Genomic DNA, 57,671 nt, shown 5'->3' with positions numbered 1-57,671 from the left:
AAGTATTGGACTTTCAAGCCCGAGTTTGGGTTGTGAACGTCTATAGCGGTGAGCATAAAGGCGAGTCTTATGTCGTTAATGAAGATGCTTTCTCTGTACCTCTTCAGTGGATGAAGAAGAAAGGCTACCAAGAGCCAATGTTGAATAAAGTCGAAGCAATGAAGCGCTCACAAGTCTTAGAGTTCGACTTGGGACTTGTGAAACATCGCTTGATGCGCGTGAAATAAGCACAAAAAAGCGCCACTCAAGATGAGTGGCGCAAGCACTTTTACCTTAAAAATAATGCTACGGCGCAGCGTCGATCTCAACTGGAAGATAATGTTTCGGCTCCAGTTTCAACCACTCAGGCAGCACAGTACCAATCGAAATCGAAGACCATGTCCCCGACAGAACGCCAATAAACATGGCGGTTGAGAAACCAGCCAAAGGCGCTCCTCCCATAATCCATAATGCACCAACAGTGATCAATGTCGTACCAGATGTCACCATAGTGCGTGAAAACGTCGCGATAACAGCTTGGTCATTGATGTCTTCTGTTTTCCAACTCTGTTTCGCAATCAACAGCTCACGGATTCGGTCTGCAATGATGATCGAGTCATTCAATGAGTAACCTAAAATCGCCAGCACAGCAGCAAAAACAGTTAAGTTGAACTCCATTTGAGTAATTGCAAAGAAACCAAGCACTAAGATCACATCATGGGCCAAAGCAAACAGTGAACCACTGGCCAAACGCCACTCAAAACGGAAACACAAGTAACCGAGAATACTCAACACACAAATCAACAATGCTAAGCCACCTTGTTCAAACAAGTCTTGGCCAACTTGAGCGCCAACTATACTGTTGCTGACAACATCAACTTGGTGAGAGATTGGCTTCAACACCTCTTCTACACTTGGCAACGTTTGTCCATCTTCCGGCGCAGAGTAACGAATCACCCAACGGCCATCTTCACCAGAGCGTGTCACTGACGCAGATTCACCAAGCTTTGGTTGCAGAACGTCAAGCAGATCATGGTTAGTTAGCTGCTTATCTACCTTTACTTCTGTCACCATACCACCAGTGAAGTCCAAACCTAGGTTCAACCCTTTAAAGCCTAGAGCGACGATCGCGATCACCGTTAAAATGATGGAAACTAGCGTAGTAAAGTAGCGAATTTTACGAATATTTTGTTTTAGCATTTCGACCATGATTAAACCCTCACATCACGACGGGCATCGCGGCCCCAAATTAAATTGATCATTGCTCGAGAGGCAAATACGCCTGTAAACATACTGGTTAACAAACCTAATCCGAGTGTTAAGGCAAAGCCTTGGATTGGGCCATTACCGATGGCGTACAAAATCACGGCGGTGATCATGGTAGTAATGTTGGCATCAAGGATGGTCGAGAATGCGCTGTCAAAGCCAAGATCAATCGCTTGAGCGAAGCTGCGACCTTCACGCATTTTGTCCTTAATACGTTCAAAGATAATAACGTTGGTGTCTACTGCCATACCGACGGTTAACACTAAACCGGCAATACCCGGAAGCGTTAGAACCGCTCCTGGTAACAAGGCGATTAAGCCAAGCAAACAAAGCATGTTGGCACAAAGCGCCACGTTTGCTACCCAACCTAAGCGGCGGTACCAAAGTGCCATAAAGGTCAGTGTTAGTCCCATACCTAAAGCCAGTGCTGCAAAACCGTTTTCAATGTTTTCTGCCCCCAGAGAAGCACCGATTGTTCGCTCTTCCACAATAGTAACCGGCGCAGTTAGTGAACCCGCACGAAGTAATAGCGCTAACTGCTGTGCATCGTCCATGCTACCTGCCCCAGTAATACGGAACTGGCTACCAAGTTGAGATTGAATAGTTGCGACGCTGATAACGCGCTCACTACGCTCAGTTACACCGCGATCGTTTGTTTTGTACTCTCGGTAAACGGTCGCCATTGGCTTGCCGATGTGAGTTGCTGAGAAGTCACTCATTTTCTTACCACCAGCGTGGTCAAGAGAAATATTTACCTCTGACATGCCCATTTTGTCGACACCAGCACGAGCGTTCACGATGTGCTTGCCCGTTAGAACTGGTCGTTTTGCCAAAATCACAGTACGACCGTCATTATCTTGAAGAACAAGATCTTGGCTGCTGTGTGCTTGGCTCGCATCTTTCACTTCATAAAACGCCAAGCTTGCTGTTGCACCAATAACGTTTTTCGCTTGAGCAGGATCTTGTACACCAGGGAGCTCAATTCGAATGCTCTCTTTACCTTGGCGTTGCACTAGTGCTTCTGTGATACCAAGTTCTTCAATACGACCACGCATGATCTTCAGGTTTTGTTGAAGAGTCGACGATTGAAATTCTTGGATATTTTGTTCACTTGGTTCAAGCACAAAGCCACGAGATGAACTTTTTGAAATCCAGCCCGGGTAGTTTTGACGCAAGAACTTGTTCACTTCCGACAATGCTTGCTCGCTGTCACTGTTTACCGTAATTCGGTTGCCGCTTTCTGCTCGAACTTGCACACCACGAACACGTTGATCACGTAGGTTCGCTTTGATTTCATCAATCAATGCATCACGTTGTTCTTCAAACGCTTTATTCACATCAACATTCAACAAGAACTGAACGCCACCACGAAGGTCAAGACCGAGCTTAATTGGGCTAAAGCCCATCTCATTCAACCATTCTGGCGCAACCGATACGTATGAGAAAGTGATGCTGTCGTCTTTATTTAGCTCTTTGTTTAACAACACACGAGCTTTACTTTGCGCATCTTCACCATCGAATACAATGGTTGTTTTGCCGTCTTTTTCGATGATTTTGTCGGCTGAAATATGGTTGGTTTTTAGCAGTTGATTCAGATGAACAACCGACATTTCACTGTTGTTTTGCTCCGAAAACGTCAACTGGATAGAAGGCTGTTCGCCAAACCAAGTTGGTATAGCACTTAGGGTTAAAATAATGACCGTCGTGATTAATACTACATATTTCCAAGCTGAGTAGTGATTCATCAGCTTTCTGTTCTTTTGCTGCTTTGGTGTTTTTTTCATGTAAACATCATCCCTTCACGATGAAGTGAAGCTTTTAATAACAAGGCTTAACACACGACAGATGCTCCCAGAATAAATTCAGGGTATGAAATGCTCAGAACGCTCACGTCCTGTCGAATACAATCGTCGTGTTAAGAGTGCACAATGGTGCAAATAAATGGTGTTTAGGCAGAAAACTGACTATTGAGTGCGACGTACATGGCATTGGTCTCTTTCCAACCAGAAATGCGATGATCGCTTGTGAAATGATAAAATGTGGACTGGTTGTGACGCCAGTTAATGTCCATCAAGCTGTATGCGTAACCCGCATCAGCGTAAAACGGAGTAGTGAGATCGCCGACAAAATCTACGTGCTCGTCATCAAGCCCTTCCCGTAAGTAAGACGTCCAGCGCTGAGAGTTAAACAAAGCAACGGAATCGAGACTTGCATGGCCTTCAGATACTGGAGATTGAGAGCTTTCTTCTGAGACTTCAGAAAAATCGACGGAAGAGTTTGGCGATACACTTGCGGCTACAAAAGGTTGTAGCTTAGAAAAGTGCGGTACGTGAGCCTTGTGGTCGATTTGCGCAGCAGATACATGCACTGGTAGCAATACCATTGCAAATAGCAGCAAAATCAACTTTCTAAGGTAAATCCAAGACATAGGAACTCACTAAAAACACAAAGAGCCAAGTTAGGTCACTTGACTCGTTGATAGTATTCCTATTGATTATGGTTCACAACTAAAAAGTTATAAATCTCTGATTTCAGGTTTGCATCGTTATTGCATTTATCAAAACGTCTTTAGAGAACTAGTGTAATTGGTCGTGAGTTATCGATAAAAAATATCGCCCTTATCAACATCTAAGTAGATCTTGTTCTCTTGCTCCAAACCGCCACAATAGATGAAGTAAACGTTGCGCTTTTTGAACGTCACAGAACGAACCCAGCCTCCGAGCTCCTCAAAATCACTCGGATCACAGGTTTCATCGTCTAACAATTGCTGTGTTTTCTTACGGAAAATATCCAAGTGAACTTTTAAATCATCCGACTTCTGTAGGTATTCATCCAATATCTCTAAGCGCTCTTGCTCTTTAATAACTGGCTCTGCATCCGATAACCCTTCAGCATTCAACCATTCGGCTTTTTCTTCTCCACCCTCTTCATAGACAAGATAGCCGGAGATTCGGTACCACCCATCTACTTTTTCTAACACCGATACTTTTTCTCCCTTATAGAGCGTATCGACAACTAAAGCATTAGGGTTAGGCTTGTTGTAAACATTGACACGACGCTCAATAACGTAGTACTCGGTAACTTCCGGGGGAACGGCTTCTAAATCCAGAATCGGTTTAGATGTTTCTTTTTGCAGTGACGATTGCTCGACTTGTGTAGCCTTTGGTGCTTCAGGTTCATCTTTCTGCATAAAGAAGAAATAGTATCCAGCCCCCGCTCCGCCGAGCAACAGCATGACAATCAATGCGACGAGAATTTTCTTCATGCCCTTTTCCTTTTCATTCTTTATTCTTATCCCACCAGCAGCACGCATGTCGTAGAAATTTGGGTATATACTCAAAAGAGCAGGTCAACTAACGCGAGCAATAATGATCAACAGACTCAATTGGATACTACTATTTCTTCTGTTCCCGATAACGGGGCACGCCAATATTCAATGTAACCCATCGTCGTGGAATGACAATCTTACCCAATTCAATCGTTTAGAGTCCAATTACAATCAGCATGTTGAGGTATTCAATACACTTTTGACCGAACATAAACAGCGTCAGTTATTGTCCGAAACCTTTTCACTGCATGAGCTCGTGCTACTTTGGCGTGCCAAGTCGAACCAAAATGTGTTCAAAGCGCAATTAAAAGCATCGATTCAATACAAAGAAGAGCTCACAACTAAAGCGAATCAGCTGCTTAAATTGAGCACACAATCCCAATGGTCAGCAAATGGGTGGGAGATACTGGCCCAGAAGTGCCGCGAGTCAAACAAAACAGCCAATCAAATAACTGCGGAATGGTATAACACCAACGCTTTGGAACTTGCTGAAGATTACAAGCGCCTCTCTTCACAATATCAAACTCTGTCACAAGTCTATGATAAAGAAGCCCGAGCGCTTCAATACGCTCAAGATGTTTCGAAGTAAAAACAGAGCCAGTTTTGAATAGACGATGTTGGTTTTTCACTCCAATATTGGACGTTATTCGTACTTTTTATCTTTCCTTAGTCGTGAATGATATCAAATGTAAATAATGGGATTGTTCCCTTTGACAAACTTGACTAAACCATGACCAAGACAGTCAATTTATAGAGACATACGTCACATTAATGCTTTACTTATGGACATTTTTTGGTTAGTTTAGCCATTAATAAAATTTAATAAAAAGTCACATTTGGCTGGAGATGATGCTACAAACATGGTTATCAATCGATTAAGTAACAGGGAATGTCCTAATGCTACCAAAGCCAAGTTTTTGTCAGTAGTTAGGCACGTAAAAGAGTTCGGTTCAATCAGTGATTTGGATCTGTGTAAAATCTTCGGAGAAACAATATGGAGTGATGGGAGGGAATACCATTCAGCCGCGTTCTCATTCAAGGTTGATAGATACACAGGTAACTGTGAAATCTCACAATACAAAAACCAATAAGGCTTAAGAATTTATAAAGCGGAGTCAGGAAACGGACCCCGCTTTTTTGATCATGGCAATCGTAAAGTCGTGCTCGGAGTATCCCTCAATCAATCGTGTATTCGGACACAGCAACCGACAATAGCGAAAGACACCTTCTTTATTGTGCGACGCTAACATTTTCATGCTGGGTAGTTTTGATTCATCCAACAAGTTAAACACACAACCTTTCTCTGTCGCTCGGTACATTTTATCAATCATTTCAATGGTATGATTTGGGTTGGTGGATTGATAGTTCAATGATCCGGAAGCAAAAACAAAGTCGCAACGAGGCAATACCAACGTTGAAAAGTCGCCACATATAAACTTACTTTGCGTACGAAAATCTCGTTTTCTGGCTTCAGAGATAAATTGTTTTTGCTGATCAATGCCAATATAGCTTTGAGGATGCAACCCCGTAAGTTCGATAAACGCTAACAAGTCTCCGTAGCCGCACCCAATATCTAAAATACTTGAACCGTCTAACGTTAACCCTCGGCACAACGCCTCAAAACGGCTGTTCTGACTATACTTATCTGCCCATCCCAAAGTTCGGGCTCTGTCTTTACCAAACTGTCTATATCGCTTTCGATGATAGTGGGCAATCTTAAGTCTATCGAAAAATTTCATCTTTCTTATGCATAAATCGGCAAACTGCCATTTCCTTTCACTTGTCTAATCGCCAGGTGGGTATGAATATCTTTCACATTTTCTAATCGCTGTAACTTTCTAGTAAATGTTTCATAACCAGCGAGATCTTTACTGACCACCTCTAACAGGTAATCATAGGCCCCTGATACGACATGGCATGAGATCACTTCATCCATCTCAACAACGGCATGTTCAAACTCATCAATCGAAGAAGCTTGGTGGTTATTTAAACTCACTTCAACAAATACAGTCATTGCGATGCCTACAGTGTCTCTGGACACAATAGCTCGATAACCACTTATTACACCTTCCTGCTCCAAACGCTTAATGCGTCTTGCACAAGGTGATGCCGATAGCCCTACTTGATCAGCAAGTTCTGCCGTTGTCAGAGTGGCATCCTTCTGCATTAGGTTGATAAGTTGCCTGTCAATTTTATCCATTTATTCTTCCGTGCCTTTAATCACCAACAATTAACACTTATACGCAATTTATCACCAACATCAAGCCTAATCACGTCAAACTTTGCCTCCCTTTGGCAAGAGTTTTATTCAACAATTAACACATCATTTACAAATGGACATGTCGATAATGATCTTGGGATACGCAGCTATATTAACGACCTTACTGCTTTGGTCTGGTTTCTTTATTTCTTTAAAAGGGGGCGCAATTTCTGCCTTGCAGCCAGCCGATATCGCGTTAGTTCGCTTTCTCATCCCAAGTATAATTTTATTACCATTTGTGATTAAGCATAAACAGTCGCTACGCGTAGTGCCTAAACGCTACCTGGTTGGTGTTGTGGTTGGAAGCGGCCTTCCCTATCTTCTGGTCGTCGGAACGGCTATGCATTTCGCTCCCGTGGCGCACGGCAGTGCATTAGTACCTGGCACTTTGCCATTGTTTGTTTCTGCTATCGCGGTACTTTGTTATCAACAGTCGCTGAGTGCTCACCGCTTAATCGGGCTTTCTACGGTGCTGTTAGGGATTTTCGTATTCCTTCTTTCTAATAGCGGCGCAGAGTACAACTGGTCTCAATTACAAGGGCATATCCTGTTTCTAACTGGCAGCATCATGTGGGCTGCTTTCACCATCAGCGCTCGTGTCGCCAATCTTAATGCACACGTCTGTGCAGGATTCGTTGCAATCGCGTCTTTGGCTCTGCTCATCATCGCTGTTGGTTTCGGGTGGGTAGACAGTTATTTGGTGGTAACACCGTTCAGCCAGTGGCCATGGGAGGAGTTATTTGGCCACGCGATGCTACAAGGTGTTGGCGCAGGTTTAATCGCTTCTTTCACTTTCATTTATGCAATTAGGATCATCGGTGCCGAAGCCAGCGCTGCTTTTGGTTCATTAACTCCAGTCGTCGCGACACTTCTTGCCGTTCCAATTTTTGGTGAACAACCAGATTCTCTCACTTGGTTAGCGCTGATGTTGGTCACATGCGGCAGTATTGTGGCAAGCCAAATCTTTATGAAAGATGGAATGAACCAAACTTATCGCCCACCACTTCACAGATAGCGATGATTTTACAAAAACTTATGCCTTACTATCTTGAATAACAAAATGGCGTTTTGATAGCCTCAGCTTAACTAAAAAATTAAAACGCCAATGTGATGCCAGCCACTCATACTAAAGATGAACTGCATAGGTTTCTCAAACCGGGAATGAAGCTTTCTACTAATTTCGAATTTGGGCCTAAGGATCAATATACGTATTCCACCACCTATCTGGGGATGAAAGAAAATGCTTATTTGATTCTTGATATACCAATGCGTTTGCTTGAAGAGCAAGTGATGAGAAAACTCCCCAACGCCGATGTCATCGTGCGTGGTGTATCAGATACGGAGTTAGGCCATGTCATTGCGTTTAAGTCCAGCGTGCTGACGACGACCGTTCGACCATCCCCCCTTTTGTTTATCCGCATTCCAGGAACATTTGCAACCAAACCAGTTCGGGAACATGAGCGTTACAAGTTGCAAATGGACTGTAACGTTATTCATGCAGGGAATGTCTACGACGGTAGCCTTATCGATTTCTCTCTAGCAGGTGTTGGTATATCAACCTTGATTGAGCCCGAATTCAACGTGGGTGAGAGTGTTACCATCGAATGCCCGTTAAGCCACTATATCGGAGAAGAAAATCGATGTGTCATTGCCAACATTAAGAAATTGGTGAAGGGATGGGTAGTTGGAATTAAGTTTGCCAGTCCCATTGAGATGACTCACGAACTAAAAACAGAGTTACTGGAGCAATCCTTTCTAACCAGTAACGTCTGAACTTACTGCTCGCTAAAGCGCGTCGCCTCAAAGCTGTTGAGTATTCTGTGAACCGTATAGGTCACAAGCAGCGTCGCAACAATAGCAAACAAAATACTGCTCACGCGATACAGCGCACTGAACATTAAGTCACCATCCGGAGTAAGATATTGGCCGAACAAAATGCCTAATGTGGTTAAACCGCCAAATCCGGCTCCCGAACCGCTAGACTCTTTCACGTGCATATAACTGAACATCATAGCCCCAATCCAAAGCAATGGGACGATAAACAATAAGGTATCCGACCAATCGTATAATACAAGTTGTCCGACAATACCAAAGGTCACCCCCATCAAGGTCCCCATTGCTCTTTTTCGCGCATACCCTAAAGCACCGTTCCAATGCATAGGAAACAATAAAAGTAAGGTTGTCGCCTGAGCAGACATAGAGTCACTGAGGTCAAATAGCTGGAATACAAGGAAAGACATTGTAGCGATACTCGCCCCCATAAGGGCTTCATGACGCATGCGATGACTCTGTTTAGGCTGCGACGGTTTCGCTGGTGGCTGACGAGGTTCCGCATCGGGAATCAAAAATGTCACCACATAAGCAACGATCACTGAAATAACATTCGCTTGCAGATTGCTAAAGATTAGGTCATTTAAGTCAGTGGTTGGATAACTCGTAAAGTGCAGCATGATGCTTAAGCTCAGTACGCTGTTCGCTCCAAATAAGAATAAGCTCCCTTTTGACATACAGGCGAATTTATACAGGAACAACCCGAATGCAATGATTGTCATCATGCCTGGGTGCCCACCAAATAACCCACCAAGCACACCAACTTCTAATCCACACACAACCGCTGAAAAAATCAGTTGTCGTGCGGCATGTAGACTCATGACTGGCACCATTCCAAGTAACAGCATCGGGGTTACAGTAAAGAATACGCCATAGTTCCAACCAAATACTTTACATAAAGTGAAACCAATGGTCGCACCAGTTGCAATGCGCAAACACTGACGGAAGTCGTTTTCCGACATGGGGTGGTCCCATAACTTCATATCGCCTCCTCGTTAATAAATATAATGAAGAAGACTCAAGAATTGGATCTGGCACCTCGCTAACCAACCAGATAATGAGTTTTCTGGCAACAACTGCACGGTTGCTCGTGCCCCTGCTGGAAATGCGCGCTGCTGAGGTTCATCGATAGCTAAATGTAAACGTAAGCGCTGCGCGTCTCTCACCCAACGGTTTGAGTCAGTTGGTGTTGCTAAGCGACCGTCCGCATCGAATTGACCCGAGCTGACCCCGGCATCCACACTCGTAATACGAGCTTCAAATACATCACCAGGTAAGCTATCAAAAGCCACTAACGCACGGCTGTTCTGATTAAAGTGTCGTAAACTCTTTTCACGAAAGTCGGCAATGATATCCACGTCATCGGAGACTAAAGCGACAAGAGGTGTACCAGCTGCCGCATAGGCCCCCGTCTCCAGCTGCAAGTTAGCGACAACGCCATCATGTTCCGCCGAGACTTGAGTGTAAGACAGATTAAGTTCCGCTTGTTTTAGCTGGTTTTGCGCCACGCGGATATTCACATTCGTTGCGCCTAAATCACCGCGGTTTACTTCCAACTCTTTTAAACGAGCACGTGCGGCCAGTAAGTTCGCTTTAGCTGCCGTTGCACTGCTCTGTGCGTCATCGCGCTGCTGTTGCGAAGTACCATTACGGTGAAACAGGGTATTAAGACGTTTTGCTTCGCGAACTTTTTGTTCCGCCACGATTTTACTCGCTTCAACGTCTGCTTTTGCCGCAGCAATAGAAGCATCAAGTTGTTCGTTGTTTTGAATCACACGCTCAAGGTTAAGTTGAGCCTTTTCTACGGCAAGCTGATAAGGCTGGGGATCAATCTGAAATAGTAGATCGCCTTGGCTTATTTCTTGGTTGTTGGCAACATAAAGATGTGTAATCTGCCCACTCACACGGGGGGCCACTTTAGTTACCACACGCGTTGCCATTGCCTGAGGCGTCAACGGCATGGCGAGATCTGCAACTAGAAAATAGGCAAAGACAAGGACAAACGCGACGCAAGAATATTTGATCCAACGTGCGAATTTTTGATCTGGAGTCATAGGCGTTTACTTCTCTTTTAATTCGGTTTTCTGACTTATTCGCTAAGTGAATCAAGCGCATTGTGAGCAATCTGATCAAGAATCAATGAAAGCTGCTGAAGTTCCTGGTCGTTGATGTCCGTTAGGAGCTTGCTTCGAACTTGAAGAATTCGAGCCTCCATTTGCTTTAGTAGGGTTTTCCCCTCTTCTGTGAGGCTAACAATACGTGCTCGCTTATCGTGTTCACAGCAATAGCGAACGATCAGAGATTGCTCTTCTAATAATTTTAATGTTCGCATCAACGACGCTAACTCGATCTCAAGCGCTTCAGCCAAATGCTTCTGACTGATGTTGTCACCCATTCGATAAAGCTTCCATAACGCAGTCCAACGCGGATACGTTAGGTTTAAAGGCTCTAACTCGCGATCTGCAACCATTTTCCACAAACGAGCAACACGAGATAATTTTTCAGCCAGAGAAAGGTCTCGCAAACTGTTGATGTCTTGAATCATAAGATCTACTCAATTACTTAGCGTGCTAAGCAATATAAAATAGTTAGCACGCTAAGTAAATATCTTTTTGTGATTGAAATCACATTGGGTGTGTCAGTGAAGGGGCAGAAATCTAAGTAACACAACACTATGTTTGAATTTGAAATGCAGCGATGTACACAACAAACGTCGAGACCAATAAAGTCTGATTTGTATAAGAGTAAAAGGGTCAGATACAAAAAAGCACAACCCACAGTCATGGTGTTGTGCTTTTCAGATAATGAATAATTGGGTTATCTCGTAGTGAGCCAATTATTCATGTTCGCTCGACTAAGAACCGCTGCTTAAAATCCACAAATGCTTCATGGAGCGCATTTTCTTTAATCGGCTTGAGAAGCACGTAATTCGCACCCGATTCCATAAAGGCGTCACTGGTTTCTTTCGCGGTGTCAGCAGTACACGCATAAATTGGCGTGCCTAGTTTTAGCTTTTGTCGGATCTCTTTGGTCGTTTCAATTCCACCAAGATGCGGAAGTTGGTTGTCCATCAGTATCAAATCGTAAGTATGATCTTTTAAGAATTCCATTGCTTCTAACCCATCTTTCGCCCAATCAACCTGCATTTTGTACTTGTTACAAAACGCTTTTAGAATGAATGCGTTAGTATGGTTATCCTCTACCAACAACACTTTGAGACTCTCTGCAAATAGTTCACCAGGCTTAACACGCAAACTCGAATCAAGAGGGGTGAGTACTCGCTCACGATCTTTCACTGGCATTGTAATGACAAAAGTCGTTCCTAAGCCTTTCTGACTGCGGACTTGAACATCACCTTCCAGCATGTCGACAAGGCTCTTCACAATGGTCAGCCCTAAGCCACTGCCGCCGTATTCTCGAGTCGTTGTTGCTTCTTCTTGAACAAAAGGTTCGAACATTTGGTCGAGTTTGTCAGACTCGATGCCGATACCTGTATCCGTAATTTCCACGACCAGCACGCTATTGTCAGCACCATAGAACTGCTCCAGTTCCGCATGCAAGCGCACGCTACCCGAGGGCGTAAACTTCACAGAATTACTGACTAGGTTGAATAAAATTTGGTTCAGACGAACTTGGTCAGTAAAGATTTCAACATTGGGATCTATTTTGTTTTCAATGACAAGGTTGACACCTTTACTTTCACAAATAGGACGATAAATGTTTTCTAACGTTCGAAGTGTATCAGTGAAAGAAAACGGGTGCTTTTGGATATTAAACTTACCCTGCTCAATCTTCGAAAAGTCCAAAATATCATTCAAAACAGCAAGTAAGTGCTCACCACTATGCCGAAGTACGTCAATTTGGTTATTCTGCTCTTCTGTTTCCACAGAGTCTTTTAGCAATTGAGCAACCCCTAAAATTCCATTGATTGGCGTTCGGATCTCATGGCTCATTTTAGCCAGAAAGTCGGCACGGGCTTGAGCAGATTTTTCCGCTTCTTTGCGCGCCAAGTTACTCTGTTTTTCCGCCTCAATAAGTGTGGTTATATCCTGACCTTGAACAATAATACCGCTAATATCTCCATCAACTCGAATCGGCGATAAGTTCCAGCGATATACTTTGTCTCCAATTGGCACATTAACGCCTGTCAACGTAGCTCCCTGAGCCGCCATGCGAAGGTGTGGCATCAACTTTTCTTTGAAACCTTTGAACACTGGGTGCATGGTTTCAACATCGTTTTCCATGACTAACTCTTTGCGTGCTGCCGGATTGATTTGGACAAGTACACCCGATTCAGACCACACCATAATAGGTGATAACGCAAAGTTAAACAGGTCGCGGAAAGAGCGCTTTTGTGCTTCAAGCTCTTCAAAAGTGTTTTCTAGTGTCGAACCAATATGATCGAATTCCTCAATATCTGACCCCTCAAAACGCTCAAATCCTTTTTCTTCACGAGCCGAGCGGGTATATGCCATCAGGGATCCTAACTCTTCAACTACTCGATTCTCGATCCATTCTTTAGTCATCAGCGCAATCATGACCATACCGATAACTGAGGCTAGCATTGCTAGCAGGTGTTGGATTTGCAATGTCACCACGCTCTGATTGTCTTGCACAGTAAGCAAGCACAAGTCAGTCTCGGCGGCATTTACCTCAATAGGGGTTTTGATGATCAATAATTGGTCAAGCTTGTGCTGGGACTCTCGTCGTTTGAGTACGTCAAATATTTGATAAGCCTCATCTCCTACTAATGAGCTTGCCAATGGTGTGTTGTTAGCGACCAACACAACATTGTCGACGTTGCCTTCATTTTTTAACCTTTCCATCAACCCAAAGTTATTATCTAAAACAACAACATTGTAAGAGTACCCCATCACTTCACCGGTTTTAGGTTGTAAAACGGGTACGCGACGAAGTAACAGATGGCGAGTTCCCATCGGGGTCTGTGAGGGTAGATAATACCAGTTGTTGCTAAAGGTCACCTGACTGGCAAGTCGGCTAAGTATCAGATTGTTGATGCCATAGAAATGCGCGTTGCCATCGTCCCAAATAATACCTTGATGATCGGTTAGGAAACGAAACTCTGGTGTATGGGAAGGATCACTCTGGTCAATACTCATGAAAAAGTAATTGAGTGCCTCTTCATCACGTTCTGTATAAAAATCCAATACAACATCACTTTTCGAATTGCTGTTGTGATGAATCTGAATCGCTGCAAAATGGCTATCAAAAATGTTCAGGATCAGGGCAGAGGTCTGCTGCTTGGTTCGGTCGACTTCCTGCCAAATAATCTGCTTCGAGAAGTAATAACTCTGAACAAAGATGCCTAGAATGATCGGAGCAAGTACGAGAATAATTATTTTGGTAATAAGCGTCGACAGTGAGCGACGCTTTCTTGTTTTTGATGTAGTTGTCATCAATTATCTGAGTATCTAAATGCACGTTTTCTTAATGCTTCAATTCTTTCTGGAGAGTCCGATTTGGTAACGACTTCAAAATCACCAGAGTAAACGGTGGGAACTGGCTTTCCTTCTAAATCCCACTTAATGGCCTCAGCCATTGCAATACCTGTATCATCGTTCATACGCATAACGGTAACGTCTAACTCCCCTTTAGAAAGCGCCTCTAACTCTGCTGAACCGCCGCCCCAACCATTGATCATGACATCATCACGACCTAACTCTTTAAGAGCGTCAACAGCACCTAATGCTACATCGGTAGAACACGCGTAAATGAAGTCAACGTCCGGATACTTCTCCAAACTGGCTTTTGCAGCTTCATACCCAGATTGCTTTGTTGCTTTGGTGTAGTAAGCAGATTGTAGTTCAAATTGATTATCGCGGTTCACTTGGTTGATAAAAGTGTTGCCTCTGATGTCACTAATGTAGCCCTCTGAGAAGTAGAGAACACTATAGTGGCTATGTTTAGGGAAACGCTTGCCAAACTCAACGGCCAATTCACGACTTCCTTCTGCGTGGTCGAAACCAACATAAAGAAACGGCTGATGATGTTCCCAATCCCTAACAGGTGTGGTGATATTTTGTAAAATTAACTTGGTTTTCTTTGAATCTAAGACATGCTCAACAAACTTACGATGTCTTGTGGTATCTAGAGTAAAGATCAAGTAATCGGAGTTGCTTTTCAGCGCCTCCATTAAAGACAAACTTTGCTGCTTTATATCTGCATTAGGACGAGTAAACACTTGATTTAGTTGATAGTCGATATCAAGCTTATCTAGGCGTTTTTCAAACGCATCGATGTTTCGAATCCAATAATCAGAGATCTGCTGCCCTGGATAAACAACAGAAATTTTCAGTGGACGCTTTTTGTCTTTTGCTACGGGTACAGGGGTTTCTCTTACCACTTCAGCCAACGCACTAGTTAACTGCTTCTGTTGTGGAAACTGGTCTAAAAACTCTTGATATGCCCAATACCCATTAAGAACTTGGGTGGCCTGCACATTCGGCGCAAAAGCGGCCATTGAAATCAGGGAGAATACTAACGCTTTTTTCATCTACTGCTCTTTTAGCTTTTTTATGAGCCTAATTCAGCTCTATTCATTACCTAGCCGAGTCATCCTATACTCTTGTAATCTACCTTCCTCTTAGTGCCTGTTTCAATAGTAAATTGGTTCTTGGTCTGAGTGGATGCAAATAAAGTACATTGAGTCGCTTCCTTTGTCTCGATAACGTAGAGACATTTCGCGCTTTTCATATTCAGGACCTTTAAACAGAACACCAGCCCATTATGCGTCAGTTTATTCCTACATGGTACTCCAAAAACAAAAAGAAACCGCCAATGTGACATAGGCGGTTTCCGTGTATCTTTGCGTAGCAAGGGCTTATCAGAGTGCCACTATCTCTAACATCATTTGTTGATGTTCGTCGACGACAATATTTGCTTTTGACATAACGAGCAGCTCTTTTTTCGCTTTAGTTAGTTGCTTAATATAGTACTCTGCTCGCATGGCAAGCGTCTTTGAGTCAAAATCCGATGACCATTCCAATACCAAAGGGCCTTTTCCCTTCAAAGCTTTCGCTCCTTTTCCGGTTTGGTGCTGATTGAATCTTCGTTCAACATCATTGGTAACACCACAATACAACGCGTTGCGGTTATTTCGTATCAGGTAGACACTCCAACGCTGCGTTGTATTTTCCATCATGAAAGCAGTGACTCAACCTTAGCTTTTAATTCATCCAGCTCTTCTTTCAGCTGAGCGACTTCGAGCTCTAGCTGACTTACTCGATCGGAGCTCGAGCTTGCAGCAGACACAGGCGCTGCAAGTTCGGACGCATCAACATCACCACAGAACAAATGCATATAACGCGACTCCCGCTTACCAGCCTCACGTGGTAATTTGACCACTAATGGTCCTTTCTCTTCACTTGCTAAATGCTCAAGGACCGTTTCCACTTCTTTTACATCATGAAATGTCGCGAGACGATTAGTACGAGTACGAATTTCCCCAGGTGTTTGAGCACCGCGCAAAAGCATACAGCATACAATGCCCTTCTCCTGCTCTGTCAGCTTTAAATCACCAAATTCCGTATTACAGAAACGGTGTTGATACTTGCTGACGCGGCTGTTGAACGCACTTTCGTCACTGACGAGCCTGCGCTCAATAAGAGCATCAACGGCATCGAGAACGTCTGACTCAGAGAGTGACATCACGGGATCACGGTTGCTTTTTTGATTACACGCGTTGGTTAATGCGTTTAGGCTGAGGGGGTAAAGATCTGGGGTAGTGACTTCTTTTTCGATCAAGCAACCAATAACTCGTGCTTCAATTGCCGTTAGCTCAACTTTCATAATGCATTTCCTTATTATTTTTGCATTTGACTTTGTACCTAAATCGCTTCGAAATCATACGCCATAAATTCACACAGCAGTGCAAGAAGCGTTAGCGGTTCAGGTGTTGGTGTCAGGCTAAAGCATAGCGTAAGACCTGACACCCCTTACGAATAGGGTCAGGTATCAATGCTCCGAGAGAATCGGCACTCTCGTCAAATTGCCATCTTGGTCGACCATCATTATTTTTGAACGATTAAGCTCAACTTCGATGATTTCGAGTTGCTCGCGAGCGTTAATATACGCCGTTTTTAACTTTTCAGCCACAGAGCGAGTGACTTGCTCATTATCTTGACTATTTACTTGCTCCGCAGTGTTACCAGAGTCCATATCAAGTTCATCATTTTGCATTCAATGGTGTTGATAATATAGTGAAGGCCACGTTATGACAATGAATCGATGGATTCTACGATGTTGGCCAAAACTCGAAGAAAGCAGCACGATTATATGGACACAGTGCAATTGGTTGAGAAATGTTCAACTCTGCATTGCTATTGATCTAAAGACTGTTATGCCACTGGATGTTGTGCTTTAATCGAGGAAGATATTCATAAAATTAGGAAAGAGAACTATGAGTAGCGTATTTGAAATCGTTAACCAAGCTCGTCGTAAAAACAAACTAAAACGTGAGCTTCTTGATAACGAAAAGAAAGTTCGTGATAACCGTAAACGTGTTGATCTTCTAGAAAACCTTCTAGACTACATCAAACCAGAAATGACTCACGATGAAATCGTCGCAATCATCAAAAATATGAAAGCAGACTATGAAGATCGTGTTGATGACCACATCATTAAAAGCGCTGAGATCTCTAAAGCACGTCGTGACATCAGCCGTCGCATTCGTGAGCTGACTGAAGAAGACAAGCAAACTAGCGGCAAAAAATAAACGCGTAAGCTAGATTTTCGAACCCCGAGCAAGAATATCTTCCTCGGGGTTTATTTTTGTCTCTAAACTAACCGCCGTGTACAATCAATCTAACTCTTATTCCTAACGCATTCAGCTTTCTATGTCTTCAACTACGACAAGTACACAACCAACGCTTGCAAAACAATTATTTACGATGACCTGGCCAATGCTTTTTGGCGTTCTGTCTTTAATGAGCTTTCAGCTTGTGGATAGCGCGTTTATCGGTCAGCTCGGCGTTTTACCGTTAGCCGCTCAAGGTTTCACTCTGCCTTTGCAAATGGTCATTATCGGCATTCAAGTCGGTCTAGGGATCGCAACGACAGCGGTCATTTCTAAAGCTCTTGGGGCGAATGAAAGTCGGTATGCCAAACAACTTGGCGGATTGGTATTGATGATCGGCTCAATTGGTGTCGCTATTTTTGGCGGGCTAATTTGGCTTTTGCGCTACCCCATTTTAGCTCTATTAAGCGCTCCAGAATCTGTTATGCCGATAATCGACAGTTACTGGCCTTGGTGGTTATTAAGCTCATGGACTGGTGCGGTTTTGTATTTTTATTACAGTATCTGCCGAGCTAATGGCAATACAATGTTACCTGGCACAATGATGATGATAACCAGCGGCGTGAACCTTGTACTCGATCCGCTATTTATTTTCACGTTTGACTTGGGTATTAACGGAGCGGCAATAGCAACCATCGTCGCTTTTGGGTTTGGTATTTTAGTCGTCGCTCCTCGCGTGAAAAAGAATCACTGGGCAACAACACAATGGCAAGATCTTAACGTAGCCAAAAGTGTTGCATCTATCGGTAACATTATGGGCCCTGCGATGATTAGCCAACTGCTGCCACCGTTGTCTTCCATGCTAGCAACAAAATTATTGGCAAGCTTTGGAACCGCAGCAGTCGCCGCTTGGGCGCTTGGTTCACGCTATGAGTTCTTTGCTATCGTTTCGGTCTTGGCGCTGACAATGTCTATGCCTCCAATGGTTGGACGCTTACTTGGAGCAAAGAACTATGAAGATATCCAAAGGCTCGTCAGTATTGCCGTAAAATTCATTCTAGGTTTCCAACTTTTGATTGCTGCCATTACATTTGCCGTCGCAAACCCACTCGCATTATTGATGACAAGTGATGTGCAAGTGGAGCAAGTCTTGGAAATGCATTTACTGATAGTGCCGATCAGTTTGGGTTCATTAGGGGTTTGTATGCTAATGGTTTCTCTTTGTAATGCATTAGGCAAATCTTACACCGCGCTCACTATTTCAGCGCTGCGCTTGTTTGTCTTTTTCCTACCGTGCTTGTGGGTTGGCGCTCAAATGGATGGAATCCGAGGTTTACTCTTAGGCGCTTGTATCGGCAACCTGTTAGCTGGTGTTTCCGCATACCTAACCTATCGCCAAACCATACGCAAACTCGCAGGCGCTCAAGCCAACGCGTAACGATGAATAATCAGAACTAAGCCCCTGAAATGGGGCTTAATCGTTTTGACACCTTGTCTAAGTTGAAATGTTAGCTAGGCGAGTTTTAATTCACTAAAGAGCTCAAACAACTGGTTCGATTTATACGGCTTAGGTAAATAAGCATCCATGCCTGCCGCAAAACAGTTGTGGATGTCTTCTTCCAAAACACTCGCAGTGAGTGCGATAATCATCGTTTTTTCACGTCCTGCTTTCTTTTCCCAACGACGAATTTCTTTCGTCGCGGTCAGTCCATCCATCACGGGCATCATGCAGTCCATTAAAATTGCATCGAATTCTTCTCCCTTTGTGATGGCTTCTAACGCTTCTTGACCGTTGCTTGTTATCAAATAGTCATAACCTGCTTTATCCAGAAAGAAACTCGCTATTTTCTGGTTCATCAAGTTATCCTCCGCAATTAAGATCCTCCGATGAGAGCGCGACGCTCGATATTCAGAGCTGACAACATTATTGGTGACATTGTCACTTGATATAGTCTTTTCAACCTTAGCTAAATCATCAATGACATGCTTAAATCGATTGCCAAGGAAAGGTAATGTGAGTACGGCATGTACTTTTTCTGCATTTTCGTAGGGAGTGGATAAATGATGCTGGCAAATAATCACACGACGAAGATCGTAATTAAATGATAGATTATCCAAGATTTCATCGGTATTAGCGTCGTTACTGTGGCACAGAAATATGACATCAAAGTCATCATTTATCGCTTGCACTTCATTCACATTATTAACACCAAAGAGATTGATTTTCGCTAAGCGACACTCTTTTAATACTTGGTCGGCGTAGTCGTAATTTGAGCAGATCAAAAGCCCTTTATTAATCACCTCAGAACGCCAGCCAAACACCGGAATTGCTTCAACCTCAATCGAGAATTCAAAGCATGTGCCCACTCCTTTTGTAGATGTTGCTACGAGCTTGCCCCCCATCATCGACACAAGCTGACAACAAATTGCCAAACCCAACCCTGTACCGCCAAATTGCCTCGACACTCCTTCATCTTCCTGAGTAAAGGGTTCAAAAATCGTGGTTAACTTATCTTGATCAATGCCTATTCCGGTATCTTCTACTTTAAACGTCAGCACTCCACGTTCTTTCTCAAGTAACTCCTCATAACTAACATCAACGCATACATGCCCACTTTCGGTAAACTTAACCGCATTCGATACCAGATTCGTAACTACCTGTTTGACACGATGATCATCGACCATCACGCGAATGGGGATATTTTCAGCTAAATTAATACCTAACTTTAGCTGTTTAGATGTTGCTTTGGATTGGAATAAAATCATCGACTGATACACGACTTCTCGGATATCCGCTTCTACTAGTGACAGCTCCAATCGTCCAGACTCGATTTTAGAGAGATCCAATATATCGTTAAGTAAAGTAAGCAGCGTTTGAGATGAGGAGTCAATGTCATCAACAACTTCTTGTTGATGCGAAGACAACTCACTTTGAGAGAGTATTTCTGTCATGCCCATGATCCCGTTAAGGGGCGTGCGGATTTCATGTGACATGTTGGCAAGAAACACAGATTTTGCACGATTAGCCGATACTGCTGACTCTTTTGCATGCAGTATTTCTTCAGTTTGTCTGTGCATTTCTTCAACCACTCGATTCACTTGCTGAGCAAAAATGGTCAGTTCATCACTTCCATCAACTTTGACTTTTGTTTGCTTCTCTTCGGAGTTGATCAACGCGTTTAAAGTATGAATGATCGCATCGAGTTTGCTGTTAACGCGGAACCAAGTACTAAATCCGAGCCAACAAAGCAGGATAACCACTAAGGCAACGCCAAAACTGATCATCGCTATATTGGCCTTTTGTTCATGAACCTGCGTGAGAAGCGACTGCTCAGTTTGTTTGGTGAACCCATCGATGAGCACTTGTAAGCGCTGCACACGAAAATCGAGTTCTTTTAAATACGCGGCGTAGTCACTTTGTGACATGTCTCCTGACATTAATTGTCCGCGAGACGCCAAGTTTCTCTGATATCTCGGCGAAGTAAACAAGCCAAGCAATTTATCCACTTGCTCGTATGACCCACCTAAGTTTAAAAACGCATCCAAATTTTGCTGCTGTCGGTCAATCGCCTGATAAAACATACTTTGACTTAGCCGACTCTTAGGGTCTTGGACTAAACGGTTCGTCAGCCAAGCTTCTTTCTGTGTCCAAAAAGAGAGCTGAGCAAGGTAGGCAATAAAATTTTGCATGCGAATGCCATCGTCACTGCCATACCATTGATGATTTTGCAACAAAGAGCGCGACATATTTTGGAGCTGTTGAAATGCCCAATCACCCAGGTCGTCCATCTCACTCAATCTACCTGACAATACCCCCAGCATGGCTTCTTTCAGTTCATCAGCATACTCAGCAGTATTAGGGTTACTCACAAACTTTTGATGCAAAGAAGAAATAACTTCACCTTGTTCTTCAATATTAATGGCTGCAGAGACTTGAAGATCAGGCTGTCGGCGTACTTTCTCTATGGAGTAAATAAAGTGGGAGGCCTTGGATATCAATTGGAAACCTTGAATATTGCTAACCGTTTGATTGAGACGGCTCACGCGCAACGCATTATCAGAAAACTGCTGAACTGCAAATACCACGATTACCACAGCGGGTAATAGTGCGAGGAGTGCTAAGCGTGTTTTTATTGATAATCTCAACATCCATCAGCCTAATGGTTGATTTCATCCGTTTATTTAATATTAGACTAGTTTCCCGCATTGAAAGGCATATACGACATTGTTACTTTCAAACAACATTCACCTACCTAGACTATGGTTATTGTGAGTGTTTTATCATCGGCTAATGAAGTGGCAATTGTGATTCAAGTCATATTTTTTGATCTTAAAGTTGGATGCAAACAATAAAGTTTCACTCACAACTAAGAGTCGCCTCACTTTTCAGGAAATCATCTATTGTATGTTTACCTATTGAGTTGCCTTATCGAGGAAAATCACACAAAAATGCAAAATATCCATTTTTGTCAACAAAACTAATTTGAAAGCAAACGTTATCATCGCAAAAAAAGTAAGTTACTTTCTAAATGTCAATACGTGAAAACCACTGCTTTAGTCACATTAATCCACCACTAACGTCCCCTTAAGTAGTGTTTTACACTGGATTTAATTTTCCTAGCAGAATAAGGACTCCGACCTTAGAATCCGCACACATAACTATTACAACCCGATTACATAACCCACCACACTCTTGCACGCTGCCGAAGAGGCAACAACAGAGAGTATGGTTAGCCCCCAAAACGTGAAAGGTCTAATACAACAATGAGTCCAGAGAAATATCTCCAAGACTGGCAAACTAGCCAAACGATTGCTGAATCTATTTCCCCTCTAATTGGTAAGCTATATCGTCAAAAAGGAATCGAAGTGGTTCTGTTTGGTAAAACGCTTATTAATGCTACTACTATAGACATTCTCAAAACTCATCGCGTTGCAAGACGTTATACCGGTAACCCACTTTCGCTTGAGCACACGATGCCTATTATTCAAGCGCTTTGTGAAATGAGCATTTCTTCATGCCGTGTCGATGTCGGCCAATTGGCAACTATGTACTGGAATGAACATGACGATACAAGCTCTCTAAACGATTTCCTTATCACTGCACTTGATGGCGCTCGCGACGCAGATTCTTCACTGAAAGCGCGTGATGTGGTTCTTTACGGGTTCGGTCGCATTGGTCGACTACTTACTCGCCTTCTCATTGAGAAAAGTGGTCCAGGTTACCCACTAAGACTACGTGCGATTGTGGTTCGTGGCGGTAAAAAAGGCGATTTGGAGAAGCGTGCTAGCCTGCTGCGTCGTGACTCAGTTCACGGCCAGTTCAACGGTAGTATTGTTATCGATGAAGAGCGTAAAGCACTGATCGTTAACGGCAACTACATCCAAATTATCTACGCAAATAACCCAAGCGAAGTAGACTATTCAGCTTTCGGTATCAATAACGCGCTAGTTGTTGATAACACAGGTGTTTGGCGTGATTCTGAAGGCCTGAGCCAACACTTAGCGTGTCAAGGCGCAGAGAAAGTACTGCTAACAGCACCAGGTAAAGGTGACATCAAAAACGTTGTATTCGGTGTAAATGAGTCGGTAATTAAAGAAGATGACACCATCATCTCTGCGGCAAGCTGTACAACAAATGCAATCACGCCAGTCCTTAAGGCTCTGAACGATAAATATGGTGTTCTTTCTGGCCATATTGAAACCGTGCACTCATACACAAACGACCAAAATTTGATCGACAACTTCCACTCTGGTGACCGTCGCGGACGTAGTGCTTCACTAAACATGGTTCTGACTTCAACAGGTGCGGCAAAAGCAGTTGCTAAAGCATTGCCAGAGCTTGCAGGCAAGCTAACAGGCAACGCGATTCGCGTACCGACACCAAACGTTTCTATGGCAGTCGCTAATCTAAACTTAGGTGAAGACGTAGACCGTGATTCACTGAACGATTACTTGCGTGAAATGGCGTTGAACTCTGAGCTTTCGGCACAGATTGACTACACCGATTCAACAGAAATTGTATCAACTGACTTAGTTGGCTCTCGCCATGCAGGCGTCGTAGATGGTCAAGCGACTATCGCACAAGACAAGCGTTGTGTACTTTACATCTGGTACGACAACGAATTCGGTTACAGCTGCCAAGTTGTGCACTGTATGGAACAAATGATGGGTGTTCGTTACCAAACATTCCCTCGATAGGTGAACTTTGCTCCACAACGTTAACCACATAGCGTAGCGGACAATATCTCATATTTGTTCTAAATAATAAGCGCCATGCGCATTACTAATATTTTTCCCCGTTTATACGCCTGATCACCCTCAGGCGTTTTTTCGTTTCATTCATTTGACACTCTCCGGACAAAGTGAACGTCAGCATTCATGTTTTGTTCATGTTCACAGCATTAATCTGAGCACATAAATTACAGAGAGGTCATGATTATGAATCGGATTATTGTAACTGCACTAGCACTGATTACCGGCTTTTTTACGTTAGTATTTAGCTTGATCATTGCGATTCCGTTGACCATCGCAGCATTAATTACCGGCAAGCGTATTGAAAATCGCGTCAAGAAAATGCAGAGAGAAATGCACGAAGAATATGAATTTAATACAGGTAAAGCAGATGCGATTGAAGGTGAATTTGAAGAGGTTCGCCGGTAAGTAAATAAGATTTAGATGAGTTTCTCTCCCCCGACCGCTCCTGAGAAACTTCTTGCTTTAACCCTGTCCTTAAAATGGCAGGGTGCTTTTTTGAAAAGCAGCCACACGGGCTGCTTTTAGTATTTCTGTCTTGCGAGCTTGTCTATACCGTTACGACCACTCTAAGAGCCAGCAGCATGAGTACTACCCCTGACAAACGATCAATCAACACTGCCTTAGAGCGAATTCTGTCAACGACTTTAGAGCTCGATAGCACTAGGGTAATAAAGGTGTACCAAAGCCCATCCACAACAAACGGCGTGGCAACAATGATCATCTGATTACTCAAATCATTACCGAGCGCGACAAACTGACTGAATAATGCGATAAAAAACAAAGCAATTTTGGGACTTAAAATCGAGATAAAAAAGCCTTCTCGCGCAGACTGGATTACCGTTGTTTCCTCACCTGACTCCAACTTCGCAGCCACACCACCTTTTGAACGCAAAGCATTAAACCCTAAATACGCAAGATATGCCGCACCCACAAGGCTAATCGTCTTGAACAGCATCGGGCTTTGCTGCAAAACAACAGCGAGCCCAATCAAAGTAATAAACGCATATATACCAATGCCAAACGCATGAGCCCAAGCCGTAGCTAATCCATGGATACGTCCACCAGCCAACGAGTGCTTAGCGACAATAGCTAAGCTGGGACCTGGTGACATAGCCCCTAATAAACACACGGTAAAAAGTGATAACCAAACTGTTAGTGTCATAAGAATCTCCCCTCTTTGAAGCTCACTCTATCAACGGAAGAGGTATAATTAGAAATCAAAGTTATTCATACTAATCATGACTTAAAGTCATAGCTAAACGGTGTACGTATTAGCGAATGGAATATTCAGAGATTTGCATTACTGAGCGAATCTCTTCTCGCACCCATTTATGCGCAGGATCCGTGTCGTATTTGGGGTGCCACATTAACCAATATTGATGAATAGGTGTTTCGAGTGGTAATGCTTTATGGGTTAAGTCCCAATGCTTAGCGAGGTTAACGGCAATATGTTCAGGAGCCACCATCAGGTGCTCACTTGCAACTAAGCGATTGATCGCAGCAGAGAAGAATGGAACCTTAAAGGTAACGTGGCGGGTGTGCCCTAGCTCTTTCAATGCTAAATCAGTGTAGGAATCTTTGTCTCCGCCGCCAGTCACTTTGATGTGTGAATATGAAATCAAGTCTTCAATACTGATCTGGTCCTGCTTTGCTAACGGATGAGAAGATTTCATCAAACAAACTGATGAATCCTCACCAATTTTAACGCTCGACACACTCTGTGGTTTTTCTGGATACATAGAAGACGCGATATGGATGCCCGTCTCATGAAGTTTATCAAGAAAGTTGGGTTGCCACAGTCGGTACGCCATATCTAACTGTGGCGCTTGTTCACCCAAGTGAGAGGCAATATCGGGCAATACGTATTGCGCCACGTAGTCACTAGAAGCAATAACAAGCTCACCTTGCCACTGCCGCGGCTCAAAAGGTTGGTCATCGAGTAAATGGTCAAACTCAGCCAGTAATGCATCAAGCTTTGATTTTAACGCTATTGCTCGTGGCGTTGGTATCAGTTGATTACCTTGACGAATAAGCAGTGGGTCACCACACAGATCGCGCAATTGTGCAAGCTGTCGACTGACGGCAGACTGCGTAATGTGCAAACGGTCTGCGGTCCGGCTGACATGACACTCCTCTAAAAGTACATGCAAGGATCTAAGTAGATTCAAATTAATGTTGTTTAACATATTCGCTCAGAAGGGTTTTCAACATGGCATCCATTCATGGTCACTTCACAAACAGGTTCCCAGTCGTGTTAAAGAATTCAGCTAAGACGGTATGAGTCATCAGGTTTCGAAGCTCTGGATATCGTTGAATTTGATCTCTGATTTCGTTCAAGCGAGCCATCGTAGGCACTTCGACAAAAACCATCATGTCCGTCTCACCGCTGATCGCATGACACCATTTTACGCCATCAATTTTGTATAACTCGTCCGCGTATGATTCGCAATAATACGTAGAGGTTGATTTATCGAACTTTAAGGCAAAATAGGCGCAAATCGAATCCCCACCCGAAGGTGCAATTTCAGCGTGATACCCTAGAATCACTTTGTCATGCTCTAGCTTACGAATACGGGCCGTTACCGCAGAACGAGAAAGGTTTACTTTATCCGCAATTTCAGTCACCGACAGCCGAGCGTTGTGCCTGAGCAGATCCACAATCTTATGATCAAACTTGTCCATACCGTTACCAAGCTTTCCTTATTTTTCTCATTCTATACCGATTCTAACTGCATAAGAAACCAACATTTTGTTGGAATTATTTAAAACAACCGTCATATTGACGGTTTAGTAAATCATTTTGTTATTAACATTTTGGATATGCTATTTGGCGGGCATGAGATGAGTGCTGTTATCCATTTCAACAGAAAATAGATAACACATTGAAATCAAATTCCCAACTTAAGTGCTCAGCACATAAATAGCATCGCTTAAACACATAAAACGAAATAACCAGAAGCCACAAGCTTTTTCGTAATAAGCCTCATAACATTGGATGAATCAATTCGCATGGAAGAGCTCAAAAAAGACATTTCACTCACATCAGGTATCGCACAGTTATCCACCACATTAATGGGAACTGGGCTGTTTATGATCCCGGCTATCGCAGCAGGTATAGCTGGCCATTTTTCACTATGGGCTTGGATTTTATTGTTCATCGCGATTTGTCCTATTGCGCTGACTTTTGCTCAACTGGGTAAACGATACCCCAACGCGGGCGGAACAGCCTTTTTTGTACGCAAAGCCTTTAACGCCAAACTGGAAAGTAGTGTCGCTTGGCTATTTGTTAGTGTCATTCCGGTAGGGGTTCCGGCCGCGATTGCACTCGCCGCAGGCTTCCTACAACAAATATTGCCAGAGCCTATTAGCAACAATCTGTTTGCACAAATTCTGACGGTAGTACTACTTGTGTTCGTCAACTTGATGGGCACAAAATCATCAGGTCATTTACAAACTCTTATTGCTTTGAGTGTCTTCGCACTTGTTGGCGCATTTTTATGGAAAGGCGACGTTAACAGCGCCGATCTTGTGATGCCCGCCATCACACAAGAGTCAATTTGGCCTATTACCGCAGCGTTAGGCGTGATGTTCTGGTGTTTTGTTGGCATAGAGGCTTTTGCCCATATGGGGGAAGAGTTCAAAAACCCTCAAAGAGATTTCCCTATTGCCATTGTGGTCGGTTGTTTTGTAGCAGGGGCTACCTATTGGGCATGCTCTGTCGTTATTTTAAAATTTGGCGCGTATGGTAACGCTCAATTTGATAACGCATCCATCCCCTGGCTTAGTGCCCAACTACTAGGCGATGGAGCCAAATGGATAATCAGCTTGATAGGTTTCTCCGCTTGTTTCGCGAGCGTTAACTTATACACACAGAGCCTAGCGCGAATGGTCTGGGCTCAAGCTCGTGAACATCGTCCTTCTAGTCCACTAGCCAAGATTTCACGTCGCGGTGTCCCTTTCTCAGCCACCATATTAGTTGGCGGCATATTATTGATATCTTGTGTGATAGGAACCCTATCACAGCTCGATCTGGAGTTTTTCCTAAAACTCGCAAACAGTGTATTCGTTCTGGTTTACATGTTGGCGATGTTAGCCGCTTTTAAATTGCTTCGAGGATTTGGTAAAACACTTGCGGGACTGTCCCTACTGCTTTGTACCGGTGTTTTTATATGTTTAGGCTGGTCAATGTTTTATGCACTTGGCATTTTTACTCTACTTTTACTGCCTTGGAAACAGTGGCGACATAAGCGACAAACACGTGTAGCTGAATAGTCATCGCTTCCCATTTCGAAATATGTGAGCTAAACGTTGGATACCAGCGTCTATGTTCTCTAACGCGATATTGCCGTAACCAAGCACGGCACCATGCCAGTGACGTGCTTGAAAATCTGGGTGTTCATAATAGCTCAAAGGTCGCAAGATGATCCCTTCATGCTCTGCCAGTTTTGTAAAACGCTGCTCATCCATACCGTCTTGCCATTTCAACGTAATATGAAGCCCCGCCGCTTGGCTAACGACGCAAACACGGTCGCCAAAATACTGTTGAATGGATAAATGCATCTGTTCATGCTTAGTTTTGTATAGTCGACGCATTTTTCGAATATGACGTAATAACCCACCTTCAGTAATAAAATCTGCCAATGCTTCTTGTGTATGCGTCGGCGAATCACCACTTAACGCATCCTTAACCACTAAGCATTGCTCTACTAAACGTTCAGGAACTACAAGGTAGCCAAGCCGCAATCCGTTAAACATCACTTTACTGAAGGAACCCACATACAACACACGATCATCTCGACCCATTTGAGCTGCTAGCCCCTGTAAGCTGGTATAGGGACGATGAGCAAACTGAAATTCGCTGTCATAATCATCCTCGATGATCCAACTTGATTGTTCGACCGCCCAGTTGATGATCTTTCCTCTTTGCTCGGTATTGAGTGTGGTACCCATCGGATATTGATTACTTGGTGTAATATACAGCGCATCGGCATCGCTTGAGGTCACCGCTTCCACATCAAAACCTAATTTCTCTGTTACGAACAAAGGCTCAAATTGATAGTTTTGGAACTGAATCAACTTCCGCATTTGCGCGTAACCTGGTTGCTCCATCAGAACCTTATCACCTTGTTTGAGCACTACCATCGTCGCAATCGACAACGCTTGCTGCGCCCCAGAGGTAATAATAATGCGCTCTGGAGAACAATTCACTGAACGGCTTGATGCGAGGTAGTCAGCTAAAGCACAGCGCAATGCCCAACTACCCTGAATATCTTGATTCCCCAACAAGCAAGTACGAGACATATGGCGAGTGAGTAACTTTTGCCATTGCGCCATCGGAAATGCGTCCAAATCCGGCACACCCGGTGCAAATGCGCGGTTGATATCAAAGTGAGCTTTCGGTGATGAGTCTCTCTGAACTGAACTAGGTTCAGGCAAGTACTGCTCTGGCAGTTCTACGGCAACATAAAAGCCAGAACCTTTTTGGCTGTTCAAGTACCCTTCCGCCACTAACTGTTCGTAGGCAGAAATCACGGTATTCCTACTTAGATTAAGCTCTTGTGAAAGCTTCCGCGTAGAAGGCAGCTTCCCATTCTTCACCCACAGTCCTTGAACAATTTTCTTGCGAATAGCCAAAAACAACGCTTGCTGACGCGTTCCTTCACTGTCTTTTAAATGCAGGTCACCGATATCAATCAAAGACAAACTGGATCCATCCATTAGTTAAAACTGGCTCTCTTTAAGCTACCAGTTAAACGCTACATTGCAATCAAAGAATGAGGATCAATCGCTCGTAATCGTGAGCAAACAAGGAGAGAAAATGCTATCCAACACCAATAGAACGGAAATTAAGAAAGGCGCACATAAAGCCGTCTCTGATGTTAGCAAACTGCACGCCATCATAGATGACAGCCTAATCGCTCATATTGCGATAACCAACGAGTCAGGCCCTGTGGTCATCCCTATGCTGGCATGGCGTGTCGATGATTACGTGTATATCCATGGTGCCAACAACAGTCGACTGTTACGCTCACTCAAACAAGGAGTGCAAACGTGCTTAACCTTTACTTTGTTTGATGGTTGGGTATTGGCTCGAAGTGCGTTTCACCACAGTGCGCATTATCGCAGTGCTGTGGTCTTTGGCCAGTTTGAGGTGGTGGAAGATAACCAAGAGAAAGACAGGTTGCTGAATCACTTTATTGAACAGATCGCTCCGGGGAGAACAGAACAAGTCCGTTTGAGTAATGAAAAAGAACTCAAAGCCACCATGCTGCTGCGTATTCCACTCACAGAAGCATCGGTGAAAATCAGCAATTTTGGCGTCAACGACGATGCGGAAGACATGGACATCCCTGTTTGGGCAGGTGTCCTACCCTACCAAACCGTCGTAGGTCCGCTGCAAGCTTGTGACGATTTGTATGAAGGTATCGCAGAGCCAGACTACCGCAGTGCCTACTCTAACCGTTGGCAGGAATAAGCACCGTAAAACGTGCGCCGCCTAAGTAACTCTCGCCGACAGAAAGCTCCCACCCCAGTTGCCGCGCTGCACTGGTAGCGATGGCAAGCCCTAAACCAAAGCCTTTCATGTCGGCGTTGCGGCTTTTGTCTAAGCGCGAAAATGGCATAAATACTTCTTCTCGCATCGCCTCAGGGATGCCCGGACCATCGTCCTCAATATCGATGCTCCAGCAATCCGCTACCGTTCGAATCGTCACCTCAACGCAGGACTCACCATAACGCTTGGCGTTTTGCAGTAAATTATCGAGGACAAGGTTACCCAAAGTAGGCTGAAAGTGAATCAATTGGTTCGCGAGTTTATTTTCTGCTCTCAACATGGCGGACTCTAAGCCTAGGTAATTCATGCGGCTTTTACACCAAAGTGGCAGTTCCATGGTTTCAACAGAATCGATCCATGAGTGGTTTTTCACACTCAAGCGAGACAGCATGACGATGTCGGATGTTAAATCCGTCACGACATCAACGTATCGTTCAATATCGTCATGTAACTCTGCCTGCATTTCACCACTCGTGCGTCGAGCTAAATCCGTCGCTAGCTGAATACGACTCAGCGGAGTGCGCACTTCATGAGGAATAGCTTGAGTAAAGATGTGTGTTTGGCGCACTCGTCTCTCAATCTCTTCAGACATGCAGTTGAAGCCTTGGGCGAGCTCTTTCACGGGTTGCGAAAATTGCTTTAGATCGACTCGCGTATTCAACTCACCAGAACCAAATTGTTGTTGCGCAGCCGTTAGTTGCCGAATTTGGCGGTCAAGACGTCGTACAGGTATGTAAACCATAATGCCTAAACTGCATACAACAACCAAAAGTAGAGTAAGTATAAATACAATCTCAGAATCTTCATTCCAATCAACGTGTGGGCTAAAGAAATCCGTTTTTTCTTTGAAAACTAAACTCTTCGAAGTGTTAGGCAAAGGGAATACCGCAGCATAGGTACTGCCATCAATAAGATAAACAGGTATCCCTTGCATACGGTACAGCAGATTACAATCTCGACAAGGCGGTGATCCGTCCCAGTTTTCAACCAATGTTAAATCAAAGATAAAGAAATCTTGCTTGCCGTTTTCGGTTAACTTCTTGTAGAGAGAATCCGGAGTGCCTCGTTGCTCAATGTATTGATCGACAAAATAAGCACCGTCACTCAAAAAAACACCGACTTCTGTTTTGCGCATGTACTCTTCCCCCATAAAGAGAAACAAAGCAACAGTCAGCGCAAGGCCAGTTACTAACCCCACATATAGACGAGTAAACAGGGAAAACATGCGTCATTTACCTGTCAGCATGTAGCCGTGGTGACGTATGGTTTTAATGGTAGCCGTATGGATATGAGCCTTAGAGAATTTCTTCCTTAGTGAGGATATACGCATATCAATCGAACGATCAGTAATACAGTATTCAATGCCTCGGGCAAGACGGCAACATGATTCACGAGATACTGGCTTATCGACATTCAGCATCAGGAGCTCTAAAATTTCAAACTCAGAACTCGTTAAACCAATATCTTTTTGCAAATAAAATGCTTGGGAGCGACGAAGACAAAGACTAATGCCATATCGGCTCAGCTTTTCTTCTTCAACGATATCAACTTGACGACAATAGCGACGCAACGCTGCTTCAATACGGGCGAGAAGGATATTGCCTTTTATCGGTTTGGTAAGGTAATCATCAGCACCAAACTTAAATAAGCTCACCTCGCTCATTTCATCATCGGTCGCAGTCAAAACAATGATAATACCATGATAAAACTTACGCGCCTCTTGACATATTTCTGCGCCATTTTTTCCTGGTAACATCAAATCTAACAGCACTAGGTCCGGCTTGAGCCCCTTAATCGTTTCTAATGCATTTTGACCGTTATCGATGACAGTTACCGTATATCCTTCAGCTTCGAGGTACATTTTGGTTAATCGAGCAATCTCTGAGTCGTCTTCTACCAGTAAGATTGTATTACCCACCATGAATCATTTACTCCACCAATATGATGGAGGGAGTATATCGCTCGTCCTATACTGCGCAACCTACTTAAATGATAATTTTAATAAAACGCAGGCTTACATACGCTTACAAACCATACATATACGATAATCCTAATCATTCTATACCCCTAAAGCCATGCAATAACCTGAGGTTTTATTCATTATCAGAATATAGCTTCACATAGAAAATAAAATTCGGAATAAAAATCCACTATATTTTCAAATGTATCGAATAATAGGTCTTACCAAAAAACAATACCAACATATATGACTTAGTTTGCTTATATAGACAGGACTTTATGTTGCTTCTAAGTTTCTTGCTCTAATAAAGTCTACGAGTAACATGAAATGAGATATTCCAAATTAACACCTTTAGCCATATTTTGCGCGATAAGTCTAACTGCTTGTGGCGGCAGTGAATCTAATTCGAAACCATCGACAACGACACCTCCAACACCACCAGTGCCAACATTGAGCACTGTCACAATCCCAACTGTCGTTTCTACAGAGTTTCCGGCCAAGTTAAAAGTGGCTGCTGATGCGGGCTTCACCCACTATGTGAAAATCTCCCTTTCCGAAGCAAACAACAACGATACATTTCACATTGTGGCCGTTGATGACGGTGCGAATAATGAAAAAATCTTTCGTGCAGCCAAAATCATCCAACACCTTCTAACAAACCAACCAGACTCTAAGTACGGTGCTGACAAGTCTCTTATCGCTAAGACATTAGCCGAGCGTGATGCCACATTAATGCTGACCGAAAACGACGAACAGAATGATGAGATGTTAACCAAAATCTTTATCAACGAACTGATTCGCCAAGACAAATTGAACGATGCAGTTACAAACTCGGGCTTAGCACACTCTTTTGATACGAGTTCTCTAGAAAAGTTTGTTGTAAGCATGATCGTACTTAACGAAGATGATATGGATACACTTGTCACATCTATCGCGTCAACATTAGTAACTAGTGAAGAAACACCAAACTGGCTAAGGAATAGCCAATCTTTAATGTATCGAGAACTGACAGTTGAAGGCGATTGCCATTACATGAGTAATTTTGCCGATTACTGCGCCAATCTTGGTAAAAAAGCCGAACGAGACGCCGCTTTTGAAGAAATTTTACACTTGGTCCAAGCGCAAGGTATTGCACCTAACACGGCGACTGCGGCACTGCAAAATGACATTCAAGCTCATGCGTTAAGCATCTATAACGATATTCAATCGGGCAAACCGACGGTGTGGCGCCCTACTCAGTATGACTGGGACGATTGGAAATCGGACGACTTCGATCCTGAAAGTGTGAAACAAACGGGCCCTTCATATTCTCACGAATATTTTGCTGCCGCTTTTGAAGCGTACATGGGCGTAGCAAAAGCAAACGGACATGGTTTAGATGGCTACCAAGCGTTAACGCGTGAAGAAATGCAAACCCAAGATCCACAAGCCGTTGATTGGATCAGTGGCTTATTCCACGGATACTTGCAATATACCGCGAATATCGACTCTGCGGGCGTCAAGCTCTACACCGAAAAGACAAATCCAGGCACAGTACCTACCTTCCGTATGGCTCCCAACAAAGACGGTTTGATAGAAGCGTACACCTACAAATCTCAGTGGCTAACAAAAGTGAAGATCATTGGCGACGACGCGATGAATGTGATCGGTAATGATCAAAACAATACTTTTGAAGGCAACAGCAAAGACAACAGCATTTATGGTGAAGGCGGTATCAACACCTATATCGTGCCACACAAACTGGCGGAATGTACTGTTATCAAAGCAAAGAGTGTTTCTGTTGAGTGCCCAAATACAGGCACTGACGAGTTGTACGACATTCAGAACATCCAATTCACCGACCAAACCCTAGATGTAACCAAGCTATAAACAATGAAAAACATGAAGAAACTTATTCTATTCGCTCCCTTGCTCCTTGTTGGTTGTGGTGGCCTAGCCGTCATGGATCGTACTGATGCCGTAAAAGCACAACCAGAAATGCTGATCAAAACCGACGGTGATTTTTGGGGATTCGGTGCAGATGGCCATTTTGATTTTGCTGGTAAGTACAAAGGCAAGTATTCACGCAGTGCTTCTAACTCAAGTTGGTTTAACCGTATCTCTTTCAAAGAAGGTTCAATGGGCGCAGAAGTGACTCGTATCGACAGCGGGGAAACTTGGCTTTTGAACTGCACCGGAGGCGGTATGTCGGTTAACTACATGGGCGTCGATTTTGGTGGGAATGATCCTTACACCTGTGACATTACTCAAGATGGTAAAAAAGTCGGTGAGTTTGCGATGGAGCCAAAATCGGCTCTCATCGACATCAGCTTTGAGAAAAAAGAGACAGGCATAGTGCGTATTGGTAGCACCCACTTTAATGTAGAAACTGTACATACTAGTCCTGACGCCATGATGGCGGTAGACATTCCATTGGGTTATAGCTTTAAGGAAGGCACACAAGAAATTGCCGCTGTGCAGACGAACGGTACCATTGCGGTACAGATGCTCCCTGAACTTAGCGAACAAAAAAAGGATGTAGTTGCCATCGGCGCTGTTGCAAGTGCACTAAGTTGGCGCCCTAAAAAATAGCCATTACATAAAACAACAACACACAAAAAACAAAGCCCTCTACTTTTTTGAGGGCTTTTATTGCTTGTACTCATAGAAATAAGTGGAGCACTACTTCTCTAATCTTCCCATATACTGCTTGGGCGTTAATCCACGATGTTTCTTAAACATACGATTGCAGCTCGCCACATTGGTGTAACCAAGGCGCGTGGCAATGTCATCAATACTCACGCGCTTACTCAACAAACCAGCTGCAATATTACTCAATACATAGCCAGAAACCGTCGAAAAATTGAGCCCTAATTTATGCAAACGACGTTGAAACTGCTGTTCAGATAAATCAAGCAGAGAAGACACGCGCTCTAACGTTGGCAATCCATAATGGCTGCTGTAATTCACCACTTCATAAATCACTTTCAACTCATCTTCTGGGTCGGGCATATTAAGCAAATCATCCAAATCGGAAAAACTCATCGCTAGACGGCTGTCTTCTCGATGGCTCACTTGGCGAGAAGCTAGTCGGTCATCTCCCGGGATCCATATCTCTGTTTTTGGCTGACTCCATTCCACCTCGCAGCCGAAATATTCCCGGTATCGCTCAGTATTTTTTCTCGAGCCTGAAACCTTGACACGTAAAGGCTGGTAATCTTTGCCAAGAAATTCGCGTAACACCTTAATCATAAATACCGCACAGCGGATACTATCGTGCACCTTTACTGACGTTTCTATAAACGGGTTGTGGTAAGTCCATTTGATGATTTTACCCGACTGTTCGCCAGCAAAAAACGCCCCTGATTGTAGGTTGCTCACACCATAATTCACTCGCCGAATGGTACTGGCTAAATCATTGCCGGAGAATAACCAGCGTCCCACTGGCCCTAGCTTTTGCAGTTCAATACCTCGGCTGAGACTCAACACCACATCCGGGTCACCACTGGCTTGTTCAACACAACGGTACCATTCCGCAACGGCTTTTAGCGGGATCAGTGTCATTGGGTTACGAAACACCGATGCTGGGATCCCTAACTCATCCGAGTCCAAATTGTATTTAGATAACGCGAGGTTATGCATGTTTAGAATGCCCATCGCGCGAATAAACCGAACCGTTTTCATAACCAATTACATCAAATTTAATCCTATAGTGATTGAATCTGTCACAAAGAAAGCCGCAAATCAAATTCAGATCACAATACGCCAACAGTTTGATAGAGGAGTGTTTAATGAGTTTACTGAGTGTCCCATTTGTCGGTACAGGCGCAGATACGGCATTACATGTTGTCGCTGCTGTCGTTTTAATCGCGAGTGTCGCGGGCGCGTGTTACGGCTTTTGGAAAATCCATGAATTGCCTATCAATAAAGCACACAGCAAAGACCATCATCAGATAGGGCTCATCACTGCGCTGACCTGGATAGGGTTTGTCTGGCACTGGGTTTGGGTGCTAGCCGTGATCTTTGCATTCGTTGATATGGAAAAAGCCATCATCAATCTGCGTGATACATGGAAAAGTAAACCGCAAACAGAAACACAGCCAAAAGAGGAAGCATAATGTTAGAAGGTTTAGCGGTATGGGCACTCTTCATTTATCTGTTGCGTTTGGTTGGCATGCCTTGGAACAAAGCAACCAAATCGTTCGCTTATCTTGGCGGCTTGGGTTGGCTAATGTTCGTCTGGGTAGGTTTGATTAACTTCACCCCGATGGATTTATCCGGCGGTTCTGTCGTGCAGTCGCCACACATCCAATTGCGTCCAGATTCAACCAATGTAAAAGGTAAAGTTGACCACATTTACATTGAGCCGAATCAGCAAGTTAAAGAAGGTCAGCTCATTTATGAACTTGACCCAACGCAATACAACATCGCATTAAATCAAGCGAACGTATCCGCTGATTCTGCTCGCGTTGCATTAGCTACAGCAATAGGCGACATCGAGATTGAAGAAGCTAACCACGAAGCGCTAGTGCAAGATCTAGAAACATCAAAGAGCCAGTTGGAAGCGGCGAAAGTTGACTACAAATTGCAGAAAAAGATGCTAGTTCGCTATGTTGAGCAAAACCGAGTGGTGCAAAACACCATCACGGAAAGCGACATCGACAAACAGTCGAGCACAGTAGACATGGCTCGCCACAATGTGTTGACTCTTGAATCTCAAATCAAGAAGAAACAAGTCGATATTTCACGTGCGAAGCTGGCGATTCATAAAGCGGAGTTAGCGGTTGAAACGAAGCAGGCTGAATTGCGTCAAGCGGAAGAGCAAATTGCAAAAGCACAATGGGATTTGAACAGCACCAAAGTGCATGCACCTAGTGATGGCTTTGTAACTAACTTTATCCTGCGTGAAGGTCAGCGCGTATCAGCGATGCCACGTATTAATATGTACACCAACGAGAAGTACGTACTGATGCGAGTGAACCACCAAGCGATTCGTAACATCAAACCGGGTCAGCCAGCGGAATTCTCTTCGTCCGTTTACCCAGGTAAGATCTTCTCAGCGACCGTCGAAGGCATTGTTGAAGCAACAGGTGAGTCACAAGGTAATCTACTGGGTTTCGATGATTCCGTACGTGTCACCACTGGAAAGAACTTACAGAACAAACACCACTTTGTTCGTCTTAAGATTGATGAGCCAGAAGGCTACGACATCCCTGTTGGCTCTGTTGGCCTCGCATGGGTCAGCGGTGAAAAACCGATAGGCTTCATGGCCTTCTTAGATGTGATTCGCGGGATCATCATCCGAATGAAGTCTCAACTGTACTTCTTCTACTCTATCTAAACTCGCAAACCGCCAGTTACGCTGGCGGTTTTCTTTTCATTTGTATCCAAACATATCCTTTTCCCGTATAACAATTAGTTAGTAAATAGCGGAGAAGATTCATGTCGGCAAAGGAAAGAAGCCTACCTACCCATCGCATCTCAAGATTCAGCAAGTTCGCTTCACTTGCTACCCGTGTCGCAGGCAATGTGATTGCAGAAGGCACGAAGCAGATAGCCAAAGGCAACAAACCAAAAGCGAAAGACCTCTTGCTGACGCCACAGAACATCGCGCGCTTAACTGACCAACTTGCTCACCTGCGTGGCGCTGCAATGAAGCTTGGTCAAATGCTATCAATGGATGCTGGTGATGTTTTAGAACCTGAACTTGCCGATATTCTTTCCCGTCTTCGTTCCAACGCAGACCCAATGCCTGCAAAACAACTCAACGCAGTAATGGAAAGTTCGCTAGGAACGAATTGGAAAGCTGAGTTTCTGTCATTTAACTTCAAACCAATCGCCAGTGCATCAATAGGACAAGTGCACCAAGCCTACAGCGATGCGGGCGATAACCTAGCCGTCAAAGTGCAATATCCGGGCATACGGAAAAGTATCGATAGCGACGTCGATAATGTCGGTACACTGCTCAAGGTCGTTGGGTTGATTCCCGAGTCTGTCGACTACAAAGGATTGCTCGAAGAAGCGAAAAAGCAGCTACATGACGAGGCCGATTACGCACGAGAGGCACAATTTGCCATTCGTTATCATGACGCTTTGAAGGAGCACCCTCATTTTGTGGTGCCCAAGATTCATACTGAAAGTTGCTCAGACTCCGTTCTCGCGATGGAATTCATTGATGGTAGCCCGATTGAGCAAATCGAACATTATGATCAGAGTACGCGAGATTTTGTCATGCACAGCCTACTCGAATTACTGTTCAGGGAGCTGTTCGAATTTAAGATGGTACAAACCGACCCAAATTTCGCCAACTACTTATATATCGAAAACACTCGTCAAATCGGCTTGCTAGATTTCGGGGCCACTCGAGAGTACAGCGAGCGGTTCAGCACTGGTTATCGCCAAGCTTTCGCATCTGTCGTTAACAATGACGAACAAGGCTTGAATAATGCGCTTGAACAAATAGGCTTCTTCAGCCAAACCATCCTTCCAGACCAACGCCAAGCGATTCTCGATCTAGTGAAAATGGCATGTGAACCGATGTTAGTTGATGAGCCTTATGACTTTAAAGCCAGCGGCTTAGCACAAAAGCTTCGCGAGGCTGGCACCATTCTAAGCATGGAGCAAGAATACTGGCATACTCCACCAGCAGATGCCCTATTTTTACACAGAAAAATCGGCGGAATGTACTTGCTGGCAGCCCGTATTGGCGCAAAAGTGAACATTCGCCAATTGGTACAGCCATATCTCACCATCAACAGCGAATAGCCTATTGTTTTTCTGTTACTTTCAAGTACCTTGAGCAAGGTTAAGGTGCATAGTTGTGCATCTCAATAACATGCCATACTTCCATAAAACGAATTAACTATCGGGGTACTCGGTGAGCAAGTTTCAAGATCTCTCCACTCTAATCCAGCAAATTGGCCAAGCCGAAGAAGCGGATCAAGTCGCAACGCTCAATGAATCTATTGAAGCGGGCCTCGAGCCCGGCGCGGTTGCCCTGATTCTAGAAGCCTTTCCAATCGACGATCGTGTTCGCTTATGGCGAGCTTTACCACTAGAGCTACATATCGACGTGTTAACGGAAATGCGTGCGGACGTACGTTTCTCTATCATCAACGCGTTATCTGAAGTCGAGCTAAAACTCACTCTCGCTAAACTCGACAACTTATCGCTCATCGAATGGGCCGATTCGTTACCAGAGTCGATCATAAACGAAGCGCTCTCGTTGATAGAAAAAGATGAGTTGGAACTTTACGATCAAGCAAACGAGTATGCTGATGAAGAACTCGGCCACTGGGCTGAACGTAAGATCATCACTCTTCCCTTCAACATTACGATTGGGACAGCTAAGCAGTTAATGGAGCGCTATAGCTACGACACGCCTCAACAGGTATATCTGATTAATCGTAATAAACAGTATCGTGGAACGGTCAATTACTTCGATATCTTACGTGGTGACCCCGATATTCGCTTAAAAACACTCGTTATTGAGGCAGTGACGGTTCTAGACAGTAAAATGATGCTTCCTGAAGCGGTAGAGGCATTAGAACACAGCACACTGCCCGCTCTCCCTGTAACTGATGCAGACCAAACACTGATCGGTGAAGTCGATTGGCAGTTTGCATTGAGTACACAGCGTGAAATCTACGAAGCACGTTTGATGGCCGGTACAGGTATGGATGAAGGCGATGACTTGTTTGCGCCAGTATTAAAAAGCTCGCAAAAGCGCGGTGTTTGGTTAGGCATCAATCTGCTTACTGCGATTTTGGCGTCTGTCACTATCGGACTATTTGAAGATGTAATTGCGCAGGTGGTGGCTTTGGCGGTGCTCATGCCAATTGTTGCATCCATGGGGGGCATTGCTGGCAGCCAAACGCTCACTCTAATGATTCGTGCGATGGCGCTTAATCAGATCACCCCAGGTAACCGTTTCAAGCTATTGAAAAATGAGCTGGGTATTGGCTCTCTGAACGGCATTGCTTGGGCGTTAATCATCGGCGGGCTCGCCGGATTGTGGTTTCAATCTCCGGTTCTTGGGGGAACCATCGCGCTGGCCATTATCGTCAATATTATTACCGCAGCTTTATTTGGTGTGCTGATTCCCATTATTCTGGATAAGTTTAAATTGGACCCCGCTTTGGCTGGCTCGGTGATTCTAACAACAGTGACAGATGTAGTTGGTTTTTTCGCCTTTTTAGGAACGGCGAGTTTAGTCATGCTTTAAAAGGTTCATTGTTTATTAATCAATCATTAGCATAATAGAGTCAAATTGCATAACGCAGTTGCAAATTGCAAACATACTCAAACTTTAAGCAACGCATGTCACAGAAACTACGTATTTTAGGGCATATTAAAGTTGGCACAGTAACTGCATTATATAAATCGACCCTTCTTAAGCCGAGGGTCACCTAGCCAACTGACGTTGTTAGTGAACTTGATTTTGTTCACATGTATATAAGCCAATCGCACTCTTTGCGGTTGGCTATTTTTTTATGTGGCTATTGCCCTCTTATCCTCTGACCGAGCTCGGTTGTACTTTTCTTACCCACAACAGATTGTTTACTGTTTATAAAATTCAAATATTCGCCCACTAAACCATTAGAAATGCCAGCTTCAACAAAAATAAATTACCTACATAAAATAAAACCAAGAAAACACACCCAAGAAAAGAACAAATAACGTCCAAACCAAAAACCTCATCATGAAATCGTTTTCTTTTCATAGAAATCGACTGAACAATCCAGAGTTATAGATAAATTTAATCCATAAAAACAAATAGCAATTAAAAACATTAATTTCACATAGAAAACCTGTCTATAAATCATAGAAAATACGTAAAAACAAACTTTCCACTTTTAGAATTTAAAAACCAAACAATTGTTATTAAAAGAAAAAATACACATAAAAAACCAAGCAAACGTTTAAATTTCAATTTTATCATTGACTATTAAATTTACATCACGATAATACGCGCCGTTTGCCTGAAAATCAGGTGCTATAATTTAATATTTCAATGTGCGGAGGCAATAATGGCTGGAGACAATAACTACAGTCTTGGACCAGTTCCCAACACGGCCAGAAAAGGCGTGGCGTCACTAACCATGGTGATGTTAGGACTCACTTTTTTCTCCGCAAGTATGTGGACAGGTGGTTCTCTCGGTACTGGGCTCTCCTTTAATGATTTTTTCCTCGCTGTTCTCATCGGTAACCTAATCCTCGGTATTTACACTTCTTTCCTCGGTTACATCGGCGCTTCTACTGGTCTCTCTACCCACCTTCTTGCTCGTTTCTCTTTTGGTTCTAAAGGCTCTTGGCTTCCTTCTGCTCTTCTTGGCGGAACTCAAGTTGGGTGGTTTGGAGTTGGTGTCGCGATGTTTGCGATTCCGGTGCATAAAGCAACGGGCATCGATACCAATACTTTGATCCTTGTCTCCGGTTTGCTCATGACCGCGACCGTTTACTTTGGAATCTCAGCACTGATGGTGCTGTCAGCAATCGCCGTTCCCGCGATTGCACTACTTGGCGGCTACTCTGTCATCGAGGCAGTAAAGAGCGTTGGCGGTATTGGCGAACTACAACAAGTTCAACCAACCGAACCACTCGACTTTTCAATGGCTCTCGCGATGGTTGTCGGCTCTTTTGTTAGTGCAGGTACGTTAACGGCGGATTTCGTACGCTTTGGCAAAAAGCCGCGCAGCGCCGTGATGATCACCATGGTGGCATTTTTCATCGGTAACTCGTTAATGTTTATCTTTGGCGCGGCAGGTGCGTCGGTGACGGGTCAATCAGACATCTCTGAAGTGATGATCGCGCAAGGTCTTCTTATTCCAGCTATCATCGTTCTTGGCTTGAACATCTGGACCACCAACGACAACGCGCTCTACGCATCGGGTCTTGGATTTTCCAACATCACAGGCTTACCAAGTAAATACATCTCAATGGCGAACGGTCTTGTTGGCACACTTTGCGCTCTCTGGCTCTACAATAACTTTGTTGGCTGGCTGACCTTCTTATCGTTGGCAATTCCACCGATTGGCGGCGTGATCATCGCTGACTTCTTCACGAACCGTAAACGCTACGCAAACTTTGAAGCCGCCCAATTCCAAAACGTTAACTGGGCTGGCATTATCGCTGTCGTGATTGGCGTTGGTGCGGGACACTTCCTGCCTGGCGTAGTGCCGATTAACGCTGTACTTGGCGGCGCAATTAGCTTCCTGATTCTTAATCCTATTCTTAACAAAAAAGCACTGGCTACACAGCCAGCGTAAGGAACCATCATGACAACACTACTGATCAAAAACATAACGCTAAAAGGACAAGAAGGTCTGCAGCAAATTTTGATTGAAGATGGTCAATTCAAGCGCATTGAAAGCAACGATGTGGAGCTTAGTCATAACGGTGACATCATCGATGCTGAAGGCGGTATGGCGGTTGCGCCTTTCTGCGAGCCACACATTCACTTAGATACAACTCAAACCGCAGGCGAGCCTAGCTGGAACATCTCTGGCACATTGTTTGAGGGTATTGAACGTTGGGCTGAGCGCAAAGAAATGCTGTCGATTGAAGACGTGAAAGCGCGCGCAAAACAAACCTTAAAATGGCAGATAGCAAACGGCGTACAACACGTTCGTACCCACGTCGATGTTTCAGACCCTACCCTAATTGCCCTAAAAGCGATGGTAGAAGTGCGTGAAGAGATGAAAGAGTGGGTAGATATCCAAATCGTCGCCTTCCCGCAGGAAGGAATTCTCTCTTATCCAAATGGCAAAGAGCTGCTAGAAGAAGCCGTCAAATTAGGTGCGGACGTGATTGGCGCGATTCCACACTTTGAATTCACACGCGAATATGGCATTGAATCGCTGCACTACGTGTTCGAATTAGCGCAAAAATACGACCGTCTGATCGACGTGCATTGTGATGAAATCGATGACGAACAATCTCGCTTCGTTGAAACACTGGCAGCATTAGCGCACAAGTTTGATATGGGGAATAAAGTTACGGCCAGTCACACCACAGCGATGGGTTCCTACAACGGTGCATACGCATCTCGCCTGTTCCGTTTATTACGCATGTCCGGTATCAACTTCGTGGCAAATCCATTGGTGAACATTCACTTACAAGGCCGTTTTGATGATTACCCAAAACGTCGCGGCGTAACACGAGTGAAAGAGATGCTGAATGCCAACATCAACGTCTGCTTTGGACACGATGATGTATTTGACCCTTGGTACCCACTAGGCACTGCAAACATGCTGCAAGTGCTGCATATGGGTCTGCACGTGTGCCAGGTGATGGGTTACGACCAAATCAACAACTCACTGGATCTGATCAGCACCAATTCAGCACGTACACTGAACATTCAAGATAAGCACGGCATTGAAGAAGGCAAACCTGGTAGTTTACTGATTCTTCCCGCAGAAAATGGTTTTGACGCAGTACGTCGCCAAGTGCCGGTTCGTTACTCTGTTCGTCACGGTAAAGTGATTGCAGAAACACAGCCTGCGACAACTCATATTCATCTTGAACAAGCAGAGCAAGTAACGTTCAAACGCTAAAAAGATCGGCGAAACGAAAAAGGCCTGACGACATCGTCAGGCCTTTTTTCTACTGGTAAACATCACTGCTCGCTCTGTCTATTCTTGTCTCATAAACCACTGAACACATTGAAAGGCCATATAAAACGGCTGAGTACCAAACGTTGCACAAGGTTCTGGTGGCTGAATCTCAATTACACCATCGCACTTGGAAATTATTCTAAGCGTTGGGCATACTTCTGACTTCATTTTAGTTGTAGATATGAACCATGACGTCATTAAGCCAGATAGAACCGCAATTTTTGGAATTTATGCAGCAAGAGATGCAAGTAGATGCAGCTCATGATCTTAAACACGTAAAACGCGTGGTCAAAACAGCGAAACAGCTCTGCAAAGAAGAAAATGCAGACATCGCGATTGTATTACCGGCTGCCTATTTGCATGATTGCTTTACTTACCCGAAAGATCACCCAAATCGCAAAGAGAGCTCAATCATCGCAGCCAAAAAAGCGGTCGCATTTTTAGAGAGTATCGATTATCCGCAGCAATATCATGATGCCATTGCTCATGCGATAGAGGCACACAGCTTTAGCGCAAACATCAGGCCAAATACGTTGGAAGCCAAAATCGTCCAAGATGCCGACCGTCTGGACGCTTTAGGCGCAATTGGCGTGACGCGATGCATTCAAGTCAGCACTCAATTTAACGCGCAACTTTACAACGACAGCGATATATTTGCCGAAGAACGTGAACTTAACGATAAACAATTCACTCTGGATCACTTTCAGACCAAGTTATTCAAAATCGCTGAAACCATGAACACAGAGTCAGCAAGACGCGAAGCGCAAAAACGCAAAACCTTTATGCAAACGTACCTAGAGCAGTTACACGACGAGGTAACAGCGTAAATGTCAGAAAGCTATACGTTAATTAAAGAGCTTAAACGCCAACTAAAGTTAACTGGGCTGCATTATGCCGATGTTGCACAACACCTTGATTTAAGTGAAGGAAGCGTCAAACGTTTACTCGCTGAAGGTCAGCACATTAGCCTTGAGCGCTTAGAACGAATTTGCCAATTGATTGGTTTAGAAATGGCGGAACTATTTAAGCTCGCGGCTGCGCACAATAAAGGTCTGGAGTCGCTAACGTTAGAGCAAGAAAAGCAGCTGGTTAACGATAAAGCCCTGCTGCTCGTGGCGATCTGTGTTGTAAATGGCTATCAGTTTGAACAAATCGTTCAGCAATATACCTTCAATGAGTTGGAACTGGTGCAAAAGCTTGCTCATTTGGATCGGCTGAACATCATCGACTTGCAGCCAAATAACAAAATTCGTTTGCGTATATCTCCGACATTTAAGTGGCAGATGGGCGGCCCTATTCAACGGTTCTTCCAACAGCAAGTTCAAGACGCCTTTTTCCAAAGCTACTTTTCTGGTGAAGATGAAAAGTTCTCCATGGCAACAGGACTGATGAGTGTACCAAGCAACAAGAAGCTACAACAGAAACTGCAAAAGGTCATCGATGAGTTTTATCAGGCTTGCCAAAGTGATAGCTCTCTCGATATGGACGAAAAACACGGCACCTCTCTGATTATTGCGATGCGTCGCTGGACGTTCCCTTTGTTTGAACCATGGGAAAGAAAACTCACCAATAAGTCTCGCAATTAGTAACTCAATAAACAAATGGAAATAAAAGTAACGAATTTCGTTACTTTTGGTGGCATACAACGTCACTTGAAAGAGAAAGCTGGTTTAATCGTTCATTGAGCATAAAGTGCTCCCATCTCATTCGACTTTGTTTAATCGGGGCCCGTATGTTTTTCTCAAAACGCTTTTTTCCTTACTTTGTGACGCAATGCCTTGGCGCACTCAATGACAACATCTACAAAAACGTTCTGTTATTGATGGTGACATACAGCCAAATTGATAACCTACCAATATCCGTCAATCTATTCGTTAATTTGGCGGCAGGCTTATTCATCCTACCTTTCTTTCTATTCTCAGCGCATGCTGGTGCCGTCGCTGACAGCATGGACAAAGCCAAATTAATCCGACGTCTAAAGCTCATCGAACTAGCTATCATGTCTTGCGCAGCAACCGCTATTGCCACCCAAAGTGCCATGCTTATGCTGGTTCTGCTGTTTATGACAGGCACTCAATCGGCCTATTTTGGCCCCGTGAAATACGCCTTACTACCACAAGCGCTCAAACCAAATGAGCTTGTTAAAGGAAATGCTTGGGTTGAAATGGGCACGTTTCTTTCGATTCTTATAGGTACGCTTAGCGCAGGTGTGCTGCTAGCCACTCCTAATGGTACCTTGATTGCTTCTTGTGTCGTGATTACCTTGTCTTTGCTTGGGTTCATGAGCAGCGTGAATATTCCAGCGATGCCTAGCCAATCAAATGACAAAGCGAAGTTTGAACCGATTTCTGGTTTAAAGAACACGTTAAAAGTGGCAAAAAAGCAGAGAGGCATCTGGATGTCTATTCTTGCCATCAGTTGGTTCTGGTTCATGGGTGCGACTTACCTAACTCAATTCCCTAACTTCGCACGCGAACATTTGTTTGCAGACAGTACTGTCGTTTCTTTACTGTTGGCATTGTTTTCCATTGGTATCGCGACAGGCTCTTGGTTGTGTGAAAAGCTCTCTTTCAACCACGTTGAGCTTGGTATTTTGCCATTCGGTATCCTTGGACTGACAGTGTTTGGCGTCGACTTGCTATGGGCAGTCCCAAGTTATCCATCACTTCCGGTGCACTTTTATGATGTTCAAAGCTTCGTTGCTGAATCAAAACATCTGCGCGTCATGATTGACCTGTTCCTTGTTGGTGTAAGCGGCGGTGTCTTTATTGTTCCTCTTTATGCGTTCATCCAATCGCGTTCAAACAAAGGGGAGTGTGCACGTGCCATTGCTGCTAACAACATCATGAATGCGTTGTTTATGGTGGTGTCTGCTTTGGTTTCGATCGTTGTACTCAGCGTACTAGAGCTTTCTATTGTGGAACTGTTTGCCATGATGGCAATAGGTAACTTCTTCGTGGCAGTCTATGTCTATCGTCAAGTACCGGAATTCACACAACGCTTTATCAGTTATTTACTCAGCCATTGTATGTATCGTGTGTCCGTAAAGGGGCGCCAACATATTCCTGAACAAGGTGCTGCGTTAATCGTGGCTAACCATGTTAGCTATGTCGATGCATTGATTTTGATGGGAACCTCTACTCGCCCGGTTCGTTTTGTGATGGACAAGTCCATCAGCGAGCTACCTGTTCTTAAATATGTATTCCGTCATGCAGGTGTTATCCCGATCTGTTCTCCACGTAAGTGTGCCGACACTTACCGACGAGCATTTGAGCAGATTGAACAAGCACTTAACGACGGTGAGGTTGTCTGTATCTTCCCTGAGGGTCGTTTAACGTCTAACGGTCAATTGGGTGAGTTTCGCCCTGGTGTAGAGAAAATCCTTGAACGTAACCCTGTTCCTGTCATCCCTATGGCGTTAAAAGGGCTTTGGGGTTCTTTTTTCAGCCACAAAGGCGGACATGCTCTCACAAAACGACCGACTCGTTTTTGGTCAAAAGTGGATGTTGTTATCGGTGAAGTGTTAAGTCCTGCGTCTTTAAATCGTCATCAATTGCAACAACAAGTACAGGATTTACTGGGCTGAGTCGCTTGCTACAGCAGTCAAACTTTGCAGCAAAACGTAAATATGCACCACAAAGCACAAGTAGTTTCTTGTCAATTAGAGTAGGATATCTACGACGTCATAAATCTAGGAGGTATTATGAAAATCATCATCTTACATGGTCTTTATATGCATGGGCTGGTCATGCAGCCTCTTAGCCAAAAGCTGAGAAAACTCGGATACGAAACGCAAGTACTCAGCTATAACACTGTTGCTATCGATGAGTCTTCACTGTTTGATTCTATTGATCATTCGCTTAATCCACTGACCACAAACGTCCTCGTGGGACACAGCTTGGGAGGCTTGATGATTAAGCGCTATCTCGCCAACAGAAAACCGAGCACTAACTTAATCTCTCATGTTGTCGCTATCGGTTCGCCTCTTAAAGGCGCGTCCATTGTAGGCCGAATTCAAGATCTCGGATTGGGTGCAATTTTAGGCAATTCGCCACACCACGGATTAAACAAACATGATGACGCTTGGGATCTCCCTCAAAAACTCGGCAGTATCGCAGGAACGATGCCGATTGGTGCTCGCCCATTGTTGATCCGTAATGACAACACCATGTCGGACGGTACCGTTACCGTGGAAGAGACAAGACTGGACGGTATGCAAGATCATATCGAAGTGAAGCAAACGCATACGAGCCTGATTTACAACACCTTCGTGCCGCAGCAGATTGATCACTTTATTCGCACAGATTATTTCCGTCGATAGCACACTTTTCCATCATACAGATGGAATCGACTTTCCAAGCTATTCAGTTCGCAGTACTATCCTAGCTCCACTTCTTCACAACTTGGATGAAGTGGTACATTTTTAATTGTTCTCAGGGCGGGGCGAAATTCCCCACCGGCGGTATACTTTTTCAAGTGAGCCCGCGAGCGCTCGATTCGTCGAGGTCAGCAGATCTGGTGAGATGCCAGAGCCGACGGTTATAGTCCGGATGAAAGAGAATAAGAATACACCAGCATCGCGAGTCAGATCGCTAAGAATGCTGGTGCACTTCTTTTTGATCGTATTTTACGGCGATCTCTCATACCGCCCTGATTCTGGTGAAATTTAGGAGTTAACCATGAATCAGTCATCACTACTTGCCGAATTCGGCGACCCAATTACTCGCGTTGAAAACGCACTTATCGCTTTAAAAGAAGGCCGTGGCGTACTGCTTCTTGATGATGAAGATCGCGAAAACGAAGGCGATATCATTTATTCAGTCGAGCACCTCACTAACGAGCAAATGGCATTGATGATCCGCGAATGTAGCGGCATCGTTTGTTTGTGCTTAACAGATGCTCAAGCAGACAAACTGGAACTGCCTCCAATGGTGGTAAACAACAACAGCGCAAACCAAACCGCATTTACGGTTTCTATTGAAGCGAAAGTTGGTGTAACAACGGGTGTTTCAGCAGCAGACCGCGTAACGACCATTAAAACGGCGGCAAACCCGCACGCAAAACCGGAAGATCTTGCTCGCCCGGGTCACGTATTCCCTCTGCGCGCACGTCCAGGTGGTGTAATGACTCGCCGTGGTCACACAGAAGGTACGATTGATCTGATGCAAATGGCAGGGCTTCAACCCGCTGGCGTACTGTGTGAAGTGACCAATCCAGATGGCACGATGGCAAAGGCACCGGAGATCGTAGCATTCGGTCGCCTGCACAACATGCCGGTACTGACGATTGAAGACATGGTAATGTACCTGAACCAGTTCGAGTTGAAACTGGCATAGTCAGATCTCAGCTCTTGAAAAAAGCCGCGCATTTGTGCGGCTTTTTTGATCGATCCTCTTTGCACTTGAGTAGTTATACTTATTGAAAACAAGGGGAACAACACCATGAAAGGATTACTGAAACTCGCCGCTCTCGTTAGCTTTCTCTCCATGAATTCGCTTGCTCTTGCATCTGAGTGCCCTGATATTCTTCAAGGTAAGCAAAGGTTGTTAAACTCAACGGAAGAAGTCGATCTATGCGAAAGCTTTAAGGGAAAGACACTACTAGTCGTCAATACAGCAAGCCAGTGCGGCTTCACTCCTCAGTTCGAACAGTTAGAAACCCTCTATCAAACTTACAAAGACCAAAACTTCACCGTTATCGGTTTCCCGAGCAATGACTTTCGACAAGATAGAGGAAGCGAAACAAACACTGCGAAAGTCTGTTATCTCGATTACGGGGTAACCTTTCCAATGATGGCTCGCTCTTCAGTATTAGGTGTAGATGCGAACCCAGTCTTCAACCAAATTACTAACCAAGCAGGCATAAAACCAAAATGGAACTTCTACAAGTTTCTGATTAGCTCTGAAGGTAAAGTTATTGCTACTTTTCCAAGCTCCACATCACCGACAAGTACTACGCTTACCAATATGATAGAGCAACAATTGTAAGGTGACGACCATGACAACACGCTCAACCATGCTACAACTCGGTTACTTAGGCCTGGTTCCATTTGTGTTTAGTTTAGGGCTGATTTTCACTGACATCTCACTCTTCAATTTAAGTGGTCAGCAATTTTTCATCGCATATAGCGCCGTTATATTAAGTTTTTTATCTGGCATCCTTTGGGGTAATGGCATTGAGCATTACTACCACCGCCTTAGCCGAAATGTATTAATTCTCAGCAACCTTTTTGTCTTACTGGCTTGGGGCGCATTACTGCAGGGCCACAAACATTACGCGGTCGCTACCCTACTCTTAGCAATTGGGTATCTTGCTGTTTGGTATGCAGAAAAGCTCGTGAGGAAAGTCGAACAAGACGCCGAGCCCAAGGGATATCAAGGAATGAGGAGCAAACTGACCTTCGGCGTAATCGTAATGCACGGATTGGCTTTAGTTTCATAACCTGGTCTGTCCAGTACTAAGATCACAAAAAAACGTCTTTTTATAAAACAATGTTCATTTCGTGAATGCACACATATTTTGAACACTGTTTTGTTTCATTTATGAATCAATCCACATATAAGTAATTCAAAGCATTCACAAAGGATATGAATATGTTTTTTCGCAAACTTTTGTTTAGCACTGCGATGATCAATGCAACGACAGGTTGCGTGTCTTACCAGGCACAACAAGCCGCCGCTCAAACAGTAAATAATACAGGCGCTGTGCTTACCAATGTGATTAAAACCACGATTGCTCAGCCATGTAATGTTGCAATCACTGCTGCTAGCTTGTTTTATCCGCATGCCATATTTATGACTAGTGTTCCGGCTCAAGCATGTACAAGCGTTCTTAGATAATACGAAAGTGATAAGCATAAAAAATGGCGACTCTACCGTCGCCATTTTTAAGCTTCAATGCTATTTATAGTTACAGCGTCAATAAGTAATTAACTAATTGATTGTACTCGTCGTAAGTACGAATTTCGTTGGCCAAAACAATGTATTTATTGTTCACAACCACACCCGGAACCCCTCTCAACGTGCTAGCAGAGAATTGCTTATCAAAACCTTTCTGCATTGAGTTTACGGCGAAACTGTTGTAAGCCGCATCAAACTTCTTACCTTCTACGCCATTATCAACGAAGAGTTGTTTCAGCTCAGCTTCGTCTTTTGGCGCTTGTCGCTTTTGATGAATTTGGGCAAACATGGCAGGAATCATTGTATCTTCAACCCCGAGCGACACCATCGTCGCGTAGGACTTGGCCATCGGAATCGCCATATCTCCGCCCATGAACCCCACATGTACCTTTTCAAACTTTGCCTCTTTTGGCAGAGCAGGTTTTAAACGCTCAATAAGCGACTCAAACTTGTAGCAATGTGGGCAATAAAAAGAAAAGAATTCCGTCACAACAGGTTTCGATGCTTTCTTAACATCCAGAACTTTGTAGTGCTTCCCTTCTTCAAATTGCGCTGCATGAGCGGTAAAAGTCAGTAAAAGTGCACTACATAAGGCAAGTAGTTTTTTCATTGTTTATTTCCTTGTGGCATTCAAATGCCAAATCATTTCATTTGGTAAAAAGGGGTAAACCCCAAGTAATTTGAGATGAGGAATTAAACAATCGGAGGACGATAAAGCTTGGTGATCACAGTCACTACTTTTTCGACTAGAGGCCTACCAATCAAGGCAAGGCTATAAGGAAGAAGCAGTAAGTCGTTTTGAGATAAGTTGGCGGGAATTTTGACCATGCAGGAAGAGCTACAACTCGTGTGAGATTGTTGTGCCTTATTGATGGCTGACTCATCGTGATGTGATTCTACGCAGTCGTCGTTGACGCCAAGTTGTTTGTGCAGAGCAGCCTGTTGAACAATAAGATCGCGTACTTCAATTGTTTTCATCGGAGCGGAAGCCTGCGCCACAGGAGCGACACTACTCAAAAGCATAGCAACTAAGCAAACTATCGCAGTCAACAATGTACGGTTAAACTTCAACATAGCTACATCAAGGAAAATGGTGATTTAAGATAATACATGATAACGGTTTGACTTCAAGATACGGACTCTCGGCTCGCTAACAAACTCTGTTCTTTGACTATTTTAGGCTAGTGAATTTTCTCTCTAACGCTCCCTCAGTACACGAAACCAGCACAACGAGCTATTCACCGTTCGGATACTCCCCTCATCAGATACCAGCAACAATTCTATAAAACTTGAAATCATTATGAAACACGAGTAATAGTTAGAACAGTTTTTGTACGAACAAGGAAAGATCAATGCTTAAAAAAAGATTCTTTAAGACAAAAGATGAAGTCGAAGTCACGTTCGAGCTAGATAAAGATCAGTGGGACTCTGTCCAAATTGCTGGAGACTTCAACAACTGGCAGCCAGAACCGATGAAATTAGTGAAGAAAAGTCGTCAGTTTAAATTTAAAACCCGCTTACCTAAAGCGCAGAATGTTCAGTTCCGTTACTTGCTCGATGACGCGAAGTGGGAAAATGACCCACAAGCTGATGCTTACGTTCCAAATGCATTTGGCAGCGACAACAGCGTCGTGTGTACCACCGAATAAGCGGTAATTTCGCTTTAAGATTCCATACCTAGGCGCAAACGTTGCGCCTTTTTGCATCTCTCTAAATGTGATAGGTGATTAGATTTAAATTATTAATTGGCAATTTTATCCAATTAACTCATCCGATAACCTTATTCTGAGAAAGCTTTATTTGAAATAATTCGTAAATTTGTTTAAGTTCCATTGATATTAAATATTGTATACATCACTTAAATGAACGCACAACAAATCAAACCATCTCTAATCATTGTGGAAGACGATCCCAAATTACAAACTATGTTGGGAGAGTATTTTGTTGAACAAGGTTTTCAGGTCAAATGTATCGACAATGGGACGGACGCACCCAATGCGATTATTGACACACAACCAGACGTGGTGCTGTTAGATTTGATGCTACCCGGACAAGATGGTCTGAGTGTATGTCGTCAAATCCGAGAATGCTACAAAGGCAAAGTGTTGATGCTAACAGCAAGTGATGATGACTTCGATCATGTCGCCGCATTAGAAATAGGCGCAGATGACTTTGTTACTAAACCCATTAAACCTCGCGTATTGCTGGCCCGTATTCGCATGCTATTAAGAAGAAAAGAGGCGGCGCCTACCGAGTCCGAAAACGGCCTACAAATTGGTGTTCTGTGTTTAAACCGATTGCGTAAATCGTGCGTAATGAACCAAGAAGAAATTGCGCTGACAGACGGCGAGTTCGATTTGTTGTGGGTTCTTGCTACGCATGCTGAAAAAACACTATCACGTGAGTGGCTGACCAAAACACTACGTGGTATTGAATACGATGGAACAGACCGCACCATTGATAATCGCATAGTGACACTGAGAAAGAAGCTAGGCGATGCTTCTTGCTCACCACAAAAAATCATTACCGTTCGCGGCAAAGGCTACCTATTTATGCCTGATGCATGGAATGAATAATGAGACGGATTTATCTGGAAAGCTTTGTTGGCCTTATCATTCTGTTTATGGCTAGCTTGTGGGGATACGAGTTCTTAGTTTATGAGATCAACACAGATTATGACTACCTATTACAAGAGCATGAGGGTCAAGCTTTTCACGATCTGATCTACCCTATCTATAAAGAACACGGATTAGAATATACTCAACAACAGTTGGAACAATTTGCCACATCAAGCCATCGTTTGTTGGTGCCTCATACGCTTGAAGAGCTTCCAACAGACATCAAAAAGGCGTTTGAAAGTGATACCTCCGTTAACGTCGCTTACGATGAAGAAAGGGATATCTGGTTCCGCCTAGATGCGAGCACGCCTATCTTTAAAATGAGCGATAATCCGAATAGTCCTGTGGTTAAAGCAGCCAACTTTGATGACAATATCGTTTGGTTGTTCTTTTTAGCTGGATTTGCTCTGTATTGCATATTGTTGATCTGGTTCTTAAGCCGTCGGATTCGAGAGCTAGAGAGAGTGACCGTTGAGTTTGCCTCAGGTAACTTCAAGGCTCGAGCTAGTACCTCAAGCGCTAAGTCTGTTGGGACGTTAAACAAAAGCTTTAACACGATGGCCGATAAAGTATCTCGCTTGATCACTAGCAATAAAATGCTAACTAACGCCGTTGCACATGAATTGCGTACCCCAATCTTCCGCTTACAATGGCAAGCAGATTTGTTATCGGATTCAACCTTAACTGAACAACAGAAAAAGTATGTTTACAGTATCGTCGAAGACATTGACGAGATGGAAGAAATGGTTGAAGAATTGCTTTACTACGCAAAGATGGAGCGTCCTGACACAGCATTACAAACTCAAGAAGAAGTCGTCCTATTCAACTTAGTCAAAGAATTACGACAGAGATGGCAAAAAGAGACTACGCTCGCTATCTCGCTTCAAGAAGTAAACTCAGAAAACGTTCTCGCGTTTGCTGACCCAAAATTGTTAAAGCGAGCCTTAGATAACTTGCTGCGCAATGCAATGCGGTACGCGGATAAGCAGATTTTAGTAGAGATAAAACACGATCAGCACCGCTGCTTCATCAATGTTCATGATGATGGCATAGGTATTGAAGAAAAGCATTGGCCTCATCTATTCGAACCATTTTACAGTGCGGATGAATCTCGCAACAAAAAGACGAGCGGGTTTGGGCTCGGCTTGGCGATTGTCAGACAGATAATGGAGCTTCAACGTGGAGAAGTTTCGATTTGCCATAGCCCACTTGGAGGAGCTTGCTTCACACTTAGCCTCAAAAAATCAGACAGTTAACTTAACCTTCCTACCCCGTTTACAGAAGACGACACTTCAATACACTCAAGCGACAGAGCCCAACAATAAAACAGTGTACATTTAATCCATAAGATTCACACACTAAATGGATAGTACTCATGTATAAATCTTTTATCCTGATTATGGCGCTTACTTCTACGCTTACAGCTTGCGCCTACAACCAAAAACCTGTCGTCGACATGACCAATGTCGACCCTAGTACATATGAACAAGACTTTCTTTACTGCCAAGGCTATGCAGAAAATGTCGACAAATCAGAGGCAGCGAAATCTGAAGCCACTAATGGGGCAGTTACAGGCGCATTGATCGGCGCAGCTGCTGGTGCGCTAGAAGACGGATTAGGTGGAGCGGCTGTCGGTGCTGCGGCCGGCGGTGCTGTAGGAGCTGGAGCTGGTGCTTTGAGTGCAACAAATGATTCAACCAAAACTCAATCTCTCGTATTGCGTAAATGCCTCCAGCACAAAGGCTATACCGTCTACGATCTTGATTAAATAAGCACTTTTCTTAAATTATCGCGCGATGGATTCTATTCACAAATGTTTCACGCTGTAACGATTAATCTCGTTACCTCTCTGGGATATGTGTTCCATCCCAATGCTTAAATAGTAAGGTCATATTTTGAAGCCAGGTAAAACAGGTATACGCCGTGTCATGGATGCGACCGGCTATTCATTTCAAGGATTGAAAGCCGCATGGACACACGAAGCCGCTTTTAGACAAGAATTGATTCTCGCCTTGGTGCTTTCCGTCTGTGCTTTTTTCCTTCCTGTCACCACATACGAAAGAGTGCTGATGATCAGTAGCCTGTTCTTGGTATTGATCGTAGAACTCATTAATTCCGCCGTAGAAGCGGTTGTCGACCGTGTTAGCGATGACTGGCACGAGCTCAGTGGTAGAGCCAAAGATATTGGCTCAGCAGCAGTATTTGTTGCGTTAACTCTTGCCCTTTTTATTTGGGCTTCGTTCTTGCTCTAATTTTTATTCAAGACACTCATTATGAAGACACATGATTTACAACAGAGAGGTATCTCTTACGTTACCTTTACTTTCCTGTTGGCGCTGTATTTCGCTCTCGTCGTAAATATCCCTATTTATAAAGAACTGATCGGCATCTTTACACACTTAGATAATGTCAAGATTGGATTTATTATCACAATACCAATTTTCTTTCTTGCCGCGCTCAATTTCCTTTTTAATTTATTTAGTTGGCCTTGGATCGGCAAGCCGTTCTTTATAATTTTAATCATTGTTTCAAGTATGGTGAGCTACGCAAGCTATAACTATGGCACACTTTTCGATTCTGGAATGATTGCCAATATTGTTGAAACCGATTCGAGCGAGGCGAGTTCTTACCTGAGTGCTCACTCTGTAATTTGGACGCTGATTATGGGAGTTATCCCAGCGATAATTGTCTTTAAGGTCAAGCTGCAATCTCAACGTCACCAATTACTGTACTTCTCTGTTACCAAATTAGTATCGATGCTGTCGTCGCTAGCTGTCATCGCCGTCATTGCCAGCGTGTACTATCAAGACTACGCATCTGTAGGGCGCAACAATAGCCACCTAAAAAAAATCATCATACCCACCCAGTTCGTTTACAGCGCGACCGGGTATGTGAAGGAGAAATATTTCACCACGCCACAGCCATATCGAGAAATCGGCACAGATGCAAAGCAGTCAGATAGCGCCGTACAGCAAGCACAGCACAAACCAACACTACTGGTTTTTGTCGTAGGAGAAACCGCTCGAACGCAGAACTACCAACTCAATGGCTATACACGAGAGACAAACCCTTATACTAGTAAATTGGATGTTATCTCATTTCAAGACGTCGCATCTTGTGGCACCGCGACTGCTGTATCTGTGCCTTGTATGTTTTCACAGCTCACGCGAAACGAGTTTGAACGCACCAAAGCGGATAACCAGGACAATGCTCTCGATATAATGCTGCGCGCTGGGGTTGACCTCATTTGGAAAGAAAATGACGGTGGGGATAAAGAAGTAGCCCACAAGATCAAGAAAATCGAAGTGGATCGAAAGCAAGTAAGCCCTATGTGTAATGGCCAAACTTGTTACGACATGGCGCTATTAGATCATTTTGATCAGGAAGTCGCGGATATGCACGGTAACCGAGTGGTCGCCATGCACCTTATAGGAAGCCACGGTCCGACCTACTTTCAGCGTTACCCAAGAGACAACGCCTTCTTTAAACCAGACTGTCCACGTGCAGATATCGAAAACTGTAGCATCGAACAAATAGTGAACACATATGACAATACAATACGCTACACCGATCTTGTATTGGCAGAAACCATCAAAAAACTTAAAGCGTTAGAGTCTGAGTATAATACTGCGCTAATTTACATATCGGATCACGGTGAGTCACTAGGCGAAAACGGATTGTTCTTACATGGTATGCCTTATGGCCTTGCACCAGATTTCCAAAAACGCGTTCCTTTGATTATGTGGCTGTCTTCGGGCTTTAAACAAGCGAAGCAGATCAATACCGACTGTTTGTATAAACAAGCACAGAATGCAGGCCAATACTCACATGATAACGTGTTCCACTCTTTATTAGGCATTATGGATGTACAAACTCAAGCCTACGATAGCAAGTTAGATATATTCAAAGCCTGCCGAGCCGTTTCCTAAATCATTCAATAAAGCCTGGCTCAAAGTGTGAATCAGGCTTTTTCTAACAAGGTATTTAAACTCATCGCCGCGCCAAGCGTTATACTGACAGTCCGCGATCCATACATCGAGATAAGGACTAGGATGAAAATTGGTATTATTGGTCTAGGGGATATCGCTCAGAAAGCATACCTTCCTGTTATCACTCAGCTTCCAAATATCGAACTTGTATTTTGTACCCGCAACCCAAACACACTTGAGAGCCTGGCTAAGCAGTATCGAATCTCAGAGATCTGCCAGGACTACCAACAACTTCTGCACTTTGGCGTCGATGCCGTCATGATTCATGCGGCAACAAGCGTACACCCTCAAATAGCGGCATTTTTTCTGCAGCATGGAATTCCAACCTTTGTCGACAAACCATTAGCGAACAGTGCTGATGACGTGGAAAAGCTGTACGACATTG

57 protein-coding genes and 1 riboswitch (2 of these 58 cut by a window edge) are annotated in these 57,671 nt (G+C 44.0%); of the genes, 33 read left to right on the top strand and 24 right to left on the bottom strand.

What is annotated here, in order from left to right; all coding sequences use genetic code 11:
- Positions 1-227: the 3' portion of a hypothetical protein gene (locus tag IJ23_RS12085; RefSeq protein WP_005373566.1), read on the top strand. 40 nt of this gene lie to the left of the window's left edge; only the last 227 of its 267 coding nucleotides appear in the window; its start codon lies beyond the left edge, outside the window; the stop codon is at positions 225-227.
- A 58-nt stretch (positions 228-285) separates the two neighbouring features.
- Here IJ23_RS12085 and secF read toward each other — a convergent pair whose 3' ends face one another.
- From secF to IJ23_RS12065, 4 genes are all read right to left on the bottom strand, one after another.
- Positions 286-1,188, bottom strand: coding sequence for a protein translocase subunit SecF (gene secF, locus IJ23_RS12080; protein ID WP_005373567.1), 903 nt, complete (start codon positions 1,186-1,188; stop codon positions 286-288).
- Between the two features lie 2 nt (positions 1,189-1,190).
- Complete coding sequence (gene secD, locus IJ23_RS12075) at positions 1,191-3,029, bottom strand: protein translocase subunit SecD (protein WP_033906373.1); 1,839 nt, start codon at positions 3,027-3,029, stop codon at positions 1,191-1,193.
- A gap of 164 nt (positions 3,030-3,193) precedes the next feature.
- On the bottom strand, positions 3,194-3,673 hold the full coding sequence (locus IJ23_RS12070) for a hypothetical protein (RefSeq protein ID WP_033906372.1): 480 nt from the start codon (positions 3,671-3,673) through the stop codon (positions 3,194-3,196).
- Between the two features lie 168 nt (positions 3,674-3,841).
- Entirely contained in the window at positions 3,842-4,510 is a 669-nt protein-coding gene (locus tag IJ23_RS12065; protein ID WP_005385650.1) for an SH3 domain-containing protein, read from the bottom strand.
- Positions 4,511-4,613: 103 nt separating this feature from the next.
- On the opposite strand from IJ23_RS12065, the gene IJ23_RS12060 reads away from it, so the two are divergent.
- Complete coding sequence (locus IJ23_RS12060) at positions 4,614-5,162, top strand: hypothetical protein (RefSeq protein ID WP_017635183.1); 549 nt, start codon at positions 4,614-4,616, stop codon at positions 5,160-5,162.
- Between the two features lie 526 nt (positions 5,163-5,688).
- Here IJ23_RS12060 and IJ23_RS12055 read toward each other — a convergent pair.
- Entirely contained in the window at positions 5,689-6,312 is a 624-nt protein-coding gene (locus IJ23_RS12055; RefSeq protein ID WP_033906371.1) for a class I SAM-dependent methyltransferase, read from the bottom strand.
- Between the two features lie 5 nt (positions 6,313-6,317).
- The gene (locus IJ23_RS12050) at positions 6,318-6,773 is read right to left on the bottom strand and encodes an Lrp/AsnC family transcriptional regulator (protein WP_005373581.1); all 456 of its coding nucleotides are present in this window, start codon (positions 6,771-6,773) and stop codon (positions 6,318-6,320) included.
- 148 nt (positions 6,774-6,921) lie between these two features.
- Here IJ23_RS12050 and IJ23_RS12045 point away from each other — a divergent pair, with 148 nt between their 5' ends.
- Entirely contained in the window at positions 6,922-7,848 is a 927-nt protein-coding gene (locus tag IJ23_RS12045; protein ID WP_025767932.1) for a DMT family transporter, read from the top strand.
- A 95-nt stretch (positions 7,849-7,943) separates the two neighbouring features.
- Complete coding sequence (locus IJ23_RS12040) at positions 7,944-8,606, top strand: flagellar brake protein (protein ID WP_017635180.1); 663 nt, start codon at positions 7,944-7,946, stop codon at positions 8,604-8,606.
- 2 nt (positions 8,607-8,608) lie between these two features.
- Here the strand turns inward: IJ23_RS12040 and IJ23_RS12035 are convergent, their stop codons facing one another.
- The 8 genes from IJ23_RS12035 to IJ23_RS11995 all read right to left on the bottom strand — a co-directional run bounded on the left by IJ23_RS12035 (position 8,609) and on the right by IJ23_RS11995 (position 16,841).
- Positions 8,609-9,646: a DUF2955 domain-containing protein gene (locus IJ23_RS12035; RefSeq protein WP_033906369.1), complete on the bottom strand. Its 1,038-nt coding sequence runs from the start codon at positions 9,644-9,646 to the stop codon at positions 8,609-8,611.
- Positions 9,647-9,658: 12 nt separating this feature from the next.
- Positions 9,659-10,717 carry an HlyD family secretion protein gene (locus IJ23_RS12030; protein ID WP_017635178.1) on the bottom strand — a complete coding sequence of 353 codons (1,059 nt, stop codon included), beginning with the start codon at positions 10,715-10,717 and terminating at the stop codon, positions 9,659-9,661.
- 35 nt (positions 10,718-10,752) lie between these two features.
- Entirely contained in the window at positions 10,753-11,208 is a 456-nt protein-coding gene (locus tag IJ23_RS12025) for a MarR family transcriptional regulator (RefSeq protein WP_033906368.1), read from the bottom strand.
- A 295-nt stretch (positions 11,209-11,503) separates the two neighbouring features.
- A complete protein-coding gene (luxQ, locus tag IJ23_RS12020) occupies positions 11,504-14,080 on the bottom strand; it encodes a quorum-sensing autoinducer 2 sensor kinase/phosphatase LuxQ (protein WP_033906367.1) in 2,577 nt (858 codons plus the stop codon).
- Positions 14,080-15,177, bottom strand: a complete 1,098-nt coding sequence (locus tag IJ23_RS12015; RefSeq protein WP_005385634.1) for an autoinducer 2-binding periplasmic protein LuxP — start codon at positions 15,175-15,177, stop codon at positions 14,080-14,082. The genes luxQ and IJ23_RS12015 overlap by 1 nt, the downstream gene beginning before the upstream one ends.
- Before the next feature lie 330 nt (positions 15,178-15,507).
- Positions 15,508-15,825 (bottom strand): GIY-YIG nuclease family protein, encoded by a 318-nt coding sequence (locus IJ23_RS12005; protein ID WP_005373593.1) that lies wholly within the window; start codon positions 15,823-15,825, stop codon positions 15,508-15,510.
- On the bottom strand, positions 15,822-16,472 hold the full coding sequence (locus IJ23_RS12000; protein WP_005373594.1) for a YceH family protein: 651 nt from the start codon (positions 16,470-16,472) through the stop codon (positions 15,822-15,824). The genes IJ23_RS12005 and IJ23_RS12000 overlap by 4 nt, the downstream gene beginning before the upstream one ends.
- 165 nt (positions 16,473-16,637) lie before the next feature.
- Positions 16,638-16,841: a hypothetical protein gene (locus IJ23_RS11995; RefSeq protein ID WP_031777159.1), complete on the bottom strand. Its 204-nt coding sequence runs from the start codon at positions 16,839-16,841 to the stop codon at positions 16,638-16,640.
- Positions 16,842-17,082: 241 nt separating this feature from the next.
- Here IJ23_RS11995 and IJ23_RS11990 point away from each other — a divergent pair, with 241 nt between their 5' ends.
- Positions 17,083-17,397 (top strand): DUF496 family protein, encoded by a 315-nt coding sequence (locus IJ23_RS11990; RefSeq protein WP_005373603.1) that lies wholly within the window; start codon positions 17,083-17,085, stop codon positions 17,395-17,397.
- A gap of 121 nt (positions 17,398-17,518) precedes the next feature.
- Positions 17,519-18,856: an MATE family efflux transporter gene (locus IJ23_RS11985; protein WP_005385628.1), complete on the top strand. Its 1,338-nt coding sequence runs from the start codon at positions 17,519-17,521 to the stop codon at positions 18,854-18,856.
- 74 nt (positions 18,857-18,930) lie between these two features.
- Here IJ23_RS11985 and IJ23_RS11980 read toward each other — a convergent pair whose 3' ends face one another.
- Positions 18,931-21,567: a hybrid sensor histidine kinase/response regulator gene (locus IJ23_RS11980; protein WP_033906366.1), complete on the bottom strand. Its 2,637-nt coding sequence runs from the start codon at positions 21,565-21,567 to the stop codon at positions 18,931-18,933.
- A gap of 615 nt (positions 21,568-22,182) precedes the next feature.
- On the opposite strand from IJ23_RS11980, the gene IJ23_RS11975 reads away from it, so the two are divergent.
- Together IJ23_RS11975 and IJ23_RS11970 are read left to right on the top strand one after the other, a co-directional pair.
- Positions 22,183-23,616: a glyceraldehyde-3-phosphate dehydrogenase gene (locus IJ23_RS11975; RefSeq protein ID WP_005373606.1), complete on the top strand. Its 1,434-nt coding sequence runs from the start codon at positions 22,183-22,185 to the stop codon at positions 23,614-23,616.
- 240 nt (positions 23,617-23,856) lie between these two features.
- Positions 23,857-24,078: a hypothetical protein gene (locus IJ23_RS11970; protein ID WP_021035939.1), complete on the top strand. Its 222-nt coding sequence runs from the start codon at positions 23,857-23,859 to the stop codon at positions 24,076-24,078.
- Between the two features lie 142 nt (positions 24,079-24,220).
- On the opposite strand, the gene IJ23_RS11965 is transcribed toward IJ23_RS11970, so the two are convergent.
- From IJ23_RS11965 to IJ23_RS11955, 3 genes are all read right to left on the bottom strand, one after another.
- Positions 24,221-24,835 carry a LysE family translocator gene (locus IJ23_RS11965; protein ID WP_017819876.1) on the bottom strand — a complete coding sequence of 205 codons (615 nt, stop codon included), beginning with the start codon at positions 24,833-24,835 and terminating at the stop codon, positions 24,221-24,223.
- A 109-nt stretch (positions 24,836-24,944) separates the two neighbouring features.
- A complete protein-coding gene (locus IJ23_RS11960; protein WP_017819875.1) occupies positions 24,945-25,859 on the bottom strand; it encodes a LysR family transcriptional regulator in 915 nt (304 codons plus the stop codon).
- Between the two features lie 40 nt (positions 25,860-25,899).
- Entirely contained in the window at positions 25,900-26,355 is a 456-nt protein-coding gene (locus tag IJ23_RS11955; protein WP_005373615.1) for an Lrp/AsnC family transcriptional regulator, read from the bottom strand.
- Positions 26,356-26,682: 327 nt separating this feature from the next.
- Between IJ23_RS11955 and yjeH the strand changes: the two genes are divergently transcribed.
- Positions 26,683-27,945 (top strand): L-methionine/branched-chain amino acid transporter, encoded by a 1,263-nt coding sequence (gene yjeH, locus IJ23_RS11950; protein ID WP_033906365.1) that lies wholly within the window; start codon positions 26,683-26,685, stop codon positions 27,943-27,945.
- Here yjeH and pdxR read toward each other — a convergent pair whose 3' ends face one another.
- Positions 27,946-29,391, bottom strand: coding sequence for a MocR-like pyridoxine biosynthesis transcription factor PdxR (pdxR, locus tag IJ23_RS11945; RefSeq protein WP_033906364.1), 1,446 nt, complete (start codon positions 29,389-29,391; stop codon positions 27,946-27,948).
- 100 nt (positions 29,392-29,491) lie between these two features.
- Between pdxR and IJ23_RS11940 the strand changes: the two genes are divergently transcribed.
- Positions 29,492-30,148, top strand: a complete 657-nt coding sequence (locus IJ23_RS11940) for a pyridoxamine 5'-phosphate oxidase family protein (protein WP_017635166.1) — start codon at positions 29,492-29,494, stop codon at positions 30,146-30,148.
- Here the strand turns inward: IJ23_RS11940 and IJ23_RS11935 are convergent.
- Positions 30,129-31,451 carry an ATP-binding protein gene (locus IJ23_RS11935; protein ID WP_033906363.1) on the bottom strand — a complete coding sequence of 441 codons (1,323 nt, stop codon included), beginning with the start codon at positions 31,449-31,451 and terminating at the stop codon, positions 30,129-30,131. The two genes, IJ23_RS11940 and IJ23_RS11935, sit on opposite strands and share 20 nt — an antisense overlap.
- Positions 31,452-31,454: 3 nt before the next feature.
- Positions 31,455-32,147 carry a response regulator transcription factor gene (locus IJ23_RS11930; protein ID WP_005373624.1) on the bottom strand — a complete coding sequence of 231 codons (693 nt, stop codon included), beginning with the start codon at positions 32,145-32,147 and terminating at the stop codon, positions 31,455-31,457.
- A 366-nt stretch (positions 32,148-32,513) separates the two neighbouring features.
- Between IJ23_RS11930 and IJ23_RS11925 the strand changes: the two genes are divergently transcribed.
- The gene (locus IJ23_RS11925; protein ID WP_033906362.1) at positions 32,514-34,055 is read left to right on the top strand and encodes a hypothetical protein; all 1,542 of its coding nucleotides are present in this window, start codon (positions 32,514-32,516) and stop codon (positions 34,053-34,055) included.
- A gap of 12 nt (positions 34,056-34,067) precedes the next feature.
- On the top strand, positions 34,068-34,757 hold the full coding sequence (locus IJ23_RS11920; RefSeq protein ID WP_017635164.1) for a hypothetical protein: 690 nt from the start codon (positions 34,068-34,070) through the stop codon (positions 34,755-34,757).
- 90 nt (positions 34,758-34,847) lie between these two features.
- Here IJ23_RS11920 and IJ23_RS11915 read toward each other — a convergent pair whose 3' ends face one another.
- Entirely contained in the window at positions 34,848-35,849 is a 1,002-nt protein-coding gene (locus tag IJ23_RS11915) for an AraC family transcriptional regulator (RefSeq protein ID WP_017635163.1), read from the bottom strand.
- Between the two features lie 107 nt (positions 35,850-35,956).
- Between IJ23_RS11915 and IJ23_RS11910 the strand changes: the two genes are divergently transcribed.
- The 14 genes from IJ23_RS11910 to IJ23_RS11845 all read left to right on the top strand — a co-directional run bounded on the left by IJ23_RS11910 (position 35,957) and on the right by IJ23_RS11845 (position 50,619).
- Positions 35,957-36,283, top strand: coding sequence for an MFS transporter (locus tag IJ23_RS11910; RefSeq protein WP_017635162.1), 327 nt, complete (start codon positions 35,957-35,959; stop codon positions 36,281-36,283).
- Positions 36,283-37,506 carry an HlyD family secretion protein gene (locus IJ23_RS11905; protein WP_017635161.1) on the top strand — a complete coding sequence of 408 codons (1,224 nt, stop codon included), beginning with the start codon at positions 36,283-36,285 and terminating at the stop codon, positions 37,504-37,506. The genes IJ23_RS11910 and IJ23_RS11905 overlap by 1 nt, the downstream gene beginning before the upstream one ends.
- A 101-nt stretch (positions 37,507-37,607) precedes the next feature.
- A complete protein-coding gene (locus IJ23_RS11900; protein ID WP_017635160.1) occupies positions 37,608-38,930 on the top strand; it encodes an ABC1 kinase family protein in 1,323 nt (440 codons plus the stop codon).
- A gap of 112 nt (positions 38,931-39,042) precedes the next feature.
- A complete protein-coding gene (locus IJ23_RS11895) occupies positions 39,043-40,389 on the top strand; it encodes a magnesium transporter (RefSeq protein WP_017635159.1) in 1,347 nt (448 codons plus the stop codon).
- 805 nt (positions 40,390-41,194) lie between these two features.
- Positions 41,195-42,433 carry a cytosine permease gene (gene codB, locus IJ23_RS11890; RefSeq protein WP_033906361.1) on the top strand — a complete coding sequence of 413 codons (1,239 nt, stop codon included), beginning with the start codon at positions 41,195-41,197 and terminating at the stop codon, positions 42,431-42,433.
- 9 nt (positions 42,434-42,442) lie between these two features.
- Positions 42,443-43,720, top strand: a complete 1,278-nt coding sequence (locus IJ23_RS11885) for a cytosine deaminase (RefSeq protein ID WP_033906360.1) — start codon at positions 42,443-42,445, stop codon at positions 43,718-43,720.
- A gap of 248 nt (positions 43,721-43,968) precedes the next feature.
- Entirely contained in the window at positions 43,969-44,607 is a 639-nt protein-coding gene (locus IJ23_RS11880) for an HD domain-containing protein (RefSeq protein WP_017819864.1), read from the top strand.
- Complete coding sequence (locus tag IJ23_RS11875) at positions 44,608-45,366, top strand: helix-turn-helix domain-containing protein (protein WP_017635156.1); 759 nt, start codon at positions 44,608-44,610, stop codon at positions 45,364-45,366.
- A 146-nt stretch (positions 45,367-45,512) separates the two neighbouring features.
- The gene (locus IJ23_RS11870) at positions 45,513-47,366 is read left to right on the top strand and encodes an MFS transporter (protein WP_033906359.1); all 1,854 of its coding nucleotides are present in this window, start codon (positions 45,513-45,515) and stop codon (positions 47,364-47,366) included.
- A 117-nt stretch (positions 47,367-47,483) separates the two neighbouring features.
- Positions 47,484-48,101, top strand: a complete 618-nt coding sequence (locus tag IJ23_RS11865; RefSeq protein ID WP_005385580.1) for a cob(I)alamin adenolsyltransferase/cobinamide ATP-dependent adenolsyltransferase — start codon at positions 47,484-47,486, stop codon at positions 48,099-48,101.
- Positions 48,102-48,205: 104 nt separating this feature from the next.
- Positions 48,206-48,346: riboswitch (FMN riboswitch) on the top strand.
- A gap of 113 nt (positions 48,347-48,459) precedes the next feature.
- Positions 48,460-49,116, top strand: coding sequence for a 3,4-dihydroxy-2-butanone-4-phosphate synthase (ribB, locus tag IJ23_RS11860; RefSeq protein WP_005373655.1), 657 nt, complete (start codon positions 48,460-48,462; stop codon positions 49,114-49,116).
- Between the two features lie 105 nt (positions 49,117-49,221).
- Positions 49,222-49,767: a glutathione peroxidase gene (locus IJ23_RS11855; protein WP_033906358.1), complete on the top strand. Its 546-nt coding sequence runs from the start codon at positions 49,222-49,224 to the stop codon at positions 49,765-49,767.
- Positions 49,768-49,777: 10 nt separating this feature from the next.
- Entirely contained in the window at positions 49,778-50,221 is a 444-nt protein-coding gene (locus IJ23_RS11850; RefSeq protein WP_017819861.1) for a DUF3429 domain-containing protein, read from the top strand.
- A 152-nt stretch (positions 50,222-50,373) separates the two neighbouring features.
- The gene (locus IJ23_RS11845; protein WP_033906357.1) at positions 50,374-50,619 is read left to right on the top strand and encodes a hypothetical protein; all 246 of its coding nucleotides are present in this window, start codon (positions 50,374-50,376) and stop codon (positions 50,617-50,619) included.
- A 70-nt stretch (positions 50,620-50,689) separates the two neighbouring features.
- Here the strand turns inward: IJ23_RS11845 and IJ23_RS11840 are convergent, their stop codons facing one another.
- Positions 50,690-51,289, bottom strand: a complete 600-nt coding sequence (locus IJ23_RS11840) for a thiol:disulfide interchange protein DsbA/DsbL (RefSeq protein ID WP_005373667.1) — start codon at positions 51,287-51,289, stop codon at positions 50,690-50,692.
- 83 nt (positions 51,290-51,372) lie between these two features.
- A complete protein-coding gene (locus IJ23_RS11835; protein ID WP_033906356.1) occupies positions 51,373-51,753 on the bottom strand; it encodes a hypothetical protein in 381 nt (126 codons plus the stop codon).
- A 278-nt stretch (positions 51,754-52,031) separates the two neighbouring features.
- Between IJ23_RS11835 and IJ23_RS11830 the strand changes: the two genes are divergently transcribed.
- The 7 genes from IJ23_RS11830 to IJ23_RS11800 all read left to right on the top strand — a co-directional run.
- Positions 52,032-52,328 (top strand): isoamylase early set domain-containing protein, encoded by a 297-nt coding sequence (locus IJ23_RS11830; protein WP_005373671.1) that lies wholly within the window; start codon positions 52,032-52,034, stop codon positions 52,326-52,328.
- A gap of 213 nt (positions 52,329-52,541) precedes the next feature.
- Positions 52,542-53,255, top strand: a complete 714-nt coding sequence (locus IJ23_RS11825) for a response regulator (RefSeq protein ID WP_005373673.1) — start codon at positions 52,542-52,544, stop codon at positions 53,253-53,255.
- Complete coding sequence (locus IJ23_RS11820) at positions 53,255-54,553, top strand: ATP-binding protein (protein ID WP_005373675.1); 1,299 nt, start codon at positions 53,255-53,257, stop codon at positions 54,551-54,553. Before IJ23_RS11825 ends, IJ23_RS11820 begins: the two co-directional genes overlap by 1 nt.
- A gap of 119 nt (positions 54,554-54,672) precedes the next feature.
- Entirely contained in the window at positions 54,673-55,065 is a 393-nt protein-coding gene (locus IJ23_RS11815; protein ID WP_033906355.1) for a hypothetical protein, read from the top strand.
- Between the two features lie 160 nt (positions 55,066-55,225).
- Positions 55,226-55,549, top strand: a complete 324-nt coding sequence (locus IJ23_RS11810; protein ID WP_005385571.1) for a diacylglycerol kinase — start codon at positions 55,226-55,228, stop codon at positions 55,547-55,549.
- Between the two features lie 21 nt (positions 55,550-55,570).
- The gene (locus tag IJ23_RS11805; RefSeq protein ID WP_033906354.1) at positions 55,571-57,226 is read left to right on the top strand and encodes a phosphoethanolamine transferase; all 1,656 of its coding nucleotides are present in this window, start codon (positions 55,571-55,573) and stop codon (positions 57,224-57,226) included.
- A gap of 123 nt (positions 57,227-57,349) precedes the next feature.
- A protein-coding gene (locus IJ23_RS11800) for a Gfo/Idh/MocA family protein (protein ID WP_033906353.1) crosses the window boundary here: on the top strand, positions 57,350-57,671 show its start. The gene runs 611 nt beyond the window's last position; 322 of the gene's 933 nt are visible here — the first part of the coding sequence; the start codon lies at positions 57,350-57,352; its stop codon lies off the right edge, out of view.

The organism is Vibrio sp. OY15 (assembly GCF_000742455.1).
Taxonomy (GTDB): Bacteria; Pseudomonadota; Gammaproteobacteria; order Enterobacterales; family Vibrionaceae; genus Vibrio; species Vibrio alginolyticus.
Note: the sequence above shows the minus strand (reverse complement) of the source record. Positions and strands in the feature narration are given on the sequence as shown.

What these genes read in the sequence shown, in the direction of transcription:
- IJ23_RS12000 (WP_005373594.1), bottom strand. Translation starts at nt 16,472, where the DNA reads ATGAAAGTTGAGCTAACGGCAATTGAAGCACGAGTTATTGGTTGCTTG.
- yjeH (WP_033906365.1), top strand. Translation starts at nt 26,683, where the DNA reads ATGGAAGAGCTCAAAAAAGACATTTCACTCACATCAGGTATCGCACAG.
- IJ23_RS11910 (WP_017635162.1), top strand. Translation starts at nt 35,957, where the DNA reads ATGAGTTTACTGAGTGTCCCATTTGTCGGTACAGGCGCAGATACGGCA.
- IJ23_RS11815 (WP_033906355.1), top strand. Translation starts at nt 54,673, where the DNA reads ATGTATAAATCTTTTATCCTGATTATGGCGCTTACTTCTACGCTTACA.
- IJ23_RS11995 (WP_031777159.1), bottom strand. Translation starts at nt 16,841, where the DNA reads ATGGACTCTGGTAACACTGCGGAGCAAGTAAATAGTCAAGATAATGAG.
- codB (WP_033906361.1), top strand. Translation starts at nt 41,195, where the DNA reads ATGGCTGGAGACAATAACTACAGTCTTGGACCAGTTCCCAACACGGCC.
- IJ23_RS12015 (WP_005385634.1), bottom strand. Translation starts at nt 15,177, where the DNA reads ATGAAAAAAGCGTTAGTATTCTCCCTGATTTCAATGGCCGCTTTTGCG.
- IJ23_RS12070 (WP_033906372.1), bottom strand. Translation starts at nt 3,673, where the DNA reads ATGTCTTGGATTTACCTTAGAAAGTTGATTTTGCTGCTATTTGCAATG.
- IJ23_RS11810 (WP_005385571.1), top strand. Translation starts at nt 55,226, where the DNA reads ATGGATGCGACCGGCTATTCATTTCAAGGATTGAAAGCCGCATGGACA.
- IJ23_RS11990 (WP_005373603.1), top strand. Translation starts at nt 17,083, where the DNA reads ATGAGTAGCGTATTTGAAATCGTTAACCAAGCTCGTCGTAAAAACAAA.
- IJ23_RS11940 (WP_017635166.1), top strand. Translation starts at nt 29,492, where the DNA reads ATGCTATCCAACACCAATAGAACGGAAATTAAGAAAGGCGCACATAAA.
- IJ23_RS11985 (WP_005385628.1), top strand. Translation starts at nt 17,519, where the DNA reads ATGTCTTCAACTACGACAAGTACACAACCAACGCTTGCAAAACAATTA.
- IJ23_RS11965 (WP_017819876.1), bottom strand. Translation starts at nt 24,835, where the DNA reads ATGACACTAACAGTTTGGTTATCACTTTTTACCGTGTGTTTATTAGGG.
- IJ23_RS11865 (WP_005385580.1), top strand. Translation starts at nt 47,484, where the DNA reads ATGAAAATCATCATCTTACATGGTCTTTATATGCATGGGCTGGTCATG.
- IJ23_RS11900 (WP_017635160.1), top strand. Translation starts at nt 37,608, where the DNA reads ATGTCGGCAAAGGAAAGAAGCCTACCTACCCATCGCATCTCAAGATTC.
- IJ23_RS11975 (WP_005373606.1), top strand. Translation starts at nt 22,183, where the DNA reads ATGAGTCCAGAGAAATATCTCCAAGACTGGCAAACTAGCCAAACGATT.
- IJ23_RS12060 (WP_017635183.1), top strand. Translation starts at nt 4,614, where the DNA reads ATGATCAACAGACTCAATTGGATACTACTATTTCTTCTGTTCCCGATA.
- luxQ (WP_033906367.1), bottom strand. Translation starts at nt 14,080, where the DNA reads ATGACAACTACATCAAAAACAAGAAAGCGTCGCTCACTGTCGACGCTT.
- IJ23_RS11880 (WP_017819864.1), top strand. Translation starts at nt 43,969, where the DNA reads ATGACGTCATTAAGCCAGATAGAACCGCAATTTTTGGAATTTATGCAG.
- IJ23_RS11920 (WP_017635164.1), top strand. Translation starts at nt 34,068, where the DNA reads ATGAAGAAACTTATTCTATTCGCTCCCTTGCTCCTTGTTGGTTGTGGT.
- IJ23_RS11935 (WP_033906363.1), bottom strand. Translation starts at nt 31,451, where the DNA reads ATGTTTTCCCTGTTTACTCGTCTATATGTGGGGTTAGTAACTGGCCTT.
- IJ23_RS12055 (WP_033906371.1), bottom strand. Translation starts at nt 6,312, where the DNA reads ATGAAATTTTTCGATAGACTTAAGATTGCCCACTATCATCGAAAGCGA.
- IJ23_RS11960 (WP_017819875.1), bottom strand. Translation starts at nt 25,859, where the DNA reads ATGTTAAACAACATTAATTTGAATCTACTTAGATCCTTGCATGTACTT.
- IJ23_RS11835 (WP_033906356.1), bottom strand. Translation starts at nt 51,753, where the DNA reads ATGTTGAAGTTTAACCGTACATTGTTGACTGCGATAGTTTGCTTAGTT.
- IJ23_RS12025 (WP_033906368.1), bottom strand. Translation starts at nt 11,208, where the DNA reads ATGATTCAAGACATCAACAGTTTGCGAGACCTTTCTCTGGCTGAAAAA.
- IJ23_RS11805 (WP_033906354.1), top strand. Translation starts at nt 55,571, where the DNA reads ATGAAGACACATGATTTACAACAGAGAGGTATCTCTTACGTTACCTTT.
- secD (WP_033906373.1), bottom strand. Translation starts at nt 3,029, where the DNA reads ATGAAAAAAACACCAAAGCAGCAAAAGAACAGAAAGCTGATGAATCAC.
- IJ23_RS12045 (WP_025767932.1), top strand. Translation starts at nt 6,922, where the DNA reads ATGATCTTGGGATACGCAGCTATATTAACGACCTTACTGCTTTGGTCT.
- IJ23_RS12005 (WP_005373593.1), bottom strand. Translation starts at nt 15,825, where the DNA reads ATGATGGAAAATACAACGCAGCGTTGGAGTGTCTACCTGATACGAAAT.
- IJ23_RS11930 (WP_005373624.1), bottom strand. Translation starts at nt 32,147, where the DNA reads ATGGTGGGTAATACAATCTTACTGGTAGAAGACGACTCAGAGATTGCT.
- IJ23_RS11820 (WP_005373675.1), top strand. Translation starts at nt 53,255, where the DNA reads ATGAGACGGATTTATCTGGAAAGCTTTGTTGGCCTTATCATTCTGTTT.
- IJ23_RS11905 (WP_017635161.1), top strand. Translation starts at nt 36,283, where the DNA reads ATGTTAGAAGGTTTAGCGGTATGGGCACTCTTCATTTATCTGTTGCGT.
- IJ23_RS12040 (WP_017635180.1), top strand. Translation starts at nt 7,944, where the DNA reads ATGCCAGCCACTCATACTAAAGATGAACTGCATAGGTTTCTCAAACCG.
- IJ23_RS11955 (WP_005373615.1), bottom strand. Translation starts at nt 26,355, where the DNA reads ATGGACAAGTTTGATCATAAGATTGTGGATCTGCTCAGGCACAACGCT.
- IJ23_RS11825 (WP_005373673.1), top strand. Translation starts at nt 52,542, where the DNA reads ATGAACGCACAACAAATCAAACCATCTCTAATCATTGTGGAAGACGAT.
- secF (WP_005373567.1), bottom strand. Translation starts at nt 1,188, where the DNA reads ATGGTCGAAATGCTAAAACAAAATATTCGTAAAATTCGCTACTTTACT.
- IJ23_RS11875 (WP_017635156.1), top strand. Translation starts at nt 44,608, where the DNA reads ATGTCAGAAAGCTATACGTTAATTAAAGAGCTTAAACGCCAACTAAAG.
- IJ23_RS12050 (WP_005373581.1), bottom strand. Translation starts at nt 6,773, where the DNA reads ATGGATAAAATTGACAGGCAACTTATCAACCTAATGCAGAAGGATGCC.
- IJ23_RS11840 (WP_005373667.1), bottom strand. Translation starts at nt 51,289, where the DNA reads ATGAAAAAACTACTTGCCTTATGTAGTGCACTTTTACTGACTTTTACC.
- IJ23_RS11855 (WP_033906358.1), top strand. Translation starts at nt 49,222, where the DNA reads ATGAAAGGATTACTGAAACTCGCCGCTCTCGTTAGCTTTCTCTCCATG.
- IJ23_RS12030 (WP_017635178.1), bottom strand. Translation starts at nt 10,717, where the DNA reads ATGACTCCAGATCAAAAATTCGCACGTTGGATCAAATATTCTTGCGTC.
- IJ23_RS12035 (WP_033906369.1), bottom strand. Translation starts at nt 9,646, where the DNA reads ATGAAGTTATGGGACCACCCCATGTCGGAAAACGACTTCCGTCAGTGT.
- IJ23_RS12065 (WP_005385650.1), bottom strand. Translation starts at nt 4,510, where the DNA reads ATGAAGAAAATTCTCGTCGCATTGATTGTCATGCTGTTGCTCGGCGGA.
- ribB (WP_005373655.1), top strand. Translation starts at nt 48,460, where the DNA reads ATGAATCAGTCATCACTACTTGCCGAATTCGGCGACCCAATTACTCGC.
- pdxR (WP_033906364.1), bottom strand. Translation starts at nt 29,391, where the DNA reads ATGGATGGATCCAGTTTGTCTTTGATTGATATCGGTGACCTGCATTTA.
- IJ23_RS11870 (WP_033906359.1), top strand. Translation starts at nt 45,513, where the DNA reads ATGTTTTTCTCAAAACGCTTTTTTCCTTACTTTGTGACGCAATGCCTT.
- IJ23_RS11980 (WP_033906366.1), bottom strand. Translation starts at nt 21,567, where the DNA reads ATGTTGAGATTATCAATAAAAACACGCTTAGCACTCCTCGCACTATTA.
- IJ23_RS11925 (WP_033906362.1), top strand. Translation starts at nt 32,514, where the DNA reads ATGAGATATTCCAAATTAACACCTTTAGCCATATTTTGCGCGATAAGT.
- IJ23_RS11845 (WP_033906357.1), top strand. Translation starts at nt 50,374, where the DNA reads ATGTTTTTTCGCAAACTTTTGTTTAGCACTGCGATGATCAATGCAACG.
- IJ23_RS11830 (WP_005373671.1), top strand. Translation starts at nt 52,032, where the DNA reads ATGCTTAAAAAAAGATTCTTTAAGACAAAAGATGAAGTCGAAGTCACG.
- IJ23_RS11850 (WP_017819861.1), top strand. Translation starts at nt 49,778, where the DNA reads ATGACAACACGCTCAACCATGCTACAACTCGGTTACTTAGGCCTGGTT.
- IJ23_RS11885 (WP_033906360.1), top strand. Translation starts at nt 42,443, where the DNA reads ATGACAACACTACTGATCAAAAACATAACGCTAAAAGGACAAGAAGGT.
- IJ23_RS11970 (WP_021035939.1), top strand. Translation starts at nt 23,857, where the DNA reads ATGAATCGGATTATTGTAACTGCACTAGCACTGATTACCGGCTTTTTT.
- IJ23_RS11915 (WP_017635163.1), bottom strand. Translation starts at nt 35,849, where the DNA reads ATGAAAACGGTTCGGTTTATTCGCGCGATGGGCATTCTAAACATGCAT.